This window comes from Erwinia sp. JUb26, from assembly GCF_003751505.1.
In the GTDB taxonomy this organism is placed as follows: domain Bacteria; phylum Pseudomonadota; class Gammaproteobacteria; order Enterobacterales; family Enterobacteriaceae; genus Erwinia.
Genome location: NZ_RJVB01000002.1, coordinates 230027 through 287697, shown reverse-complemented (window position 1 = coordinate 287697; position 57671 = coordinate 230027). Strand labels below are relative to the sequence as shown.

51 protein-coding genes (2 of these 51 running past the window's edge) are annotated in these 57671 nt (G+C 57.4%); 25 read left to right on the top strand and 26 right to left on the bottom strand.

What is annotated here, in order from left to right; translation table 11 throughout:
• From fecA to fecI, 3 genes are all read right to left on the bottom strand, one after another.
• Positions 1-1582, bottom strand: the 5' portion of a protein-coding gene (gene fecA / locus EC836_RS06430) for a TonB-dependent Fe(3+) dicitrate receptor FecA (protein WP_123331272.1). Its footprint begins 782 nt before the window's first position; the window shows 1582 of its 2364 coding nt (coding positions 1-1582); the start codon lies at positions 1580-1582; its stop codon lies off the left edge, out of view.
• Between the two features lie 100 nt (positions 1583-1682).
• Complete coding sequence (gene fecR, locus EC836_RS06425) at positions 1683-2636, bottom strand: ferric citrate uptake sigma factor regulator FecR (protein ID WP_123331269.1); 954 nt, start codon at positions 2634-2636, stop codon at positions 1683-1685.
• Entirely contained in the window at positions 2636-3154 is a 519-nt protein-coding gene (gene fecI, locus EC836_RS06420) for a ferric citrate uptake sigma factor FecI (RefSeq protein ID WP_123331268.1), read from the bottom strand. The genes fecR and fecI overlap by 1 nt, the downstream gene beginning before the upstream one ends.
• Positions 3155-3563: 409 nt before the next feature.
• On the opposite strand from fecI, the gene EC836_RS06415 reads away from it, so the two are divergent.
• From EC836_RS06415 to EC836_RS06400, 4 genes are all read left to right on the top strand, one after another.
• Complete coding sequence (locus EC836_RS06415) at positions 3564-4631, top strand: alcohol dehydrogenase catalytic domain-containing protein (protein ID WP_105592447.1); 1068 nt, start codon at positions 3564-3566, stop codon at positions 4629-4631.
• 70 nt (positions 4632-4701) lie between these two features.
• Positions 4702-5619: an ABC transporter substrate-binding protein gene (locus EC836_RS06410; RefSeq protein WP_123331266.1), complete on the top strand. Its 918-nt coding sequence runs from the start codon at positions 4702-4704 to the stop codon at positions 5617-5619.
• Between the two features lie 54 nt (positions 5620-5673).
• The gene (locus EC836_RS06405) at positions 5674-7164 is read left to right on the top strand and encodes a sugar ABC transporter ATP-binding protein (RefSeq protein WP_123332138.1); all 1491 of its coding nucleotides are present in this window, start codon (positions 5674-5676) and stop codon (positions 7162-7164) included.
• Positions 7165-7178: 14 nt separating this feature from the next.
• The gene (locus EC836_RS06400; protein WP_123332136.1) at positions 7179-8156 is read left to right on the top strand and encodes an ABC transporter permease; all 978 of its coding nucleotides are present in this window, start codon (positions 7179-7181) and stop codon (positions 8154-8156) included.
• A gap of 742 nt (positions 8157-8898) precedes the next feature.
• Here EC836_RS06400 and EC836_RS06395 read toward each other — a convergent pair.
• The gene (locus EC836_RS06395; protein WP_123332134.1) at positions 8899-9903 is read right to left on the bottom strand and encodes a LacI family DNA-binding transcriptional regulator; all 1005 of its coding nucleotides are present in this window, start codon (positions 9901-9903) and stop codon (positions 8899-8901) included.
• Positions 9904-11089: 1186 nt separating this feature from the next.
• Entirely contained in the window at positions 11090-11206 is a 117-nt protein-coding gene (locus EC836_RS25115) for a small membrane protein (RefSeq protein WP_146114129.1), read from the bottom strand.
• Positions 11207-11619: 413 nt separating this feature from the next.
• On the opposite strand from EC836_RS25115, the gene EC836_RS06390 reads away from it, so the two are divergent.
• Entirely contained in the window at positions 11620-12660 is a 1041-nt protein-coding gene (locus tag EC836_RS06390) for an AraC family transcriptional regulator (RefSeq protein ID WP_123331264.1), read from the top strand.
• Between the two features lie 99 nt (positions 12661-12759).
• Here the strand turns inward: EC836_RS06390 and EC836_RS06385 are convergent, their stop codons facing one another.
• Complete coding sequence (locus tag EC836_RS06385) at positions 12760-13230, bottom strand: Lrp/AsnC family transcriptional regulator (RefSeq protein WP_123331262.1); 471 nt, start codon at positions 13228-13230, stop codon at positions 12760-12762.
• A gap of 155 nt (positions 13231-13385) precedes the next feature.
• Here EC836_RS06385 and EC836_RS06380 point away from each other — a divergent pair, with 155 nt between their 5' ends.
• The gene (locus EC836_RS06380) at positions 13386-13808 is read left to right on the top strand and encodes a DUF2000 domain-containing protein (protein WP_123331260.1); all 423 of its coding nucleotides are present in this window, start codon (positions 13386-13388) and stop codon (positions 13806-13808) included.
• Positions 13809-13908: 100 nt separating this feature from the next.
• Here the strand turns inward: EC836_RS06380 and lldD are convergent, their stop codons facing one another.
• From lldD to EC836_RS06360, 4 genes are all read right to left on the bottom strand, one after another.
• The gene (gene lldD, locus EC836_RS06375; protein WP_123331258.1) at positions 13909-15054 is read right to left on the bottom strand and encodes an FMN-dependent L-lactate dehydrogenase LldD; all 1146 of its coding nucleotides are present in this window, start codon (positions 15052-15054) and stop codon (positions 13909-13911) included.
• Between the two features lie 20 nt (positions 15055-15074).
• A complete protein-coding gene (gene lldR, locus EC836_RS06370; protein ID WP_123331256.1) occupies positions 15075-15839 on the bottom strand; it encodes a transcriptional regulator LldR in 765 nt (254 codons plus the stop codon).
• Positions 15836-17488 carry an L-lactate permease gene (gene lldP / locus EC836_RS06365; protein ID WP_123331254.1) on the bottom strand — a complete coding sequence of 551 codons (1653 nt, stop codon included), beginning with the start codon at positions 17486-17488 and terminating at the stop codon, positions 15836-15838. The genes lldR and lldP overlap by 4 nt, the downstream gene beginning before the upstream one ends.
• 347 nt (positions 17489-17835) lie before the next feature.
• The gene (locus EC836_RS06360; protein ID WP_123331252.1) at positions 17836-20028 is read right to left on the bottom strand and encodes a TonB-dependent siderophore receptor; all 2193 of its coding nucleotides are present in this window, start codon (positions 20026-20028) and stop codon (positions 17836-17838) included.
• Between the two features lie 348 nt (positions 20029-20376).
• Here EC836_RS06360 and EC836_RS06355 point away from each other — a divergent pair, with 348 nt between their 5' ends.
• The 4 genes from EC836_RS06355 (at position 20377) to EC836_RS06340 (ending at position 24003) form a co-directional block, all read left to right on the top strand.
• Positions 20377-21321, top strand: a complete 945-nt coding sequence (locus tag EC836_RS06355; RefSeq protein WP_123331250.1) for a siderophore ABC transporter substrate-binding protein — start codon at positions 20377-20379, stop codon at positions 21319-21321.
• Positions 21322-22281 (top strand): ABC transporter permease, encoded by a 960-nt coding sequence (locus tag EC836_RS06350; protein ID WP_123331248.1) that lies wholly within the window; start codon positions 21322-21324, stop codon positions 22279-22281. It begins immediately after the preceding gene.
• A 70-nt stretch (positions 22282-22351) separates the two neighbouring features.
• Positions 22352-23248: an iron chelate uptake ABC transporter family permease subunit gene (locus EC836_RS06345; RefSeq protein WP_123332132.1), complete on the top strand. Its 897-nt coding sequence runs from the start codon at positions 22352-22354 to the stop codon at positions 23246-23248.
• Positions 23245-24003 carry an ABC transporter ATP-binding protein gene (locus EC836_RS06340; protein ID WP_123331246.1) on the top strand — a complete coding sequence of 253 codons (759 nt, stop codon included), beginning with the start codon at positions 23245-23247 and terminating at the stop codon, positions 24001-24003. The genes EC836_RS06345 and EC836_RS06340 overlap by 4 nt, the downstream gene beginning before the upstream one ends.
• A gap of 153 nt (positions 24004-24156) precedes the next feature.
• On the opposite strand, the gene mdtI is transcribed toward EC836_RS06340, so the two are convergent.
• The 7 genes from mdtI to EC836_RS06305 form a co-directional block, all read right to left on the bottom strand.
• Positions 24157-24486: a multidrug/spermidine efflux SMR transporter subunit MdtI gene (mdtI, locus tag EC836_RS06335; RefSeq protein ID WP_123331244.1), complete on the bottom strand. Its 330-nt coding sequence runs from the start codon at positions 24484-24486 to the stop codon at positions 24157-24159.
• Positions 24473-24835, bottom strand: coding sequence for a multidrug/spermidine efflux SMR transporter subunit MdtJ (mdtJ, locus tag EC836_RS06330; protein WP_123331242.1), 363 nt, complete (start codon positions 24833-24835; stop codon positions 24473-24475). Before mdtJ ends, mdtI begins: the two co-directional genes overlap by 14 nt.
• A 412-nt stretch (positions 24836-25247) precedes the next feature.
• Positions 25248-25883, bottom strand: a complete 636-nt coding sequence (locus EC836_RS06325; RefSeq protein ID WP_233599149.1) for a LysE family translocator — start codon at positions 25881-25883, stop codon at positions 25248-25250.
• Positions 25884-25968: 85 nt separating this feature from the next.
• A complete protein-coding gene (locus EC836_RS06320; protein ID WP_123331240.1) occupies positions 25969-26772 on the bottom strand; it encodes an AraC family transcriptional regulator in 804 nt (267 codons plus the stop codon).
• Complete coding sequence (locus EC836_RS06315; RefSeq protein WP_123331238.1) at positions 26759-27073, bottom strand: chorismate mutase; 315 nt, start codon at positions 27071-27073, stop codon at positions 26759-26761. The genes EC836_RS06320 and EC836_RS06315 overlap by 14 nt, the downstream gene beginning before the upstream one ends.
• A gap of 67 nt (positions 27074-27140) precedes the next feature.
• Positions 27141-27890, bottom strand: coding sequence for a hypothetical protein (locus EC836_RS06310; RefSeq protein WP_123331236.1), 750 nt, complete (start codon positions 27888-27890; stop codon positions 27141-27143).
• Between the two features lie 73 nt (positions 27891-27963).
• On the bottom strand, positions 27964-29292 hold the full coding sequence (locus EC836_RS06305; RefSeq protein ID WP_123331234.1) for a CapA family protein: 1329 nt from the start codon (positions 29290-29292) through the stop codon (positions 27964-27966).
• Between the two features lie 228 nt (positions 29293-29520).
• Between EC836_RS06305 and EC836_RS06300 the strand changes: the two genes are divergently transcribed.
• From EC836_RS06300 to btsR, 5 genes are all read left to right on the top strand, one after another.
• Positions 29521-30318, top strand: a complete 798-nt coding sequence (locus tag EC836_RS06300) for a transporter substrate-binding domain-containing protein (protein ID WP_123331232.1) — start codon at positions 29521-29523, stop codon at positions 30316-30318.
• 4 nt (positions 30319-30322) lie between these two features.
• On the top strand, positions 30323-30991 hold the full coding sequence (locus EC836_RS06295; RefSeq protein ID WP_123331230.1) for an amino acid ABC transporter permease: 669 nt from the start codon (positions 30323-30325) through the stop codon (positions 30989-30991).
• Positions 30992-31003: 12 nt separating this feature from the next.
• The gene (locus EC836_RS06290) at positions 31004-31759 is read left to right on the top strand and encodes an amino acid ABC transporter ATP-binding protein (RefSeq protein WP_123331228.1); all 756 of its coding nucleotides are present in this window, start codon (positions 31004-31006) and stop codon (positions 31757-31759) included.
• A gap of 156 nt (positions 31760-31915) precedes the next feature.
• Positions 31916-33604, top strand: coding sequence for a sensor histidine kinase (locus EC836_RS06285; protein WP_123331226.1), 1689 nt, complete (start codon positions 31916-31918; stop codon positions 33602-33604).
• Positions 33598-34317, top strand: coding sequence for a two-component system response regulator BtsR (gene btsR / locus EC836_RS06280; protein ID WP_123331224.1), 720 nt, complete (start codon positions 33598-33600; stop codon positions 34315-34317). Before EC836_RS06285 ends, btsR begins: the two co-directional genes overlap by 7 nt.
• Positions 34318-34347: 30 nt before the next feature.
• Here btsR and EC836_RS06275 read toward each other — a convergent pair whose 3' ends face one another.
• Positions 34348-35175 carry a protein bax gene (locus tag EC836_RS06275; RefSeq protein ID WP_123331222.1) on the bottom strand — a complete coding sequence of 276 codons (828 nt, stop codon included), beginning with the start codon at positions 35173-35175 and terminating at the stop codon, positions 34348-34350.
• A 314-nt stretch (positions 35176-35489) separates the two neighbouring features.
• Between EC836_RS06275 and EC836_RS06270 the strand changes: the two genes are divergently transcribed.
• Positions 35490-37520: an alpha-amylase gene (locus tag EC836_RS06270; RefSeq protein ID WP_123331219.1), complete on the top strand. Its 2031-nt coding sequence runs from the start codon at positions 35490-35492 to the stop codon at positions 37518-37520.
• 168 nt (positions 37521-37688) lie between these two features.
• Here the strand turns inward: EC836_RS06270 and yjiA are convergent, their stop codons facing one another.
• From yjiA to EC836_RS06255, 3 genes are all read right to left on the bottom strand, one after another.
• Entirely contained in the window at positions 37689-38666 is a 978-nt protein-coding gene (gene yjiA, locus EC836_RS06265; RefSeq protein WP_123331217.1) for a GTPase, read from the bottom strand.
• Between the two features lie 11 nt (positions 38667-38677).
• Complete coding sequence (locus tag EC836_RS06260; protein WP_105592421.1) at positions 38678-38881, bottom strand: YbdD/YjiX family protein; 204 nt, start codon at positions 38879-38881, stop codon at positions 38678-38680.
• A gap of 75 nt (positions 38882-38956) precedes the next feature.
• On the bottom strand, positions 38957-41110 hold the full coding sequence (locus EC836_RS06255; RefSeq protein WP_123331215.1) for a carbon starvation CstA family protein: 2154 nt from the start codon (positions 41108-41110) through the stop codon (positions 38957-38959).
• 365 nt (positions 41111-41475) lie between these two features.
• Here EC836_RS06255 and EC836_RS06250 point away from each other — a divergent pair, with 365 nt between their 5' ends.
• The 3 genes from EC836_RS06250 to EC836_RS06240 are packed head-to-tail and all read left to right on the top strand — an operon-like array spanning position 41476 to position 44961.
• Complete coding sequence (locus EC836_RS06250) at positions 41476-41901, top strand: GNAT family N-acetyltransferase (RefSeq protein ID WP_123331213.1); 426 nt, start codon at positions 41476-41478, stop codon at positions 41899-41901.
• A 55-nt stretch (positions 41902-41956) separates the two neighbouring features.
• On the top strand, positions 41957-44125 hold the full coding sequence (locus tag EC836_RS06245) for a hypothetical protein (RefSeq protein ID WP_370346858.1): 2169 nt from the start codon (positions 41957-41959) through the stop codon (positions 44123-44125).
• Positions 44095-44961, top strand: a complete 867-nt coding sequence (locus EC836_RS06240) for a DUF3142 domain-containing protein (protein ID WP_233599147.1) — start codon at positions 44095-44097, stop codon at positions 44959-44961. The genes EC836_RS06245 and EC836_RS06240 overlap by 31 nt, the downstream gene beginning before the upstream one ends.
• On the opposite strand, the gene EC836_RS06235 is transcribed toward EC836_RS06240, so the two are convergent.
• Genes EC836_RS06235 through EC836_RS06215 form a run of 5 tightly spaced genes read right to left on the bottom strand, consistent with a single transcriptional unit; the run spans position 44939 to position 51627 of the window.
• A complete protein-coding gene (locus tag EC836_RS06235) occupies positions 44939-46591 on the bottom strand; it encodes an ABC transporter ATP-binding protein (protein ID WP_123331209.1) in 1653 nt (550 codons plus the stop codon). The genes EC836_RS06240 and EC836_RS06235 overlap by 23 nt on opposite strands.
• Positions 46578-48104 (bottom strand): Sapep family Mn(2+)-dependent dipeptidase, encoded by a 1527-nt coding sequence (locus EC836_RS06230; RefSeq protein WP_123331207.1) that lies wholly within the window; start codon positions 48102-48104, stop codon positions 46578-46580. Before EC836_RS06230 ends, EC836_RS06235 begins: the two co-directional genes overlap by 14 nt.
• Positions 48105-48130: 26 nt before the next feature.
• Positions 48131-49018: an ABC transporter permease gene (locus tag EC836_RS06225; protein WP_123331206.1), complete on the bottom strand. Its 888-nt coding sequence runs from the start codon at positions 49016-49018 to the stop codon at positions 48131-48133.
• The gene (locus EC836_RS06220) at positions 49015-49980 is read right to left on the bottom strand and encodes an ABC transporter permease (protein WP_123331204.1); all 966 of its coding nucleotides are present in this window, start codon (positions 49978-49980) and stop codon (positions 49015-49017) included. The genes EC836_RS06225 and EC836_RS06220 overlap by 4 nt, the downstream gene beginning before the upstream one ends.
• Positions 49981-50040: 60 nt before the next feature.
• Positions 50041-51627, bottom strand: a complete 1587-nt coding sequence (locus EC836_RS06215) for an ABC transporter substrate-binding protein (protein WP_123331202.1) — start codon at positions 51625-51627, stop codon at positions 50041-50043.
• Between the two features lie 502 nt (positions 51628-52129).
• Here EC836_RS06215 and EC836_RS06210 point away from each other — a divergent pair.
• The 6 genes from EC836_RS06210 to EC836_RS06185 form a co-directional block, all read left to right on the top strand.
• Positions 52130-52756, top strand: a complete 627-nt coding sequence (locus EC836_RS06210) for a helix-turn-helix domain-containing protein (protein ID WP_123331200.1) — start codon at positions 52130-52132, stop codon at positions 52754-52756.
• Positions 52757-53126: 370 nt separating this feature from the next.
• Positions 53127-53591: a PTS sugar transporter subunit IIA gene (locus tag EC836_RS06205; protein ID WP_123331198.1), complete on the top strand. Its 465-nt coding sequence runs from the start codon at positions 53127-53129 to the stop codon at positions 53589-53591.
• Positions 53592-53643: 52 nt separating this feature from the next.
• Positions 53644-53925 carry a PTS sugar transporter subunit IIB gene (locus EC836_RS06200; protein ID WP_105592404.1) on the top strand — a complete coding sequence of 94 codons (282 nt, stop codon included), beginning with the start codon at positions 53644-53646 and terminating at the stop codon, positions 53923-53925.
• A gap of 14 nt (positions 53926-53939) precedes the next feature.
• A complete protein-coding gene (locus EC836_RS06195) occupies positions 53940-55331 on the top strand; it encodes a PTS galactitol transporter subunit IIC (RefSeq protein WP_123331196.1) in 1392 nt (463 codons plus the stop codon).
• 86 nt (positions 55332-55417) lie between these two features.
• A complete protein-coding gene (locus EC836_RS06190; RefSeq protein ID WP_123331194.1) occupies positions 55418-56914 on the top strand; it encodes an L-fuculokinase in 1497 nt (498 codons plus the stop codon).
• Positions 56915-56917: 3 nt separating this feature from the next.
• Positions 56918-57671 carry the 5' portion of a zinc-dependent dehydrogenase gene (locus EC836_RS06185; protein ID WP_123331192.1) on the top strand. Its footprint extends 281 nt past the window's final position, so only the first 754 of its 1035 coding nucleotides appear in the window; its start codon is at positions 56918-56920; the stop codon falls past the right edge of the window.

Here is a 57671-nt window from a genome sequence, read left to right as displayed (position 1 = left end):
CACCCTTGATGAAGTTGTTCTGATAAGACTGGATATGCTCGTAGCGCATGCCCGGGGTGATGGTCCAGTCGCCGATATCGATGCGGTCATCAATATACCAGGCGTGTGCCTCGGTGCCCGACTGGGTATCGCGATCGTACGGGCTGCTGCCGGTTGGCAATCTTCCGCTGCTGGCCGGGCTGGTATAGCGCAGCTCGTGAGTGGATTCGCTGACGTAGCGATAGCCGACGCCAACTTCATGCGCGGTGTTGGCGATCGTGAAGCTCTGACTGTAGCGCGGCTCTACGCCGCGCACCCAGTATTCGCGTGGCGACAGAGTGATGTTCTTCCCCTGGTCCAGATAGCCGCTGCGCAGGGTGTTGGTGTAGAAGGTCAGAATATTGAATTTGTGCTGGGTGTCCGGCTGGTACTGATAGCCCAGACTGGCCAGCTGGCGACGCCCCCAAAACTCATCGTAGGGGCGGGTCGACTGGAAGCGATCGGCGTTGTAGTCCGCGCGGGAAAGCCCGCCCGGCATCTGCGCCCGGCCTTCGTAATACTGCAGCAGGCTGGTGAAGGTATGAACCTCATTCGGCGCGTAGCGAGTTTTTAGCATCACGTCGTCGATTTTGGTCGAGCTGTGCTCGCGCCAGTCGCTGCCGCGCGTCCCGGAATAAAGCAGCGCCGCGCCCAGGCCGTTATCGGCGGTGCCGCCAATCATAAAGTTGCCGCTACCTTTGGGGTCGTTCTGGGTTGAGGTTGGCGTCAGCAGGCCTTCCATTCCCGCTTCGATACCGAAGTCCTGCGGAATGGCGCGGGTGACAAAGTTGACCACGCCGCCAACGCTCTGCGGCCCGTAGCGCACGGCACCGCCGCCGCGTACCACGTCCACCGCGTCCATATTGCCCAGCGAAACCGGGGCCAGCGACAGCTGCGGCTGGCCGTATGGCGCGAACGGTACCGGAATGCCGTCCATCAGTACGGTGGTGCGGCTGGCAAGGCGCGGATTCAGCCCGCGAATGCCGAAGTTCATCGCCATATCGTGGCTGCCGGTGCCGTTATTTTCCGGAGCGTTGACGCCGGGAATGCGGTTCAGCGCTTCACGCATGGTGGTGGCACCGGTGCGGGCAAAATCTTCGCGGCGCAGCACGTCACGCGCACCGGCGTGTTCAAACACATCGTCCTCGCGCGCGGTGCCCAGCCAGTCACCGACCACGGTCAGCGTGGCGGTCCCTTCCACCACCGGCACCGGCTCCAGCGTAAAGGCGTTGTTGCCCAGCGATTTTGCCTTCAGGCCGCTGCCGTCCAGCAGCGTTTGCAGCGCCTGTTCCAGCGAGTAGCTACCGTTGAGGCCCGGGCTCTTTTTCCCCTGGGTCAGCGATGAGTTGACCGACAGCGTAATGCCGGAGCGGGCGGCGAACTGGTTCAGCGCCTGATCCAGATCGGCGGCGGCAATCCGATAGTCAGCGGTTGCCGGGGTGGTCGCCGCACTCACCAGCGCGGGAGCGGCCAGCGCCAGCGGGGCCAGCGCGCAGTGAATAGCGAAAGCCAGTGGTGTTGTTTTGCTAAAAGCGCGCTTGATGCGGGCGCAGGAATCAGACATGACCGTCTCCAGAGTGAGCATTTTTAATGTTGTGTACTAAGGAGTCGGATGAGATGAGCAAAAGGGATAACGCATTTTGAATTATTTTTTGTTTTTTTCGCTACGCCGCGCTGACCTTCACCCAGTAGCGGCTGGCGGTCTGAATTTTTATCGGCAGCGTCTGCGCCAGCACGGCCAGCAGGCGATCGGTATCCTGCAGCGGGAAGGTGCCGCTGACGCGCAGATCGGCGGCGCTGTCGTCGCAGATCAGCATGCCGTGGCGGTAGCGCGCCACTTCGGCGATCACCTCACCCAGCGGGCGATTGCTGACGCTGAGCAGGCCCCGGGTCCAGCTGCTGCTGTCGGCGGCCAGCGGTAAGAGTTCGCCAAAGGCGCTGCGGCCAAAGCGCAGCGTTTGTCCCTGCTGTACTACCTGCTTTTGCTGCGATTCGTCAGCCAGCGTGACTTCGACCGCATGCTGCTGCACCGACAGTTCGGTGGCATGCGGCCACAGCCGCACGCTGAATTCGGTACCGAGCGCGCGCAGCACGCCGTCGGCGGTGGCCACCCGGAAAGGCCTTTGCTGCGCATCGGCAGCGGTGGTAATGGCAATTTCCCCGCGCTGCAGATGAACTGTCCGCTGGCTGCCGGTAAATTCCACCTGCACCGCGCTGGCGGTGTTGAGCGTCATCTGCGAGCCGTCGCTCAGCCGCACGCTGCGCATTTCGCCGGTGCCGGTGCTGTAGTCGGCACGCAGGCTGAGGCCCAGCGGCGACTGCCAGAGCTGCCAGCCGCTGCCGACGCCCAGCAGCACCAGCAGGCTTTTCAGCACGCGGCGGCGGGTCAGATGTGCCTGATTCAGCGTTTGATAACCGAGGTGGCCAGGCAGAGTTTGCAGCTGGTTTTGCAGGGATTCCACACGCTGCCACGCCCAGCGGTGGTCTTCATGCTGTTGCAGCCACTGTTGCCAGCGGGCGTGCTGCTGTGCGGTGGTGTCCCCCGCGCAGAAGGTGGCATACCAGCCGGCGGCCATTTTCAGTGCCTGGCGCTGCTGCTCGCTGACCCGCTCGGTCATTACGCTAAATCCTGCATCAGACGAAACAGCAGGCAGTGTTCGGTGGCTTTAGCCATATATTTCTTCACCGAGCTGACCGAGACCGCCAGCCGTTCGGCAATCTGCGGGTAGGTCAGCCCTTCCAGCTGCGACAGCAGAAACGCCTGGCGTACCTTCGGACCCAGGCCGTCGAGCATGGCATCGATCTGCTGCAGCGTTTCCAGCAGCGCGTGCTGCTGTTCCGGCGAGGGCACATGTTCTTCCGGCAGCTGTTCCAGCATCTCCAGCCAGGCGCGCTCCAGCGCGTTGCGGCGGAAGAAATCGACCATCACCCGTTTGGCAATCGTACAGAGGAAGGATTTAGGTTCGCGGATCTCCGCCACGCCGTTACCGAGCAGCACCCGCACGAAGGTATCCTGGGCCAGATCTTCGGCGTCGCTGGCCGATCCCAGCTTTTGCTGCAGCCAGCTCCGCAGCCACCGGTGGTGTGTCTGGTAAAGGCTGGCGAAGGGTTCGGCAGACGCGGCTTGCGTTGACATAACGAGTTACACATCCCGGCAAAAAAATGACGCCGGGATGATAATTGATAATGGTTATCATTTCAATGACCATAAATCGTTCGATTATCCGCCCGGTGAACATCAGCGATCGTAAACGGGGAAAGACGGGCATAAACGGTCATTCCGGAACGTTGCGAATGAGACTGAGATCGAAGTTGTTAACCCTGAAACTGGCTTGTTAATGATATGTGATATCGCTCAAGGATTTTGTTTTGGGGTTTTGATTATATGATAACCAATGTTTACGTTGTCATTTTGTTTTTTTATCAGAAATCATGAATAAATCATCAAGTTAGATATGAATAGAAAATTCGTATTTTTTATTTACTGCTTAATGACAACGTCAACATTTCGAATGTGACGATCAATTTTGCTACTGGAGAGAGAAATGAGTCAGCTGCCCGAGAAGATGAGCGCCGTTGTCTGCCACGGCCCACAGGATTATCGCTTTGAGCAGGTTCCGGTGCCGCTGCCAAAGGCCAACGAACTGGTGATAAAAGTCGAAGGCTGCGGCATCTGTGCCGGTGACTGCAAGTGTAAAAACGGCGCACAGATGTTCTGGGGAGAGAACCCGTGGGTGAAGCCGCCGGTGATCCCGGGGCACGAATTCTACGGCCGCGTTGCCGCGCTGGGCGAGGGCAGCGAGAAGAAGTTCCGCGTCGGTGAGCGGGTGATTGCTGAACAAATCGTTCCCTGCTGGGACTGCCGCTACTGCAAATCCGGCAGCTACTGGATGTGTGAAACCCACAATATTTACGGCTTCCAGAAAGACGTGGCCGAGGGGGGGATGGCGGAATATATGCGCTTCTCGGCCAACGCTATCGTCCACAAGATCCCGGAAAGCCTGAGCCACGAAGATGCAGTACTGATTGAGCCGATGGCCTGTGCGATCCACACCGTGGCGCGCGGCGATATCCAGCTGGATGATGTGGTGGTGCTGGCCGGAGCCGGGCCGCTGGGCCTGTGTATGGTACAGGTGGCGCGGCTGAAAACGCCGAAAAAACTGATCGTTATCGACGCAATGGACGATCGCCTTGCGCTGGCAAAAGAATACGGTGCCGACGTGGTGATCAACCCGCTGAAGGAAGATGCCGACAAAATCGTTAAGTCGCTGACCGGTGGCTACGGCTGTGATGTTTACATCGAGGCAACCGGATCCCCGGTGGGCGTAACCCAGGGCCTGCAGATGATCCGCAAGCTGGGCCGCTTCGTGGAGTTCAGCGTGTTCGGCAAAGAAACCACCGTTGACTGGTCGATAATCGGCGACCGCAAAGAGCTGGATATTCGCGGCGCGCACCTGGCCCCTTACAGCTATGAAATTGCCATCGACCTGTTTGAACGCGGGCTGGTGACATCGAAAGGCGTGGTCACCCACAGTTATTCACTTGAAAAATGGGATGAGGCATTTGCTCTCGCCGACTCCACCGATTCTATTAAAGTTGTTCTGGTTCCGTAGTTTTTACCGATGTTATTTGTACCGTGGTTAATAAATCAATAAAAAAACTTCCCCCTACAGGAGAATATCCATGTTTTCATTCGTCAAAAAAACGCTGCCGATTATTATCGCGGGCGGAATGTTGTTGGCTGCAAATGCTGCTTTAGCAAAGCAATTAACCATTGGCGTCTCATTCCAGGAGTTAAATAACGATTATTTCGTCACCATGAAACAGTCGCTGGAACAGGCCGCCGCTGAAATAGGTGCGAAGGTGTATGTTGCCGACGCGCACCACGATGTTTCCAAGCAGATTAATGACGTTGAAGACATGCTGCAAAAGAAAATCGATATTCTGCTGATCAACCCGACGGATACGGTGGGCGTGCAGTCCGCCGTGATGTCAGCCCATAAGGCGGGTGCGGTGGTGGTGGCTATTGATGCCCAGGCCGAAGGTCCGGTGGACTCGTTTGTGGGCTCCGAGAACTATGACGCCGGGCTACAGGCCGGGGAGTATCTGGCGAAATCCATCGGTGGGAAAGGCAAGGTCGCCATCCTCGACGGTATTCCGGTGGTGCCCATCCTTGAGCGCGTACGCGGCTTTGAGGACGCAATGAAAAAGTACCCGGATATCAAGATCGTCACCAAGCAGAACGGCAAGCAGGAGCGTGATAGCGCGCTGACCGTGACGGAAAATATGCTGCAGTCGGCCCCGGATCTGAACGGTATTTTCAGCGTTAACGATACCGGCGCGCTGGGTGCGCTGGCGGCGATTCAGAGCAGCGGCGCCAAGGTGAAACTGGTCAGCGTTGACGGCCAGCCGGAAGCGATTAAAGAGATCGAAAAGGCGGACTCACCGTTTATCGCCACCTCCGCACAGTTCCCGCGTGACCAGCTGCGCATCGCGCTGGGGATTGCCCTGGCCCGCCACTGGGGTGCCAATATTCCGAAAACCGTACCGGTAAAAGTTAAGCTGATCGACCACAGCAATGCAAAAGGCTTTAGCTGGTAATAGCGTGAAATATTCGCTCTGCGCAGGCAGAGCGATAACCCGGAAGCGATGCTGATGACACCTTTACTGGAATTAAAACAGATTAAAAAATCCTTTCCCGGAGTGAAAGCGCTGGACGGTATTAACCTGACGGTGCAGCCCGGTGAAATTCATGCGCTGCTCGGAGAAAACGGCGCGGGTAAATCAACGTTGGTGAAAATTATGTGCGGTATTCACCAGCCGGACGAAGGGGAAATTATCTTGCAGGGGAAGCATTGCCGTTTTCCCAATTATCGCCACGCGATTGAAGCGGGCATCGGAATTATATTTCAGGAGTTCTCACTGATCCCGTATATGAGCGCGATCGATAATATTTTCCTCAACCGGGAAATAAAAAACCGCTGGGGGCTGTTGGATCGCCGGGAGATGCGCCGTAAGGCCCGCAGCGTCTTCAAACGCCTGGCGGTGGATATCGATATGGACTGCCCGGTGGAGCAGTTGAGTGTGGCGCAGCAGCAGTTTGTTGAAATTGCCAAAGCGCTGTCGCTGGATGCGCGCGTGCTGGTGCTGGATGAACCGACCGCCACGCTGACGCCGGGCGAGGCCGAGCACCTGTTCAGCGTGATGAACGATCTGCGCCTGCTGGGCGTGGGGATGGTGTTTATCTCGCACCACCTGGATGAAATCTTTGCGGTTTGCGACCGCATCACCGTATTGCGCGACGGCTGCTACATCGAAACGCTGCCAACCAGTGACACCGACGTCGATGAACTGGTGAAGCTGATGGTGGGCCGCAAAATTGAAAATACCTTCCCGGTGAAGTCGCACGTGCCGGATCGCACCAGGCTGCTGCTGGAAGCCAGCGTTCAGCGCACGAAGCAGAGCCAGACGGATACTTTCCATCTGCACGCGGGGGAAATTCTCGGCTTCGCCGGGCTGGTGGGTTCCGGGCGTACCGAAACCATCTCGGCGCTGATCGGTGCCAGCCCCTGCTATCGCAAAAGCGTCAAGCTTAATGGCCAGGACGGCAAGCTGAGCAGCCCGGCACATGCGTTACAGCAGGGAATTGGCCTGCTGCCGGAAAACCGCAAAACAGAAGGGCTGGTGTTGCCGTTTTCCGTGGCGCAGAACATCACCCTTAACCGCCACGAAAAGCGCGGCAAAATTTTTGTTCATGCCGGTAAAGAGCGCGACATTGTACAAAAGTTGATCCGCGCGGTAGGGGTGAAAACGCCCGACGCCGATACCGCGGTATCGACCCTGAGCGGCGGCAACCAGCAGAAGGTGGTGATCGCCCGCTGGCTGAACAACGACTGCAATATTTTGATCTTTGATGAGCCGACGCGCGGTATCGACGTGGGCGCGAAATCGGAAATTTATCAACTGATGCAGCAACTGACTGCCAAAGGCATTTCTATCATCATGATTTCTTCCGAGCTGCCGGAAATTATCGGCGTTTGCGACCGGGTGCTGGTATTCCGGGGCGGGCACATCGTCGCCGAACTGGCGGGAAATGAAATCGAATCTGGCAACATCATGCTACATGCCACCGGGAGCGCACAATGAGCGGAATCGAACAGATGTCATCTACCTCAACTCCCCGCGCTGCGGGACCAGGGCTGGCTAAGCGCTGGGAAAAACTGCTTCATCATCCTGCCGTGCTGCCGTTTATCGGCTTTGTGGTGCTGTTTGTGCTGATGAGTCTGCTGAACGACAGTTTTCTGACGGTGAACAACCTGACCAACGTTGCTCGTCAGGTATCTATTAACGCCATTATCGCCGTCGGCATGACCTGCGCGATCCTGACCGGCGGTATCGATCTGTCCGTCGGTCCGGTGATGGCGCTGGCCGGTTCCGTTGCTGCCGGACTGATGATGGCTGCCGTTCCTGTACCGCTGGCGGTGCTGGCCGCGCTGCTGGTCGGCGTACTGTTTGGTCTGGCGAACGGGACCTGTATCGCCTGGCTGCGGATGCCGCCGATTATCGTCACCCTGGCATCAATGGGCATCGCCCGTGGCCTGGCGCTGCTGTACACCGGTGGATATCCGATCTCCGGCCTGCCGGATGTGTTCTCCTTCCTGGGGCGCGGCACGGTCTTGGGCATTCAGGTGCCGATTCTGGTGATGGCGGCGGTGTACGTGGTGGCGTGGATCATGCTGCACCACCTGTCGTTTGGTCGTTACGTTTATGCCATCGGTGGGAATGAAGAGGCTGCACGGCTGAGCGGTATTCGCGTGCAGCGCTACAAGATGCTGGTGTATGTGATCAGCGGCGTGACGGCGGCGCTGGCCGGTCTGGTGCTGACCTCCCGCCTGATGAGCGGCCAGCCAAATGCTGGTGAAGGCTTTGAGCTGGATGCGATTGCGGCAGTGGTGCTGGGCGGCGCGGCGATTTCCGGCGGTCGCGGGGCAATTATCGGTACGCTGGTGGGGGCGATGATGCTCGGCGTGCTGAACAACGGGCTGAATCTGATGAGCGTGTCGCCGTATATTCAGAACGTGGTGAAGGGTGGGATTATTCTGGCGGCGATTTATTTGAGTTCGGTAAGGCGTAAGTAGGGTCGATTGGCATATCGGTATCGGGATTGTGTCGCGAGGAGATCGTCGTCTGGCGTATCGGTGTCGGGATTGTGTCGCGAGGAGATCGTTATCAGGCGTATCGGTGTCGGGATTGTATCGCAGGAAGATCTTCGTCTGGCGTATCGGTGTCGGTCGGGTTCGCGGACTCGGCGTGAACACGTCCGTGTGGCCTCGAATCGCGCATCCCTGCGCTCAACGGTCCGCGAACCCGCCCGTCACCGATTGCCCAATTGTTCTGGTTTCGCTGTGAGTCAAACCGAGTGGGGCTTTGTGCATCTGACTGGGGTGCTGAAGGCTTCGGTTTCGCTGTGGATTAAGGGCTTAGTTGTCTGGAACGGTAGCGTTGCCTGAACTTGTGGATCTATTGAGTTTTGCGGCAGTACTTCGGCTATAACGCGAGCTTTGGGGCATTTAAAGCAACGCATTGATGTGAAAGGCGAACGTTTTGGGGCATTTCAAAGCAAATCATTGATAGATAAGGCGAACGCTACGGGGAATATAAGCCGGGTGTCTGCGGCAGGGAGGCCGCAGCCAAGCCCACAGGGACGTGTTTACGGCGACTCGGCGTTAGTCCACGTAACGGTCGCCCGGACTCCGCGCTTGCAGCAAAAAAGATGCCTCAAAATTCACGCCCCTAAACGCTTGCCTGAGTGCAGGGCTGGCAGCGAAAAGTCCGTTCCAAAACGCTCACCAGAGCACAGTACCTGGCAGCATCCTCCACTCAGGGAACCAGCAGACTCCCGGTGAAAAATTCACGCCGTATAACCCGATCGCTATCCGCCGTTTTAATCGCGTTAAACAATAATTCCGCCGCAACCTCTCCCAGCATTTCCGTATCATGATAAACCCCGGCAATACGCATTCCATAACTGGTTGCTCCTGGCGGCTTATCCACAGAGAAAAACTTCACGCTCGGATAAATATTTAACTCATGGCATATGGACATCGCGCCCAGCGTAATAATCCCGTTCAGACCAATAATATAGTCTGGCTGATTCTCTTCCTGCATCAGCCAGTTCCTGACTTCCTGCTCCTGCGATATAAAATCATAGTCACCGTTGATAATGGTAATGTGGTTTTTCTTACCGTATAACGCGTCCAGAATTCCGGCCGTTCGGCTTAACGTGATTTCCGAGTTCGCCGGGCCGCCGAGAATAAGCATTTTAGACTCTGGTTGAGCGGCAAGATATTCTCCGGCCAGAAGTCCAATCTCCTTGTTATTCAGAAAAACGCCGCTAAGCTGCCGATTGAAGATATCTCTATCTATAAGAATCAATGGGATATGATAGGATTCTGCCTGTTCGAGATAGGCGGGTTGATACTGCTTATCATCACGCACCGCCGAGAGCAAAATACCGCGTGCCTTATAGCTGAACAGCGCCTGTACGGCCTGATTTTCCGCCTCTTCACTGCCGTCCGTATCAAATAACATGATCTGATAACCCTGTTTCCGCGCAATGCGAGAAACCCTCTGAATCAGAGAAGAATAAAACGGGTTGTACAGGCTGCTGGTGACGATGCCAATAATCTGGCTGCTGCTGCTTTTTAATCCCTGTGCAAAAGCGTTCGGGACATAATTCAGTTCTTTGGCTATCGCATGGATTTTTTCACGGGTGGCGGGTTTAACCAGCTCAGGTTTATTAAACGCGCGTGATACCGTGATATTAGTGACGCCAGCTCGTCGGGCAATATCCACGATGGTGGAATTTGGAATTGCTTTCGGCACCGTCATTCCTTGCATTTGCTGTGAACAGAACGCTTATTGTAAGGAAGCGCTTTCAAATAAGCCAGATGTAACGCAGGGTGATGAACGGGTTGCTGAAGAAACGCATTTTTGCAGTTTCACTGCCGCTATCCTCTGTCCGGTATCGCCATCCTGCGGCAGAAACCCGCATCGTATAAAAGAAGAAAAGAGCCAATGCGGAGAACCCGCACGGGGATTGAGCATGACGACTCTCGTCGGGTGATGCACGCTATACCCGGCAGCGTTTCACCGCGCATTCACACAGCGGCGCGTCTATTCGTATTTTACACCTCCTGTTAGCATTTACCGCCGGGCGCGTCGTACGGGTTTTTCATCGTCTGGCTACCTGTGCCGCAAAGTGCATTTATCGATGCTTTGGCGTCACTGTGATTGAAGCGTTTCGCAGTTAAGCAAGGAGCACGGGGCTGGGATCGGGGTACTTTCTTGAGTACCCGTGCATGAGGCAAACCATTTGTCGTCTTGCTGTGCGGTGAACAGGAGGGATTCAAGCCGCATCCAGCGCCCAATTCTTAAGACGCTTAAGAACAAATGCATTTTTTCCCCGTCAGCCCAGCCATGTCCTCATGGAAAAAACAGTTAAGAATATCGTTTATATCGCCAGGCTAAGTTCGGTTTTGGCAGAATCTTACTGAAGATTCGGTTAAGAATAGAAGTTACTCCTGTTCGCCATCTGGGGACGAAAAAACGCCAAAAATAAAGTGTGGTGACTGGGCCATTTGTAAACCGGCCAGATGTGTCATTTAGTGCGAAATGGCGGATATATACGCGGCAGGGTTTCTATAACGTTGCCTGCATCTGCAAAGGTCGAATAGTTACATCGTTGGCGAAATATTGTACTTTTTAGTTGGCGTATTTGGGTGCCGATCGCTGCAGGCATGCGCTATAAGCCACGGGGGCTGAATGGGGTTGATACCTGTTGAGAAAGTGGAATGTACTGGAAACTGAATGTGCATATGAATCGGCACAACAAAGGTGACAGATTAACCCGTAAGGCGATCGAGTTCGCGGTGTGAATCAGAGGGATAGCAGATGTGGCATTTGACCATGAGCGCCGTGGTTCGCGCTGATTTTAGACAAGCACAAACCAATAAGCCCGAATTAATCGGGCTGGAAAGGATAACAAAAAGTCAAAAATCACTTAAACGAACTAGCGTTTTTTCTTAGGGAAAGACGAGGTCTTTCTGTCTTTAATATAAGAAAAAAGACTATATGCAGAAACGACAATTAATAGTATCGCTACTGTCATTAATATCAGGTCGCTCATTCTATGTTCCTCAACATATCTTTTATTAAATTTTTTCGGAGCAAAAAGAAAATATAAAACGTATTTATACTTTCAGCTCATAGGATGTCGAATAAAATCATCTTATATAAATCAATCTAATGCTTTGCTGTGTGTGCGGTTAACCATTAGCTCAACTTCTCATGCCCGGAGAATGACATAAGACCGTAAAGAAAGTGTAAAATTGGGCCTTCCTGAACTGTTAAGGTATGCTACTGGTTACGACAATACTAAGTAAAATAACTATTCTATCAAATATCTTTGCCCGTCATTTTTTGTTTTTCTCCCTCACAGGTCAAAAAAGAAAGATCTGAGTCTTTTTTTAATTGCATTTTTTGTTTAGATTTCCTGCGTGGGAAAGGATTCTGCTTATTTAATACAGCAGGTGAAACCAAATGAATCAGCAACTGATCAAGCGACCCATTTCGATAGTGTTACCAAGACCGGAGGGACTGTATCAGTTCCACACGGTAGATACTGCTGAAATAGAGACTGAGCTACGTTACGAATTTTTAACAACTAATTGTAAACCTTATACCACGGATATTGCTCATAACCGCCGTGCCGGGGATCGCAGGGCCGGTCAGCGGGCGTCGGACGCCGCGCAGGGGAGCTTTAGCTCGGTGCTGGGGGGAACCAGCAACGCCATTTTTAACCCCTATAAACCGGACTCTGACAGCCTGTTTATTTCGCTGCTGCTGCAGGGTACCGTGGAGCTGACCGGGCGCACGCTGCTAGAGAGTAAAGTGATGACGGCAGGATCGCTTGCGCTGTATGAGCGAGACAAGCCGCTGCACTACAACAGCGGTCACGTAAAACAGCTGTTTCTGATCCTGCCCTATGCCGACGCCCGCGCGGCGCTGGGAGGTGGGTTGGATGAACTGGCCCTGTCGCTTGACGATCAGCCTCTGGCGCCGTTTATTCGCTCGCAGATGATGCTGCTGGATGCGCATGCGGCGCAGTTGAGCACTAAAGCCATCTCCAGCATTCTGGACGGGCTGTATAACGTTTCGCTGCTGATGCTGGCGGATATCGGCAGAGAGCGCGGCAACCGCATTGAAGGCAGTAAAAATTTTATTTTTTCCGCCGCCAAGCGCTACATTGAGCAAAACTTTGCTCAGGTGAATCTGTCGCCGGACGTGATTGCCGTTGCCCTGCGCTGTTCGCGTTCAGGCCTGGATCGTGCATTTCTTGAGCAGCATACGTCCGTGATGCGCGTGCTGCAGGAAGTCCGGCTTAAGTCAGCCCGCTACCGGTTAGAAAATTTTGCAGAGGAGCGTATTGATACCATCGCTTACCTGTGTGGATTCAGCAGCCCCAGTATTTTTAGTAAGCTTTTCAAACTGCGCTTTGGCATGTCCCCTAAGGCATGGCGCCAGGCTTTTATTAACAGCTATTCGTTTTACCCTGCGGAAGAGAGCAACGTCTGCGGCTGATTTAACGCCCGACCGCTCGCTGTGCTATCCCGGGCCTGCACAGGCCGCTGAGGACAGGCGCATGGCCTCTGGATGAGGCCGCCCTCAACACCTGATAATCTACCCCTGTTTAACGATTGGATAGCTGACCAGCGGCTTGATTTCCTTCAGCACGAACATACTTTGCATCTCTTTGATCCCCGGCAGGCGACGAATCACCGTCATGGCGAAATCCGCGTAGGCGTCCAGATCGCGGGCCACCACCTGCAGCAGAAAATCCGCGTCGCCGCCGATGCTGTAGCAGGCGACCACGTGTTCCAGTTCCGCGACGTCCTGTTCGAACCGGCGCGCTTCGCTCTCGCTGTGGCTGTCGATAGTGACGCGAACGAACACCATCACACCGAGGCCAATCTTTTTACGGTTGAGCACGGCGCGGTAGCCCTGAATCACCTCATCCTCTTCCAGCCTGCGTACCTTGCGCCAGCAGGGCGAAGCCGAGAGGCCAATTTCATCGGCCAGGGTCTGATTGGTCATGCGCGCATCCTGCTGCAGCAGCGACAGGATTTTAATCTCGGTGGGGCCTAAGCTCATAGGGGCAGACTCTGTCATTTAAAGGATTTAAAAGGGTTAATCATGCCCTTATCTGGCCATTTTTCAACTGATTGAGACAACTTTTTCCTGCGGCATCGGCGCATAATAAGGGCCTGAATGTTGATCTGCTAAACGCCTGAGCGTATGGAAATAAGATGAAATTTGATGCCAGCCAGCACCGCTGTACCCTTGTGATTAACGACCAGCTCAGCCCCGGGCTGGCGATGAATGCTGCCAGCGTGATCGGCATCAGCTTTGGCCGTACGGTTGAAAATCTGGTGGGGCCGGACCTGCAAAGCGCCGACGGCGTGAACTATCCGGGGGTAATTTATGCTCCCTTACCGGTATTGCTGGCCGGGGATGATTACGTGCAGCGGCTGCTGAAAATTGCCAGCGAGGACGATGAAATCTACGCCATGCCGTTTAGCGCGCTGGCGCAGTCGTGCCGAACCTACGAGGAGTACGGCGAGCGTATTTCCCCGGTGGCCAGCCAGCAGATTGAACTGGTGGCGATTGGCCTGATCGGGCCGAAAAAGAAAATCAGCCGCCTGACCGGTAATCTGCCGCTCTATAAGTAATGGGGCAGGGATGAGGCCGTATTCTTTCTGGCAGGTCGCCATTAGCGGGGAAGTTAACTTGTACCGCGCGTCGGTACAGGTCACGCTTCCCCGTCCTGAATTATGCCAGGCCGTTATTCACCAGCGAGCTGCGGGTGATGTCAGCGATCGTTTTCGCCCCGGTCAGCGTCATCGCCACGCGCATCTCTTTCTCGATTAGCGTCAGCAGATTTTCCACGCCTGCCTGCCCGGCGGTGGCCAGCGCATAGATAAAGGCGCGGCCCAGCAGCACGCTGTCGGCACCGAGCGCAATCATCCTCACCACGTCAAGACCGTTGCGGATGCCGCTGTCGGCCAGAATGGTGATGTCGCCCTTCACCGCATCGGCGATCTGCGGCAGCGCCCGCGCGGTAGACAGCACGCCGTCCAGCTGGCGGCCACCGTGGTTGGATACCACGATACCGTCGGCACCGAAACGCACCGCGTCGCGGGCATCATCGGCATCGAGAATGCCTTTAATCACCATCGGGCCGTCCCAGAACTCGCGGATCCACTCCAGATCTTTCCAGCTGATGGACGGATCGAAGTTATTGGCCAGCCAGCCGATGTAATCCTCCAGCCCGGTCGGTTTGCCGAGGTAGGTGGAGATATTGCCGAGGTCGTGCGGGCGGCCGTTGATGCCCACGTCCCACGCCCACTGCGGGTGCAGAGCCGACTGGATATAGCGGCGCATGGCGGCGTTCGGGCCGCTCATGCCGGAGTGGGCATCGCGGTAGCGCGCGCCGGGCGTTGGCATATCGACGGTAAACACCAGCGTGGTGCAGCCTGCCGCTTTGGCTCGCTCCAGTGCATTGCGCATAAAGCCGCGATCCTTCAGCACGTAGAGCTGGAACCACATCGGGCGGTTGATCGCCGGGGCCACTTCTTCAATCGGGCAGACGGAAACGGTGGAGAGCGTAAAGGGAATACCTTTCGCCGCCGCCGCGCGCGCCGCCTGAACTTCACCCCGGCGGGCATACATTCCGGTCAGGCCGACCGGGGCCAGCGCCACCGGCATTGAAAGCGTTTCGTTAAACAGCGTGGTTTGCAGGCTTAGCTCGGACATATCGTTGAGCACGCGCTGCTTCAGTGCGATCTGCGCCAGGTCTTCAACGTTGCGCCGCAGCGTATGCTCGGCGTAGGCCCCGCCGTCGATATAGTGAAAAAGGAAGGGCGGCAGCATGCGTTTGGCCGCCGCGCGATAGTCAGTTCCTGCCGAAATAATCATCAGATCTATCCTTTGTTACATCATTCTCTGTCATCCGGCAGCCGGGTAATGCGCTGCTGCCGGGCTTCATCTTCATGCAGGGTTTTCATCGTGGTGAGGACAAACCCCAGATGGTGCTGAGCCGCTTTACGCGCCCGTTCCGGGTCGTTGGCGAGGATCGCCAGCAGCAGCTCTTCGTGTTGTTCGGTCAGACGGGCAAAGATGGTCGGGACGGTGTACATCCGTTCGCGGCTGTGCGCCACCGAGCTTTGCAGCAGGTCAAAGAAACCGCGCATGGTCTGCAGCAACACCACGTTGTGCGAGGCTTCCGCAATCGCCAGGTGGAAGCGCACGTCGGCCTGGTTGGCCATATCGGCCGAGATGCTTTCCTGCTGCTGGATGGCGTCAAAGCAGCTTTGCAGCCGCTCTTTGTCGGCGGGTGTCGCCCGCAGCGCGGCATACCAGGCGGTACTGGCCTCGATGGCGTGACGCGCCTCCAGAATGTCGTTGCGGTAGTTCGGGTCATCGGCAACCAGCACCTTCAGCGGCTGCACGATGCGTTCCTCCGACCAGCGGGTGTTTTCATCACAGAGCCAGGTGCCACCGCCGCGTTTGCTGTACAGCACGCCTTCACCAATCAGCGAGCGGATAGCCTCGCGCAGCGAAGATCGTGAGACGCCCAGTTCCTGCGCCAGCTGGCGCTCGGCGGGCAGGCGTGCCCCCGGCTCCAGCTGGCGCTGATGGATCAGGGTTTTAATACGTCCGGCGAGAAGCAGGGTGCCGGAAGGCGGTGGCGCAAGGGTCATGGGATCATCCAGGTGAGCACGTAGGCTTGTAAGGTGGTAATGATCCCTACCATACAGGTGAAAATCAGACTGTGCTTCACCGTAAAGCGGAACAGGTCGGATTCTCTGCCCACCAGGCCCACGGCGGCGCAGGCAATAGCGATCGACTGCGGCGAGATCATCTTGCCGGTCACGCCGCCGGTGGTGTTGGCGGCAACCAGCAGCAGATCCGACACGCCAATCTGCTGGGCGGTGGTGGCCTGCAGTGCGGCAAACAGGGCGTTAGAGGAGGTGTCTGAACCGGTCAGGAACACGCCCAGCCAGCCGAGGAACGGCGAGAAGAAGGTAAACGCGTGGCCGGTATGGGCCAGTGCCAATGCCAGCGTGGCGGACAGGCCGGAATAGTTGGCGATAAAGGCGAAGGCCAGCACCATGCCGATGGAGTAAATCGGCAGCGTCAGCTCTTTCAGCGTGCTGACAAACGTACTCACGGCATCGGCCGGTTTCATTTTCAGGTAGACGATGGAGATCAGCGCGGCAACGATAATCGCCGTCCCGGTCGCGGACAGCCAGTCGAACTTATACACCGCGGCATACGGCGTGATAGCCGCCACCACCGGCGGCATCTTCGCCACCAGCTTGTCGAGGAACGGCACCGGGATATTGACCACCAGGTTATACAGTTCGCCGCCCGGTGCAAATAGCGCCTTGAACGGCGGGATGCTCCACAGGGTAACGGTGGCGGTCAGGAACAGGAACGGCATCCAGGCGCGGATAATCTGCCCCGGGCGATACTTCTCCACCACCAGCGGCTGCAGGGTGGCGTTATCCGTTGGGGCAAAGCGGAAGATGCGCACCGGCTTCCACACGCGCAGGAACAGCGTCAGGCACACCAGCGATACCAGTGAAGAGATAATGTCCGGCAGTTCCGGGCCGAGGAAGTTAGAGCTGAGGTACTGCGCCAGGGCAAACGAACCGCCCGCCACCACTACCGCTGGCCAGGTTTCTTTAATTCCGCGCCAGCCGTCCATGATCGCCATGATCCAGAACAGCACGATGATGGTCAGGAAGGGGAGCTGGCGGCCGACCATCTGGCCGATTTCAAAGCTGTCCAGTCCGGTGACCTGCCCGGCAACGATAATCGGGATGCCCATTGCGCCAAACGCCACCGGCGCTGTGTTGACGATCAGGCACAGGCCCGCAGCGTAGAGGGGGTTAAAGCCCAGGCCGACCAGCAGCGCGGCGGTGATCGCCACGGGCGCGCCAAATCCGGCGGCGCCTTCCAGGAAGGCACCGAAGGAGAAACCGACGATCAGCATCTGCAGGCGCTGGTCCGGGGTGATCGACAGGATCGAGGCGCGGATAATATTAAACTGCCCGGTTTTCACCGAAATTTTGTAGACGAACACCGCGGCGACGATGATCCAGGCGATCGGCCAGAGTCCGTAGAAGAAACCGTAAACCACCGAGGCCAGCGCGCGATCGACCGGCATCCGGTAGAGGAACAGCGCCACCATCAGCGCCAGCACCACGGTGATCGTGGCGGCAACGTACCCTTTCAGCTTGAGCTTAATCAGGGCGAAGAAGAAGAAGATGATCGGAATAGCGGCGATCAGGCTGGACAGCCAGATATTGCCGAGTGGATCGTAAACTTGTTGCCAGGGTTGCATGGCGGCGTCTCCAGAACATTCTTTTTTATAACCAGATTGGTCGGACCAAAATGGCGATTTCGTGTGTGCTGACGCTGATAGTTAATATTTTGTTAGTATAAAACAACAGATGTGATGGTTATTTTGTCTTTCTGTGCGTGATATTCACATTTTATTTAAATTGGTCCGGCCAAATTGTGGGGTTCTGACAGGGAAAATGCGGGTATTCAGAAGTGAAGAATTGATTTAAATCCGTACGATATGACGACGAAAAAGATCGAGCCGGGAAATGGGGAGCGGGGCGGAGTTATCCGTAATAGTAACGGGCAGCTTGGCTGCCCGTTGTATGCGAAGACTTAAAACAGTACTTAGAACGACATGGTGACGCCGGCGTAGTACGCGCGGCCCGGTTCGTTATAGGTCGATGCGCCGTCGTTCGCGCGGTACAGCTGTTTGTCCAGCAGGTTGCTGACGCCGCCGTTGAGGCGCAGATCCTTGGTCAGCTCGTAGTTGAGGCTGATGCCAACCACCGAATACGCGCCGATTTCAGTACTGGACATCCCTTCCACATCCAGTCGCGTTTCACTGTACTCACGCGGCTTCTGACGGCCGTACATCGTCCAGTTCACGGCGGTGGAAAGCTTATCGGTCACCTGATAATCCAGCATGGTGTTGATGGTGTACTTAGGAATGATCGACAGCGGGTTGCCGGTTTCCTTGCTCTTCGACTCCATCATATAGGTGGCGTTGGTGCGCCAGTCGAGCACGTCACGCAGCAGCGGCACGGTCAGGTTGGCTTCCAGCCCTTCCACCAGCGCCTTGCCGCCGTTTTCCCACTGCAGCACGTTATAGTTGGTGGTGGTGGTGGCAATAATGTCGGTGCCGGCGACGATTTTGTTTTTGTAATCGTTGCGGAACCAGGTGATACCTGCGGAGTAACCCTCGGCGGCGAACTCCAGCCCCAGCTCTTTGTTCACGCTGACTTCGGCATCCAGATCGGTGTTACCCAACAGGTAGCAGCTGCCGCTGGAGATGGTTTTCGGGCAGCCGTTGCCGCGCGTGCCGAGCAGATAGCCTTCGCTGGACTGATACAGATTTGGCGCTTTAAACACCCGGGCAATACCCGCTTTCACCTTGAAGAACTCGCCGAGATCCTGGGACAGGTTCAGGCTCGGGCTCCAGTTGTTGCCAAACTGATCGTGGTGATCGAAGCGCAGGCCGGGGATCAGGAAGGTGCCGACCCACGGTTCGATGTTGTCTTCGAAGTAGACGGCCGCGGTGGTGGCGCTGTTTTTCGCGTTACGATCCGCCGGATTGCCCGACTGGCCGCCGACGGCCACGCCGCCGGCGTCGGTGGCGCTGATCGATGCCGGGTCGTTCAGTTCTTCACGGTTCCACTCCGCGCCGAGGGTGACGGTTTGCGATAGCCATTGCTCAATCGGGATATTCACTTCGCCGCTGGTACGGTAGTTTTCCAGGCGGCTGGTGCTGAACTCGTCGCTGTTGATCATCCCCTCCACGCGCCCGGTGGAGCCTTCGTTCAGACGCGTGTTGTTGGTTTTCTCATACGACGCGGAGAACTTCGAGGTTCCCCACTCCCAGAAACCGTTGTGGGTCAGGCCGTACGACTGACGATACAGGCGGTTGGTTTCGGAACCGTACAGTGAGTCAACCAGGCCATTCGGGCTGAGGTTACCGTTGCTGTACTGGGTGTCTCCGGCGTAGATATTGCCCTGACGGCTGTAGCTGTAATCGAAATCGACGATCTGCGACGGCGTCAGTTTCCAGGAGAGCAGGGCGTTAATGTCTTTGTTACGCACCCCTTCGCGACCGGCGGCGTAGGAACCATTCTGCGCGTTGTTGATATCGGCCGCGTCGGCGTCGGTTTTGTTGATGTTGCCGTACAGGCGCATGGTCAGCGCATCACCGGCCAGCGGGCCGCTGAGGTTAAAGTTGGCGCGTTTGGTATCGCCCTCTTTGCTGTCTTCCGGCTGGTTGGTGAACAGGGAAAGTGAGCCGTGCCAGTCTTTGGTTGGGCGCTTGGTATAGATATTGATCACCCCGCCCGCCGCGCCGGAGCCGTAGCGCGCCGCCGCCGGGCCGCGCAGCACTTCGATGCGGTCGACCAGCTCGACAGGCACCCAGTTGGTGTCGCCGCGCGTATCGCGTTCGCCTTTCCAGCTGTAGCGCACCGAACTGCGGGAATTCACCGGTATGCCGTCGATCAGGATCAGCGTGTTTTCCGGGCCCATGCCGCGAATATCGATCTGTCGGTTGTTGCCGCGGCTGCCGTTGGCGCTGTTGCCGGTCAGATTGACGCCGGGCATTTTGCGGATGATGTCGGAGAGGTCGTTGACCGGTGGGCTTTTAGCAATATCGTCGGCGGTGATAATCGAAACGCCGGGCTGCTGTTTCAGTTCCTGTTCAGCGGTTTTCTGGACCGTCATAACGGCGTCTGTATCGTTATTTTCTGCGTCTTCCGCTGCACTGGCGGTGGTCGCCATCAAACCGGTAAGAAGCAGAGCCAGGGGATGGATGCGAAAACGTCCAATTCGGTTCATCAATTAATCTCAAATTGTGGAGGAATGTAAGATGATGTGTATGATAACGAGAATTGTTATCACTAAAAGACCCGTAAGGACGAATTCACAATATCTCCACAATTGACCACTTTTGTCAGTTTTTATCAGCGAAATTCCAGTAAATGCGGGTTTTTCAGTTCGTTAAGTGTCATTTTTGCCTTTACATTCCGTAAAATTGTGTAGATTTTGTGTAGAACCATGGCGTTAGCACGATGTGTTGATCTCAAACACTACACATTTCTGGATTTTGCCGTTATTATCCCGCAACAAAATTTAATACGAATAGTTCTCATTTATGTCAGTTTTCTGATTCTCAGGAGAGAGAAAATGCGTTTCCCTCAGGCCTTAACTTCATCTCTGTTTGCGCTGTCACTTGCCTGTTCACCTGCGGCGTTTGCCGCCACTGAAGGCGCAACGGTCAGCATCGTCCATGCCCAGGGCACCACGGCCGTACCGAAAAATCCGCAGCGTGTTGTGGTCCTCAGCCCGGCCGCACTGGATATTACCGATGCGCTTGGCGTGAAGGTGATTGGCGTACCGCAAACCAGCGCTCACTACCCGGCGCACCTGGCAAAATACGCCGGTAAGGACTATTTCGATGCCGGTACGCTGTTCGAGCCAAACTTTGAAGCCCTGAGCAACGCCAAACCCGACCTGATTATTGCCGGTGCCCGCGCGCGCGATGCCTACGGCAAACTGAGTGAAATCGCACCGACCATCTCTCCCGATCTCGACCCGCACAAATTCCTCGCCAGCATGACCGAACGTACCGAACAGCTGGGTGAAATCTTCGGCAAGCAAGAGAAAGCCAAAGAAGTTCTGGCCGCGTTTAACGCCCAGATCGCCGACGTTCGTAACGAATCGGCCAAAGCGGGCAGCGCGATGATGCTGATGGTTAACGGCGGCAAGCTCAGCGCCTACTCACCGGGTTCACGCTTCGGCTTTATCTATGATGTACTGGGATTCAAACCGGCCACCACCTTTGCGGAAACCGGCAACCACGGCAACTCGGTATCACCCGAATTCGTGATGGAAGCTAACCCGGACTGGCTGTTCGTGCTGGATCGCGACAGCGCGATTGGCCGTAAAGAGGGCAGCTCGGCACAGCAGGTGCTGGATAACCCGCTGGTGCGTAAAACCAACGCCTGGAAAAAACAGCAGGTGGTTTACCTGGATTCCGGCTCGCTGTACATCGCCGGTGGTCTGCAAAGCTACAGCCTGCTGGTGGCCCAGGTGAGGCAGGTACTGGATAAGTCGAAAACCCAGCCGTAAATGAAATCTTTCGCCTTTAGCGCAGGCCTGGCATTATTGCTGGGCCTTACTGTTTTTAGCCTGTTTGTGGGCGTCAGCCGCGTCACTCTGGTCAGTCTGTGGACCGATCCCGAGATGCGCGAGATCCTGCTTATCAGTCGTTTCCCCCGTACTGCCGCGCTGCTGCTGGCAGGTAGCGCCATGAGCGTTGCCGGTCTGATCATGCAGATGCTGACGCAGAACCGTTTCGTTGAACCCTCCGTCGTCGGCACCACCCAGTCGGCCAGCCTCGGCCTGCTGCTGGTGATGATCGTCAGCCCCGCCGCGCCGATTATGCTGAAGATGGGCGTGGCCTCGCTGTTTGCGCTGTTCGGCACCGCGCTGTTTATGCTGCTGATTAACCGCATCAGGATGAAATCGTCGCTGATGGTGCCGCTGGCGGGCATTATGCTCGGCGCGGTGTTCAGCGCGGTGACCACCTTCCTGGCGATGAAGTTCGATTTGCTGCAGGCGCTGGGTGCCTGGGAATCCGGCGATTTTTCCAGCGTGATGCAGGGCCGCTATGAGCTGCTGTGGGGCGTGGGAATTATCACCCTGTTGGCCGCGCTGATCGCCGACCGCTTTACCGTCGCCGGTATGGGGCGCGACTTCTCGGTGAATATTGGCCTGCGCTACCAGCAGACCATGCTGATCGGCATGGCGATGATCGCGCTGATTAGCGGCGTGGTGATCGTGGTGGTCGGCGTGCTGCCGTTCCTCGGCCTGATCGTGCCGAATATCGTCAGCCTGGCGCTGGGTGATAACCTGCGGCGCACCGTGCCGTGGGTGGCGCTACTGGGGGCAATGCTGGTGCTGGCCTGCGATATTATCGGCCGCCTGATTATCCATCCGTTTGAAATTCCCGTTAGCGCGCTGCTCGGCGTGCTGGGCGCAGTGATTTTCCTCGTGCTGATTGTGAGGTCAAAACGCCGTGTACACTGAGAACTCAACCGCCAGTCGGTTCACGCCGGGCCGCCGCCTGCTGCTGCTGAGCGCGCTGGTTTTGGTGCTGATGGCGATCTTTATGACCGTTCAGCTCCACGGCAATATCGCTTACATCCTTAAGCATCGCGGGCAGATTCTGGCCACCATGGTGCTGGTGGCGTTTGCTTCCGGCATCGGTACGCTGCTGTTCCAGACGGTGACTCAGAACCGCATTCTGACGCCGTCGGTGATGGGGCTGGAGTCGCTGTTTGTCCTGCTGCAAACCGTTCTGATCTTCGCGCTGGATGTCGGTGGTCTGAGCATGCTCGGCAGCGTGGGCCGCTTCCTGGCGGAAGGTGCGCTGCTGGTGACGTTCGCTACGCTGCTGTATCGCTGGCTGCTGAGCGGCTCCGGAATGGATCTGCACCGCGTGCTGCTGATTGGTCTGGTGTGCGGCACGCTGTTCCGGAGCGCCTCCGGGCTGATGCAGCGGCTGATGTCGCCCGGCGAGTTTGCCGTGCTGCAAAGCCGGATATTCGCCACCTTTACCCGCGCCGACGGCGGCGTGCTGATGGTCTGCGCGCTGATTGTCGCGCTGGTGTCGCTGCTGGCCTGGCGGATGCGCCACCGGCTGGACGTGATCGCGCTGGGGGCGAATTCCGCCACCGCGCTGGGCGTGCCGTATCGCCGTAACGTGACCGGTATTCTGCTGCTGGTCGCGCTGCTGGTGGCGACGTCGACCGCGCTGGTTGGGCCAATGATGTTCCTCGGCCTGCTGATCGTCAACCTGACCTATCCGCTGATCGGTTCCTGGCGGCATCACTATCTGCTGCCCGGCAGCGTACTGATCGGCATGGTCACGCTGATCGGCGGCCAGCTGGTGCTGGAGCGCCTGCTGGATATGGCCGGAACCCTGTCGGTGGTGATTGAATTTACCGGCGGCGCGCTGTTTATCTACCTGTTGCTGAAGAAGGCCAAAAAGTGATTGAAGTAAAAAATGTCAGTAAACACTATGACCAGCAGCCGGTCCTGCAGGATATCTGTGCCACCCTACCGTCATCGGGCGTCACCTCGATTATCGGACCCAACGGCGCGGGAAAATCCACGCTGCTGTCAGTGATCAGCCGCCTGTTGGTTGCCGACAGCGGCAGCGTCAGCGTGGATGCGCTGGACGTCAGCGACGCCAACAGTGAAAAGCTGGCGCAGGTGCTGTCGGTGCTGCGCCAGGAGAACCATTTCACCAGCCGCCTGACGGTGTACGATCTGGTCAGCTTCGGCCGTTATCCCTACAGCAAAGGGCGGCTGAACGCCGACGATCGCCGCCACGTTGACCAGGCGCTGGGCTTTCTGGACCTGATCCCGCTGCAAAACCGCTATCTGGACGAGCTTTCCGGCGGTCAGCGCCAGCGCGCCTTTGTGGCGATGGTGTTATGCCAGGACACCAAGTACGTGCTGCTGGATGAGCCGTTGAACAATCTGGACATGAAGCACAGCGTGGCGATGATGCGCCAGCTGCGCCGCGCGGCGGATGAGCTGGAAAAGTCGATTGTGCTGGTGATCCACGACATCAACTTTGCTTCAGCCTGGTCGGACTACATCCTGGCGATGAAGAGCGGCAGGCTGGTGTTTCGCGGCACGCCGCAGGAGGTGATGGTGCCGCAGGTGATTGAGGATATTTTCGATCTGCCGGTCACCATCGAGGAGCTGAACGGCCAGCGCATCGCGGTGTACTACCGCTGATTGCGCTGGCGCGCAGTCTGGCATGGCCCTGGCTCTTCGCTGCCCTGCCTCATAGCTCTGCGGCGCAGCGTCTCGCCGCAGGATACAATGGCATTTAAATGCCTCCTGCGGCGGGTGCCGTGCCGTTTTGCAGGGCGCGGCCCCCCTCCGTCATCACGCCAGCTTAATCAGCACCATGCCCACCAGCAGCAGCAGCAGTCCGGCCCAGCCCTTGCGGTTCAGGCGCTGGCCGAACAGCACCCAGCCTGCGGCGACGGTAGCCACGATACCGAAGCCGCCCCACAGCGCGTAGGCCACCGACAGATCGATCCCCTTCACCGCCTGAGACAGCGCGCTGAAGGCCGCCAGCACCGCACCCAGCGACAGCACGCCATAAATCTTACGCCGGAAGCCGTCGGACAGTTTCAGGAAAATATTGGCGACGATTTCCAGCACGATGGCACCCGCCAGCCACGCCGCATGTACCCACTCAAACGCCTGCATGCTGCACCTCCCCGCTTTTCTTCGCCGTTCGGGTTCCGGACTTAATCAGCGCAATACCCACCACCAGCGTGGTCAGGCCGAGCAGTTTGGTCAGCGACAGCGACTCTTCAAACAGCAGCACGCTGAACAGGGTAATAAACAGAATGCCGATCCCTTCCCACATCGCATAGGCCACGCCGAGGGCGATTTTCTTAATCGAAAACGACAGGGTGATGTAGGAGAGGCCGATCATCAGCAGCATTAAAAAATAGCCGAGCGGATTACCGCTGACGCCGGACCACTTCATCAGCAGGGTGCCGGTAATTTCAAAGGCGATGGCCAGCGCCAGTAACAGCCAGTAAATCATGATGCATCTTCCGTAAGATGTGAAAAGCGAGCCTGAAAGCGCGGATTAACCGACGCAGGCTGAAATTGAGCAGGGCATAAGAACGCACGGGGTGCTTGATGCCAAAACGGAAGATCGGGACTAAAGCGCGTTGCGCCAGTGTTGTTCACCGGAAAGGGAGCAGGGGAAAGCGAGTACGACAGGGGGTGTAGAGCGTTCGTTTCTGAACTGATTGTCCATAATTTTTACAACTTATCCGCGCTGTTGCTTCTCGTCGATGCGGAAAGAAAATTGTCCTCGGGAGTTAAACACCGGATATTTCTACCACGCGGCCTGTTATTTAGCTCGTCATTTGCAATTCTTTACGCTGCCTTATTGATTTAAGCCAGTTAATCAGGCTTTTTATCCGTATTTAACTGGCGTTATTCACTGGGTTTTACTGGCTGGCGGTTGCCAGGCGCAGGGCGATGGCGATAAAGGCCAGGGCCACCGACCAGCGTATTAGCAACATAATGCGCTGGCTGGCAAGAATGCGCTGGCTGAGTGCGGCGGCGAACAGGCCATAGAGCGCAAAGACGGCAAAAGTCATTGCGGCAAAAATGGCAGAAAGCATTAGCATGCTCTGCAGCGGCGACGTTGCATCAGGCCTGACAAACTGTGGCAGAAAGGCCAGAAAGAATAGCGACAGTTTAGGATTGAGTATGTTTGCGGCTATCGACTGCAAGACCAAACGCCTGGCGCTCGGTTGGGGACTTTCTGCTGTAACTGACAGTGGGCCAGATTCACGCATTGTCTGCCAGGCCATCACCAGTAAGTAACAGACTCCAGCATACCTGACCACCGCGAAAGCCGTCGGGCTGGCGTGCAGGAGTGCCGCCAGCCCGGTGATCGCCGCCAGCATATGCGGCACGACGCCAAGCGTGCATCCCCCAGCGGCAAGCAGCGCGCTGAGTGACCCTTGTTTCAGGCCGGCGGACAGCGTAATCAGCGCCCCGGTTCCGGGAGACATAACGATCAACAATGATGTCATCAGATAATCAGCACTAACGGTAGAACCCATGGAAATCAGCATGCTATGCCCCTTTACGCAAATTAAACGAGGAGGCAGTGTGCAGGGGGCATACGCGGAGATCTTGAACGAAATTGCAGGGAGTCGATCAGTTTAGACTGCGTGCAAACAGCCCTGGCGTGTAGCCGAAGCTGCGCACAAATAATCGGGTCATATGGCTTTGATCGGCAAAACCGGCATCGGCAGCGGCTTCCGCCAGTGAGCAGCCCTGTACGATCCGCTGGCGGGCCAGCCCCAGGCGGCGCTGCATCAGATAGCCATGCGGCGTGATGCCCATACGGCGCGAAAATCCTCGCAGCAGTTGAAATGGGCTTAACCCCGCAGCCGTGGCCATTTCGGCCAGCGTGATCGGGCTTGCGGGATCGTCATCCATCCGTTCCCGCGTGAGGTGGATAACATCATTAGCCAAGCCGGGTTCTCGCCGGGTGGGCTGCGTCACTGCCCCGCTTAGGGCCAGCAAGGCTTCATCGACTGCCAGCCTGAAATGACGATCTACGCAGGCGGTGAGGGTATAAAATAGGCGGTTGAAGTGGCCTGCCAGGTGGGGATCGTGAAAAACCGGACGGATAAATTCGGTGAGCGAGTTGGCCGTATCGGAAAGATGGCCGAAGTATTCTGCCATCAGCGGGGGCTGGAAATAGAGCATGCGCCACGCCCGCGATTCTCCTAGCGGCGCACCGTCATGGACCTCGCCAGGATTCACTGTAATGATATTTCCGGCAGCGGACTCAACCTGACCGCGGCCGCTATGGGATTTTTGCGCACCGCGATCCATCAGCCCGATACCGAAGCAGTCATGGCTGTGGCGGCCAAAGGAAAAGCTGCTGTCCGCAGCCACTGCCTCAATGCCCGGCAGGCGGCAGGCGATCGGCTGGATTTTATGCTGGTGCATCTGTGCGAGATTTTTGCTGCGTTAGCTGCTGATGCTGGCGCAGCTCGTAGTCAATAAATGCACCGATCATCGCGCGGTACACGCTTTCGATAATCTCTTCCGGCAGCCCATGCTCTGACGCACGGCGGCGGGCCAGAGCAACCACCTGCTGAACCCGATCGGGAGCGCGAACCTCAGCGTCGTCGGTTTTAAACGCCGCAGCCGCTTTTACGCACTTTCCACGTTCGGCAATCAGCGCGACCAGCTGATTATCCAGCTCATCAATGCGTGTTCTCACCTGAGCGAGAGAAGTAAAATCCATTAATTGATCTCTATTGCTAGTACAAGAGTACATAAGCTAGTGGATTTTCCGCAGCCTGGCGAGGAAATTATTGGCAGTAGTCGGCAAATATTACGCCTTTACCGCTCATGGTGCTCTGCCACCGGGCGGCACTGGTGGCAAAGCGAACGTTGTTTACGCCGAATTTTGCCAGGTTAGCGTGCGACCAGGAGAACCATTTTTCCGGGAATTTCTGATGATAATCGGCCTGCTGCTGCGGGCACCAGGCGAGATCGCCATTGACGCCGATCAGCTGATAAAATTCGGCTTCCTGCTGCTTTAATGCCGTGAACACCGGTGAAGTCACCAGCTTCTCGTGCGTTTGACCCTGGTCGTTTGACTCCAGCGCGATTTCATCGGTCGGGCTGTGCAGGCTGCCGTGCCACAGTAGGTAGGCGTTTTGAGTCACGAACTTATTTTTTCCTGCGGGGAAGATATAGTTGGCGCAGGCGGAGGCACAAACGTTTCTGACTTCCACATCCATTTTACGCTTGTGAATTTCACGGCCCATCTCCATCGCTTCTTTGGCATCGCCGCCGATGCTGTTGAACGATACTTTTTCCACCCGTCGCATCTCCAGCTGGCGGTGCAGTTTCTCGGCGGAGCCTTCAATGATTTTGCCGTCGAAGTAGAGCGTGCCGTTGCGCACCGCGATCGAGGGCGGGGAACGCAGTACGCTGTCGTCATCAATATCAATCGGCTGCCACGCGTCGGCGGCGGCAGAGAACAGTGAGGTGGCGGCGAAGAGTAAGCCTGCAAGCTGCGTTTTACGCTGTAAGAGGGAATGTATTACATCCATTTCGGCCCGGTTCCTTTATGAATCAATAGTCAAAGTATACATCCGGTCGGCGACCGGATGTATTTAATGACGCTTAACGGGCGCTAAAGGCGATCATGCCGTCCTGTTCCTGGTAGCTAAACTCGGTGCCGTAGCGTTCGCTCATGCGCGTCAGCAGTGCGGCGATCTCGTGGCCCTGCTGGTGGCTGACGATCTGCGGCAGGCCGCGATCCAGCACGCGCGGGCTGTCCATGCCCAGGTCCAGCGGCAGCAGCTGCACGCGAATGTTGCTGCCCTCTACGTCAAACACCGCCAGTGCGTTCTGCGAGAAGCGCGCTTCGGCATTAAAACCGGTGAACTCGCCGGCGCTATTTTTGGCGCGGGCGCGATGCAGATCCGAGGGGCGAGCATCCACTTTATGGCCGTAGGCCTGGTACATTTCTGGGCCGATAATTGATTCACCGGCTTCAAACTCCATCAGCAGGCTGCCGAGGTTATAGAAGATCGGCTTACCGTTGAAGATTTCCACGCCGCGCATAAAGTGTGCCCCGTGGCAGACCACCGCATCGGCACCGGCTTCCACCGCGCGATGGGCGAAGGATTCAACGAACTCCGGCGCGTCCGGGCTGTACCAGCTGTCTTTGTCGCCTTCGTGAGTGTGCAGGCTCACCAGGGTGAAATCGCTGCGGTTGGCGGCATCGCGCACGCTGTGTTCGTTTTCCTGGCAGTCCTGCTCGTTGTACCAGGTGCGTACCCCGGCTTTCTCGCCGCGCTCAATCTGCAGCGAGCTTTCGAACAGCGAGCCAAATTTAAACTCGTCAGGTCCTTTGTCGGCCATCACCTCAACGCGCATACCTTCGCGTACGCTTTCATCGGTGCCCAGCAGGCGGGTGATGTTTTTCAGCTGCTCGAACTGCTCGTCGGGCAGCACGTAGGCGCGGCCCCAGCGCAGCGGGTTCAGGCCCGGACGCGCCACGGTGCCCGCGCCGCCGTTGGCGGCCAGGAACACTTCAGAACGGGTTGAACCGAGTGCCACCACGCCCACGCGGCCTGCGGCGGTGTCGAGGAAGCGCGGCAGGCGGGAATCATCGAGGTTGCGGCCCACGCCGCAGGGAACCAGGCCGCGTGCTTCCGCCGCATCGATGGTGCTCAGCACGCCTTCCCAGCCAAAGTCGCCGGTGTGATTGTTGGCGAAAGAAACCAGCTTGATGTTCAGATCGACAAACTCATCCAGCGTGGCCGGTTTGACCGCCGTGATGTAGCCACGTCCTGCCGCCGGGGGAATATTCGGCTGCGGACAGCTGAATTCAGCATTAGCAAACACTGCATCTGCCCCCTGAAGTAAGTTAATAATTCTTTTATCAAGGCGGTTGACCAGGTTACGGCTGGAAAATAGCAGGTCACCACAGGCTACAATACGCATAATTCTCTCTCTGGTTAGAAAATCCGTTATTTTGCGGATTAAGATGGTTCTTATTATTTTATTAACTATACCGGTGGTGCAACTGCTATCCTGTTTCATCTGGGGATTTTATATAACCTTATGTTATATCTTATTCCTTTTTGTTGGCTGCCGGCATCCCGGCGCCACGACAGATATTTTCGCCTCTATTATATTGTTATTTATACAAAATTTTAATCAGGGTAAATAATGCAATCTACAAATAAAGGTATTCTCGCACTGGTTTTGGGGTTATCGGTTCTGGTTGCCGGCTGTGATAATAATAAAGAGAAAGCCGCCGATGCAGAAAAAGTCCTTCAGGTCGGTACTTTCGGTGTGAGTATTGGTTTCTCCTACCGTCAAAACGGTAAGGATTTAGAAGGCTATGATATTGCCGTCGTGAATGCCGTGGCGAAAAAGCTGGGTTATTCCCGCGTGGAATTAACCACTGCCGATATGACCGGCCTGTTCGGCATGCTGGATTCCGGCAAAATCGTCACTATCGCCAACCAGGTTGAAGCCAACGAAAAGCGCCGCGAGAAATACCAGTTCTCCCAGACCTACATCTACTCCGGCGCGCAGCTGGTGACCCGCAAAGACGACGACTCTATCCAGAAAATCGACGACCTGAAAGGCAAGCGCCTGGGCGTGGACGTGGGCAGCAGCAAAGAGAACTTCCTGCGTAAAAACTATCCGGATGCCGGCATCAACATTCACACCTACGAAGAGCCAAGCGCGATCGTACAGGACGTGGCGCTGGGCCGTATTGACGCCTACATCATGGACCGCGCCGGTGCGCAGCTGCTGATTGATAACTCCCGCCTGCCGCTGAAGCTGTCCGGCAACCCGGTCTATCGCTATCAGGAAGCCTTCCCGTTTGTGAAAAATGCCCAGGGCGACGAACTGCGTGCGAAATTTGACGACGCGCTGAAAGCGCTGGCCGCCGACGGCACGCTGACCAAACTGTCCGAGCAGTATCTGAAACAGGACGTCAGCAAGGAACAGTAAGCCAATGAATTTCGATCTGCGTTTTATGCTGGAGGCGTTTCCTTCGCTGCTCAGCTTCTTACCGATGACGCTGTTCCTGGCGGTCACCTCGATGGTGATCGCTTCGGTGATGGGCGTTGGCCTGGCGCTGCTGATCCGCAACCGCATCATGATCCTGACGCCGCTGGCCGAGCTGTATATCTCGTTTTTCCGCTCGGTGCCGACGCTGGTCACGCTGTTTATTTTTTACTTCGGTATCCCGCAGCTGTTCCCCGGCATCAGCATGATGAACGCCATCTCCGCGACCATTATCGCGCTGAGCTTTAAGAACGCCGCCAATCTCGCCGAAGAGTTCCGCGGCGCGATGAACGCCATTGAGCCGGGCCAGATGGAAGCCTGCCTGTCGGTCGGGTTGACCCGCTGGCAGGGTTTTCGCCGGGTGATCCTGCCGCAGACCATTCGCGTGGCCGTGCCGGGCATGGCCAACTACCTGATTATGCTGATTAAAGAGTCGTCACTGGCCTTTACCGTGGGCGTAACGGAAATTTTCTCGCAGACCAAGATCCTGGCGAGTAACTCCTTCCGCTTCCTGGAAAGCTATATCGCGGTGGCGCTGATCTACTGGGCCGTGACCATTCTGCTGACGATGCTGCAAAAACGTCTGGAAAAACGCCTTAACCGGCCTTATCGCTAAGGAACCCAGCCGATGTTGACGATTAGCAAACTGAATAAGTTTTACGACAAAACCCACGTGCTGAAGGACGTTGATCTTTCGGTGGCGCAGGGGGAAGTGGTGGCGATTATCGGGCCTTCCGGCTCGGGGAAATCGACCCTGCTGCGCTGTATTAACCTGCTGGAGAAGCCGGAAAGCGGTACGCTGACCATCGGCGATCTGACGGCGGATGTGGCCAAAATCAATACCAAACAGGAAAACGCTCTCCGCCAGCAAACCGGCATGGTGTTCCAGCACTACAACCTGTTTAAAAACAAAACCGCGCTGCAAAATATCACCGAAGGGCTGATCGTTGGCAAAAAGATGCCGAAGGCGGAAGCGGATGCTCTCGGGCTGAATCTGCTGGAGAAGGTCGGTCTGCGCGAGAAGGCCGACAGCTATCCGGCGATGCTCTCCGGCGGCCAGCAGCAGCGCGTGGCGATTGCCCGTTCGCTGGCGGTGAAGCCGAAGGTGATCCTGCTGGATGAACCGACGTCGGCGCTGGACCCGGAACTGGTGCAGGAGGTGCTGCAGGTGATCCGCTCGATTATCGATCATCAGACCACCATCCTGCTGGTGACCCACGAGATGTCGTTTGCCCGCGATATTGCCGACCGCATTATCTTTATGGCCGACGGTGCGATTGTGGAAGACGGCGAGCCGGAGCAGATCTTTACCCGGCCGCAGCATCAGCGCACCCAGCGCTTCCTGCTCAGCTATCAGAATGACGTCAGCGGGCATCGCCCGTAAGCGACTCGCCTTCACGGGCAGCGCCGCCGGTGCTGCCCGATTTCCCTTCTCAACGTAAAAATCGACCTGCGCGATCGCGTTTTTCTGGCCTGTGGCAAAGAAACGTTTCGCCATTAGCGGTATGTTATCCGCCTTAACGGTTGTGGACGGCAGGGCATGTACGAGTTCAATTTAGTTTTACTGCTGTTGCAGCAGATGTGTGTGTTTCTGGTTATTGCCTGGCTGATGAGCAAAACCCGCCTCTTTATCCCGCTGATGCAGGTCACGGTGCGCCTGCCGCACAAGCTGCTGTGCTACATCACCTTCTCCGTGTTCTGCATTATGGGCACCTACTTTGGTCTGCATATCGAAGACTCCATCGCCAACACCCGCGCCATCGGTGCGGTAATGGGCGGCCTGCTCGGCGGCCCGGTGGTCGGTGGTCTGGTCGGGCTGACCGGCGGGCTGCACCGCTATTCGCTGGGTGGGATGACCGCGCTGAGCTGTATGGTTTCCACCATTACCGAAGGGCTGATCGGTGGCCTGCTGCACAGTATTTTGATTCGCCGGGGGCGCATCGATAAGCTGTTCAACCCGCTGACCGCAGGAGCGATCACGTTCGTTGCCGAAGTGGTGCAGATGCTGATTATTCTGCTGATCGCCCGGCCGTTTCAGGATGCCCTGCACCTGGTGGGCAGCATCGCCGCGCCGATGGTGGTGACCAATACCCTGGGGGCGGCGATGTTTATGCGCATCCTGCTGGATAAGCGGGCGATGTTTGAAAAGTATACCTCGGCGTTTTCCGCCACCGCGCTGAAGGTGGCGGCCTCGACCGAAGGGATCCTGCGGCAGGGCTTTAACGAAGAAAACAGCATGAGGGTAGCGCAGGTGCTGTACAAAGAGCTGGATATCAGCGCCGTGGCGATCACCGATCGCGAGAAGCTGCTGGCGTTTACCGGCATCGGCGACGATCACCATCTGCCCGGCAAGCCGATCTCCTCCAGCTACACCTGGCGCGCCATCGAAGGCGGGGAAGTGGTGTACGCCGACGGCAATGAAGTGCCGTACCGCTGTTCGCTGCATCCCAACTGCAAGCTGGCCTCGACGCTGGTGATCCCGCTGCGCGGTGAGAATCAGCGGGTGATTGGCACCATCAAGCTGTATGAGGCGCGTAACCGCCTGTTCAGTTCGATCAACCGAACGCTGGGCGAGGGGATCGCGCAGCTGCTGTCGGCGCAGATCCTGGCGGGGAAATACGAGCGGCAGGAGGCGCTGCTGGCGCAGTCGGAGATCAAACTGCTGCATGCGCAGGTCAATCCCCACTTTCTGTTTAACGCGCTGAATACCCTGAAGGCGGTGATCCGCCACGACGGCGATCGCGCCGGGCAGTTGGTGCAGTATCTGTCGACCTTCTTCCGCAAGAACCTCAAGCGGCCGTCCGAGATTGTGACCCTCGATAATGAAATCGAGCATATTAACGCCTATCTGCAGATTGAGCTGGCGCGCTTCCAGTCGCAGCTGCGGGTGGAGATGCAGGTGCCGGAGGCGCTGGCGCACCAGCATTTACCGGCCTTCACGCTACAGCCGATTGTGGAAAATGCCATTAAGCACGGCACCTCGCAGCTGCTGGGCAACGGCGCGATTACCATCCGCGCCCGCAGTGAAGGGCAGCACGTGATCGTCGAAGTGGAAGATAATGCCGGGCTGTATCAGCCGAAAAGCAGCGGCAATGGATTAGGCATGAGCCTGGTGGATAAGCGCCTGCGCGCGCGATTTGGTGACGGCTACGGGCTGACGGTGAGCTGCGAGCCGGACTGCTTTACCCGCGTGACGCTGCGCCTGCCAATGGAGGAAACGGCATGTTAAGAGTGCTGATTGTGGATGATGAACCGCTGGCGCGGGAGAACCTGCGCTTTCTGCTGCAGGACGAGAGCGATATTGAGATCGTCGGCGAATGCGGCAATGCGATTGAGGCGATCGGCGCGGTCAATAATCTGCGGCCGGACGTGCTGTTTCTGGATATTCAGATGCCGCGCATCAGCGGGCTGGAGATGGCCGGGATGCTCGACCGGCAGCATCGCCCGTATATCGTGTTTCTCACCGCCTTTGATGAGTACGCGATTCAGGCCTTTGAGGAGCACGCCTTCGACTATCTGCTGAAGCCGATTGAGCAGCCGCGGCTGGCGAAGACGCTGGCGAGGCTGCGTCAGGAGCGACAGGTGCAGGATATTTCGCTGCTGCCGGAGAATCAGCAGCCGCTGAAATTTATCCCCTGTAGCGGCCACAGCCGTATCTGGCTGCTGCAAATGGAGGAGGTGGCGTTCGTCAGCAGCCGGATGAGCGGGGTTTACGTCACCAGCCAGGATGGGAAGGAGGGCTTCACCGAGCTGACGCTGCGCACGCTGGAGAGCCGCACGCCGATGCTGCGCTGCCATCGGCAGTATCTGGTGAATATGGCTCAGTTAAAAGAGATCCGCCTGGAGGATAACGGCCAGGCGGAACTGCTACTGCGCAACGGGCATACCGTGCCGGTAAGCCGCCGCTATCTGAAAAGCCTGAAGGAGGCGCTGGGGCTGTAGGCTGGTTGCCTTCAGCCCGTTAAACGCGGGTTACATATGCGCGGCAATCAGCTGCTGGTTGTCCTGATACATGGCAAACAGGTAGTTGTTGTAGCTCTGACCCCGGGTGGAATAGCCTTTCAGCTTGTGGATCATCGCCGTTGCCGTCACGGCCTGGTCAGCTTTACGCAGCTGGGCGCGCGACTTGCGGAACGACGCGTAGGCCGCGTGCGTATTCAGGTTGGCCACGTAAGCCGCGACCGAATCCTGTACGGAATCATAGCGGGAGTAGCCTTTCACTTTGCCCGGTCCGTTCTGACACGATCCTTTCGCGCACTTCATGCCGAAAAGATTATTGTTGCTGCGCGTCAGCTTCGAGGTTCCCCAACCGCTTTCTGCTGCCGCCATGGTGGCGACCATGCTGTTCGGAATAATGTCCACGCGGTCCAGCAGCGCGTTCCACGGAATACGGCGCGTATTGCCGTTCCAGCTCACCTTGTAGCGTTTAGCAATATCCTTCATGCGCGCGCGTTCCGCGGGCGACCACTGGCTGGTGTATTGCTTGCTCAGCAGCCAGTTACGCTCGGCGGTAATGGCCGCGTTCTGGCTGGTAATGTAAGGCATGACGGTCCGGAGAAACGCTTTTTTCCTTGGGGTTCCGGAAGGGTATTTTCGCAAATCAGGAAGTGAACTACTCTTAACACTATTGCGAGAATACTCTTGTTTACTGCTTGCCTGTTTCTTAACGCTGGTCTTAACGATCTGGGCTTTGTGACTCGCTGTTTCTGTGTGCGTCTTTGCCAGCACGCCCCCGGAAAATATCAGGGTTAAAAACATGAGTATCGCTGCCCCAGGTCGTCGCTTGGGTATCGATATCATTAGCTCTCCTGGTCGGAAATAATCATTCCAATCCTTTCTTATTTGTAAGATTTGTTGGTCGAATCGCGAATTGTACCAAAAATAACCGCATCTGGCACCCGTAGAAATAGTCCAATTCCGAAATCATGTCACGATAAATCGGTTGAAAATCGATCAAGTATTGATGTGGGTCGCGCTTATCGCCCTGCCAAACGTCGCAAAAACGGTCTGTTTTCTCCTCCCTCGCTCTCCTCCCTGCGGATCGTTAAACGGGAGGATCCGCGAACGTTGCCTTCGCGGCACACTGGAAAAAATCGTTATCGCGGAGCTCTTTAATGAAACACTCAGCGTTACTACTACTGTTACTGCCCGGTATGGCCAGCGCCGACTGGAATGCGTCGGGCTTTCCCCCGTTAACCGACGACGGCACCGGCGTCTGGCGCAGCCACGCCACGCTGAAAAAAGGCGCGCAGCCGATAACCCTGCAGCAGGGTGAGCAGTGCTGGCAGCCGGCGAGCGGCATCAGGCTGAATCAGATGCTGTCGCTGAAACCCTGTAGCGACAGCGCGCCGCAGTGGCGGATCTTCCGCGATGGCGATTATCAGGTGCAGCTGGATACCCGTTCCGGTACGCCCACGCTGCTGCTGAGCGTGAAAGGCGCGAGCGATGCGCCCGCCGCCGTGGCCCGCCAGTGCCCGGTCAGCAGTGGCAAACCGATGACTATCCCCGTTGGAAAAACGTTTGCCGAAGGCAGCGTGGTGCGGGAATTTTACAGCCAGCAAACCGCCACGGTGCGCGAAGGGAAAATTACCCTGCAGCCGGCGGCGGAAAGTAACGGACTTCTGCTGCTGGAAGCAGAGAAAACTCATCAAGAAGCAGCGTTTCAGTGGCACAACGCCACGGTCTATTTCGTCCTCACCGACCGTTTTGTTAACGGCGACCCGTCAAATGACCACAGCTACGGGCGGCATAAAGACGGCATGCAGGAGATCGGCACCTTTCACGGCGGCGATCTGAAGGGCCTGACTGGCAGGCTTGATTATTTGCAGCAGCTGGGGGTTAACGCGCTGTGGATCAGCTCGCCGCTGGAGCAAATTCACGGCTGGGTGGGCGGCGGCACCAAAGGCGATTTCCCGCACTATGCCTATCACGGCTATTACACCCAGGACTGGACGCGACTGGATGCCAACATGGGCGATGAAAACGATCTGCGCACGCTGATTGATGAAGCGCACCGGCGCGGCATCCGCGTGCTGTTTGATGTGGTGATGAATCACGCCGGCTACGCGACGCTGGCGGATATGCAAAGCTATGAGTTCGGCGCGCTCTATCTGAACGATGAGGAACGCAGGAAGATCCTCGGTGAACGCTGGACCGACTGGAAACCCGCCGCCGGGCAGAACTGGCACAGCTTTAATGACTACATCAACTTCGGTGACAAAACCGCCTGGCAAAACTGGTGGGGCAAAAAGTGGATCCGCACCGACATCGGCGACTACGACAACCCCGGTTTTGACGACCTGACGATGTCGCTGGCCTTTCTACCGGATTTGAAAACCGAATCCACCGACGCTTCCGGGCTGCCGCTTTTTTATCGCCATAAGCCTGATACCGCCGCGCGGGAAATTGCCGGATACACGCCGCGCGATTACCTGACTCACTGGCTGAGCCAGTGGGTGCGCGACTACGGTATTGACGGCTTCCGCGTGGATACGGCGAAGCACGTTGAGCTGGAGGCCTGGCAGCAGCTGAAAACGCAGGCCACGGAGGCGCTGGCGGCGTGGAAGCAGGCCAACCCGCAGAAAAAAATCGATGATGCGCCATTCTGGATGACCGGCGAGTCGTGGGGCCACGGGGTGATGCAGAGCGCCTTCTACCAGCACGGTTTCGACGCAATGATCAATTTCGACTATCAGGAACAGGCGGCCGGTGCGGCAGACTGCCTGGCAAATATGGACGGCGTCTGGCAGCAGATGGCGGAAAAGCTGCAGGGCTTTAACGTCCTCAGCTACCTTTCTTCGCACGATACCCGGCTGTTCCGCGAGGGCGGTACGCGGTCGGCGGAGCTGCTGCTGCTGGCACCCGGTGCCGTGCAGATCTTTTACGGCGATGAATCCGCGCGCCCGTTTGGCCCGACCGGATCGGATCCGCTGCAGGGCACGCGATCGGACATGAACTGGCAGGATCTGAACGGCAGCGCGGCCGCCAGCCTGCGTCACTGGCAGCGGCTCGGACAGTTTCGCGCCCGCCATCCGGCGCTGGGCGCGGGGAAACAGACCACGCTGGCTCTGCCGCAGGGCTACGGTTTTGTGCGCGAAAAGGGCGATGACAAAGTGATGGTGGTGTGGGCCGGCCAGGCAAAATAAGATGCCTGTCAGGCAGGCAGGCAGGCAGGCAGGCAGGCAGGCAGGCAGGCAGGCAGGCAGGCAGTGTCAGGTGGCCGGTGCGGAAAAGGCCGTGGAGGGGATGCGCTGCCGTTGCGCGACGGCTAAACCATACCGGTTCGCCGCCGCTATCTGAACAGGATGAAAAGCCTACTGAACAGCGGGCGTGTTCACCTTTAGTCCGTCAAAGGCGGCACGGATCTCCGCTTCCGGCAGGTTCACGCCGATAAACACCAGCGTGCTGTGCGGCTGTTCGTCCGCCTGCCAAGGGCGATCCCAGTCGGCGCTGTAGAGCCGCTGCACGCCCTGGAACAGCAGGCGGCACGGCTGGTCGGCAATCCACAGCATCCCCTTGTAGCGCAGCAGGCTTTCGGCAAAGCTGCCCAGTAGGTTCTCCATGACCGCCGACACGTCACCCAGCACCACCGGGTAGTCAAACTCCACCACGATCGAGGAGATGGCGTTTTGCGCCTCGTGAATGCGCTGGAAGCGCGGTTTGGCGACCACCACCTGCTCCTCCAGCATAAAGCCGCGGGTATCGAACAGCAGGGCGAGGTCGATCTGGCCGTGGACAACCGGATAGATCGGCGCACGGGCGTTGATGCGCTGTAGCCGTTCGGTCAGCGCCGTGGTGTCGCCGGAGACGTCGGTTTTGCTGAGCAGAATGCGGTCCGCGTAGCCGATCTGCGACTGCGCCAGGCTGAACTGGTCTAGCTGCTGGTCGGCATGCACCGCATCCACCAGGGTAATCACCCCGTCCAGCAGATAGCGTTCGCAGATAATCTCGTGGGAGAAAAAGGTTTGCAGGATCGGGCCGGGGTCCGCCATGCCGGTGCATTCAATCACCAGCCGGTCAAAGCTCAGATCGCCGTTGTCCAGGCCGTCGAGCAGATCCAGCAGCGCATCTTCCAGCTCGTTGGAGCGGGTACAGCAGATGCAGCCGTTGGTCAGAGTGGTGATCTGACTGGCGCGATCGCCAATCAGCTGGGTATCGACCGAAACTTCGCCGAACTCGTTTTCAATTACGGCGATTTTGTAGTCCTGCTGTTCGTGCAGGATGTGGCGCAGCAGGGTGGTTTTACCTGCGCCGAGGAAACCGGTTAAAACAGTGACTGCAATCGGGGTCATAATTGTTCCTGTTAACAGCAGCGCATTCCGCCTTTGCCGTCGCCGCCGTAGCGGGCCTGCTGGCGTTCGCGGAAAAATTCCTTATAGGTCATCACCGGTTTGTCCGGGTGATTGGTCTGCATATGCAGGACGTAGGTATCGTAATCGGGGATGCCTACCAGCATTCTTGCCGCCTGACCGAGGTATTTTTTTGCCGCGCCTAAGTTATCAAACATACGCCGCTCCTTAAGCGATCACCCGCCGTCGGGCAGGAGACAGCCCCGCATGGCGGGGCTGAGATTCAGTGATTATCAGTGGCCGGAAGAGACTTTCACCCCTTCTTTCGGCACCGGCACATAAGGCGTTTCGTTGTCGGTGCGCTGGTCCGTCTGGCGCGCCTTCATCCACGCTTTAATGCCGTAGAAGATAATACTGTACACCACAATCAGGAACAGGATACTCAGTCCGGCGTTAGTGTAGTTGTTGATCACAATATGATGCATATTGTCGATCTGCTGCTGGGTCAGCTCGGCACCGCCGGCCTGGATGCGCTCTTTGTACTGCCCGGCCATATAGAAGAAGCCTTCCATCTGCGGGTTGGTGCTGAACAGTTTCAGGCCCAGCGCCCAGGTGGTGCAGATCAGCAGCCAGACGGCGGGCAGCACGGTTACCCAGATATATTTGGTGCGCTTCATTTTCACCAGCACCACGGTCGCCAGCACCAGCGCCACGGCGGCCAGCATCTGGTTGGAGATACCGAACAGCGGCCACAGGCTCTTCACGCCGCCCAGCGGGTCAACTACACCCTGATACAGCAGGTAGCCCCACAGGCCCACGCAGCCCGCGGTACCGATAATCCCCGCCACCAGCGAGTCGGTTTTCTTCAGGAACGGCACGAAGTTGCCCAGCAGATCCTGCAGCATAAAGCGGCCCGAACGCGTACCGGCATCCAGCGCGGTCAGAATAAACAGCGCCTCAAACAGAATACCGAAGTGATACCAGAAGCCCATATCGGCCACCGGCACAATCTTGTGGAAGACGTGAGCGATACCCACCGCCAGCGTTGGTGCACCACCGGCACGGTTCAGCACCGACGGCTCACCGATATCTTTCGCCGTTTGCAGGATCTGATCCGGAGTAATAACAAAGCCCCAGGAGCTGACGGTCGCCGCCGCGTGGGCGGTAACGTCTCTCAACTGCGCCATAATCATCGGCGCGTTCTCACCACCCAGCTCGTGCAGGTTCGGCATGGTGATGCCCAGACCGGCCGGCGGGGTGTTCATCGCGAAGTAGAGGCCCGGTTCGATAATCGACGCCGCTACCAGCGCCATTACCGCCACGAAGGACTCCATCAGCATGGCGCCGTAACCGATAAAGCGCGCATCGGTTTCACAGGCCAGCAGCTTCGGCGTGGTACCGGAAGCAATCAGCGCGTGGAAGCCGGACACCGCGCCGCAGGCGATAGTGATGAACAGGAACGGGAACAGCGCCCCTTTCCACAGCGGTCCGGTACCATCGATATACTGGGTGATGGCCGGCATTTTCAGCTCAGGATTGAGGATGACGATGCCGATGGCCAGGCCAACGATCACCCCGATTTTCAGGAAGGTGGCCAGATAGTCACGCGGTGCCAAAATCAGCCACACCGGCAGCAGAGCGGAAACAAACGCGTAGCCGATCAACGTAAAGGTGATGGTGGTGTCTTTAAAGGTCAGCGCCGGGCCCCAGTACGGATCGTGCGCAATCACGCCGCCGTAATAAATGGAGGCCACCAGCAGCACGATCCCGATCACCGACACTTCGCCCACGCGGCCGGGCCGCAGATAGCGCATATAGATGCCCATAAACAGCGCGATCGGCACCGTCGAACAGACGGTAAATACGCCCCACGGGCTTTCCGCCAGCGCCTTCACGACGATCAGCGCCAGCACGGCGAGGATAATAATCATAATCAGGAAGCAGCCGAACAGCGCAATGGTGCCGGGGACCGGACCCATCTCTTCTTTGATCATCTCGCCGAGCGAAGCGCCGTTACGGCGGGAAGAGATAAACAGCACCATAAAGTCCTGCACCGCACCGGCCAGCACTACGCCCGCCAGCAGCCACAGCACGCCGGGCAGATAGCCCATCTGCGCCGCCAGTACCGGACCGACCAGCGGACCGGCCCCGGCAATCGCCGCAAAATGGTGGCCGAACAGCACGTTGCGGTTAGTCGGCACGTAGTTCAGGCCGTCGTTGTTGATCACCGCAGGTGTGGAGCGCGTTGGATCGAGCTTCATCACCTTCTGGGCGATATACAGACTGTAGTAGCGGTAGGCGACAAGATAGACCGACACGGAAGCCACGACGATCCACAGCGCGCTGATGTGCTCACCGCGCCGCAGGGCGACAACGGCCAGACAGCACGCCCCGATGATTCCAAGAATCATCCAGGGAATGTGCTTGAATAATGAGTTTTTATTCATAGTAAACCTGGTTTTTTTATCATTGAAGAAAGAATCCCAGCGTCCGGGCTGAGGGACCGAATGTGTTCTTGAAGGGCACAGATTTATGCTGGGTATATGGTGGCAATTTTTCCCCCTGAGCGGTGGAAAGAGTGGTTAAGCGGTCATATGCCGCATTGAACGGTAGCGGGAAGGGATGAGCGGTTTCGTCCTGAGGCTAACCCACTGAATTATGTGATACAGATCTCGCTGGCGGCGGGAGCGGCGCGGCTTCATGCGGATGTCACCCGCGGAGACTAATCTGACCGACGTTGCTAAGCGGAAATAACTGGCTTAAGGTGATGTTTCGCAAAGATATGTCTAATCTAACAGGGGACGACAGGGCTATGGAAAACGACGCAGATATTATTTATCGGGTGAATTATCCGATCGCTTCGCAGCAGTTTATCGATCTGCTGAGCGAAACCTCGTTAGGCGCAAGAAGGCCGCTGGCGGATGCCGAGCGCATTGCAAAGATGCTGAAGCATGCCAACCTGACGGTGACCGCGTGGCAGGGTGAGGCGCTGGTGGGCGTGGCCCGTTCGGTGACGGATTTCACCTTCTGCTGCTACCTGTCCGATCTTGCCGTTTCCGAAAAGGTGCAGAAGGGCGGCATCGGCAAGGCGCTGATTGCCGAAACCTGTCGCCAGCTTGATCCCGCCTGTCGCCTGATCCTGGTGGCTGCGCCGCTGGCCGAAGGCTACTATCCGAAAATCGGCATGGAGCATCATCATAGCGCCTGGACCATTAAGGCCGGCGAGTTTCCGGCTTAAGTTCGTACTACTCTTCAGGATGATCATGCGTGATTTCGCAGGAAAGGAGCCGACAGTGAAACAAAACAGAGTGATGGGTTGGATGCTGGCCGCAGGCGGCATCAGTTTGTTCAGTACGTTGGCGCAGGCGTCGTCGGATATGGGAAGCTGCCCGTGGAGCGCAAAGGGCTGCCTGATTAGCAGCCCGCCGGTGCTCGATATTGGTAACGACACGCGCGATAACCTGCTGCGGCTGCTGGGCGAAAAAAAAGCCTTCGTGCTGCCGGTGCAGCCGGATTCCGTCGATGTTGTTCACAGCCGCAGCTACTATTTTGCGCCGCATTTATCGGAATGGTATGAGCACATGCAGGATGAGGCGGCGCAGGATGCCTCGGTGGCTGAGCTGCCGCTGACCATGCAGGCGCGGCAGATCGGCGTGGATGAAGGGCTGCTGGACGGCTTCCGCCAGCAGAATGACGGCCTGGAAGATCGCCACGTATCCAACACGCTCGACTCCGTCGAACAGTTCTATCGCGCGCTGCTGGCGGAAACCGCGCTGACGACTGAACAGCGTCAGTCGCTGGCACTGGCGCGGCTGAAGGTCAACGGCAGCGCGGAGGCGCAGGCTGAGATCGCCGCGCTCGCCTTCCCGGAAAATTCCGCCGCCGCGCAGTTTCAGCACTACCTTCTGGCGGCAAACCAGTTCTACGCCGGGGACTATGCGACGGCGGCCACCGCGTTCACCACGCTGAGTGCAGGCCAGCAGCCGTGGCTGGCTGAAACGGCCACCTATATGCTGATGCGCACCGGTCTTAACCGCAGCAGCGCCAACGCCAGCGGCATGTACGGCGATTTTGATGTGAAAAACATTGATAAAGCCGCCGCCACGGAGGCGTTAAACCAGGCGCAGGCCTATCTGCAAAAATGGCCGGACGGGCTGTATGCCGGGTCGGCACGCGGCATGCTCAGGCGCATCAACTGGTATCTGGAGGGCTGGGACTTGCTGGCGAAGGAGTCCGAGCAGGCGCTGAAGCAGGCGGGCAGCGTGGAGTCGCTGATTTCGCTGGTGGCGGAAATCGACGACAAGCTGCTGAGCAAGGATCTGACCCGCAACGAGGCGTACTTCCTCAACGCGCCGGAAGCGCCGCTGCTGACCTTTACCCAGACGCTGCGCCTGATGCGCAGCACGGAATGCGACGGCAAAGCGCCCTGCGTGGACGCGGCCTATCTTGAGCAGATCAAACCGATTTTTGAAAAGGGCCAGCAGCTGCCGCTGTGGCAGTATCTGACCCTGCTGCTGGCGGAACAAAAGCAGGATTACGCCACCGTGCTTGGGGCGATTAAACCGGCGGAATCTCTACCCGAGCATGACATTCTGGCCTTCAGCAATCAGGTGCTGTACGGCGACGTGCTGATGGATCAGAAGAACTGGGCTGCTGCACGCCAGCACTGGCTGCATCTGCTGACCATTGCCAAAGATAAAGAGCAGCAGCAGATGCTGCAGGCCATGCTGGCGGCAACGTTGGTCAGCAGCGGCCAGGCAGGGCAGATTTTCGCCGCCGGCAGCCAGGTGACCAACCTGCGCTACCGCGCGCTGGTGCTGAAAAAGCTGGCGACGCCCGACCTGCTGCGCCAGCAGGTAAAAGAGGGCACAGGCAATGAAGAGAAGACCATCGCGCTGCACACCCTGCTGGTCAAAGACCTGATCGCCGGGCGCTACGGCGAGTGGCTGCAGGATAAAAATCTGGCCAGTCACATCACGCAGCCGCTTATCGATAACAGTTTCTCAGACGTCGATCTGACGGTATTTGACTGGACGGGCGAAAAGGCCGAGCCGGGCTATCGCTGCGCCTCGCTGGAGCAGACGGTGACCACGCTGAACGCCCGTGCGGACGACGCCCACGCCCTGAACTGCCTCGGCGAGTTTTTCCGCACCACGCAGGCGAAGGTGGATAGCTGGCCGGAAGAGGACGGGACGCTGGCGCTGGGTGGCGCCGTGGGTAACGGCAGCGGCGGCACGCCAAATCGTCAGGCGTACTACACGCAGGTGATTCAGGATCCGCGTGCGGAACCGGAAGATAAAAGCTTTGCGCTGTATCGCGCGGTGATGTGCTATGCGCCGTCGGGCTACAACGACTGCGGCGGCAAAGAGGCTGAACCGGCGGCACGCAAGGCCTGGTTTAACCGACTGAAAGCGGATTATCGGGGCGGGCCATGGGCGCAGCGGCTCAAATACTACTGGTAATGATGCTGTGCGGCCTGGCGGCGGTTCGCAGTGTCAGCGCGAACGATCGTGTCGATGCCAGGTGGGCAAATCCGGGTGCCGTTGCGAATAATAACGCGGGTGTGATTCGCGCTGATGGTCGGCCAGATAAACCTCTTGCTGCCAGCCCCCGTTCGGCTGGCGTCATCGTTTCATCGGCCGACAGCCATCGCGTACGCGCCGCCGGTCACCGAGCGTTCTGGCTGTGGTCCGGGGTCGGCAGCTCGGCGGAGATGCGCGGGGCGGAAGTGGTGTATCTGCATCAGGGCGAAGTGAATCTGTATCGCGGCAGGCCGGTATTCGAAAGGGTGGGCCTGCCGGTCAGCAGGCTGACCTTTCCCCGCATCTGGCTAACCGTGCGTTTAACCACGCTGGAGATGCCGGATGACATCGCGGCAAGAATTATTGGCCTGATGGCGCGCTGGAGCCAGAGCGGTAATCACGTCGTCGGCCTGCAAATCGATTTTGATGCGGCAACGCGCCGCCTGGGGGATTACGCGCAGTTCCTGACCAGTCTGAGGGAAAAGCTGCCGCGAGAGTATGCGCTGGGCGTCACCGGGCTGCTCGACTGGGCCAGCACCGGGGATATCGCCACGCTGAATCGCCTGCCGGTGGATGAGCTGGTGGTGCAGACCTATCAGGGGCGGCACAGCGTACAGGGCTATGCCCGCTATCTGCCTGCGTTGCAAAAGCTGGCGATCCCGTTCCGCATCGGGCTGGTTCAGCACGGTGAATGGGATCCTCGCTACGCGCGCACGCTTTCCGCCTCCCGCTGGTATCGCGGAACGGTGGTATTTATGCTGCGCCCCGGGCGCTAGCGCGCAGCTGCCGTTTATCCTGCTGATAGCGCGGGTCGGCCAGCGGAATACTGTCGATCAGCGTGCGCGTATAGTCGCTCTCCGGCCGCGTGAAGATGCGTTCCACGCTGCCCTGTTCGGCCACCTGGCCATTTTTCAATACGACGATTGACTGGCACAGGCTACGCACCACCGCCAGATCGTGGCTGATAAACAGGCAGGCAAACTGATATTCCTGCTGCAAATTGCGCAGTAGGGTGAGGATCGCCTGCTGGATGGAGACATCCAGCGCCGAAGTCGGCTCGTCGGCGATCAGCAGCTGTGGGCGTAGCGCAATCGCCCGCGCAATAGCTATGCGCTGGCACTGGCCGCCGGAAAGCTCATAGGGATATCTTTCCCGCCACGCGGCGGGTAAACCGACCAGGTCGATCAGCGTGGCCACCCGCGAGTTAACTGCGGAGCGATCCAGCGAGGTATGGGTTATCAGCGGCTCGGCAATCGACTGGCCGATGTTCATTCGTGGATTCAGCGAGCTTATAGGGTTCTGGAAGATTGCCCCTATTTTTGCCCGGCTGGCCTTCGTGGTGCGGTGTTTCGCAGCGTAAAGCGGCTCGCCCGCCAGACGAATCATCCCCCCGTCCGGTTTGATCATGCCCAGCAGGCTGCGGCCAATGGTGGTTTTCCCCGAGCCGGATTCACCCAGTAGACCGAGAAACTCCCCCTTGCCGATAGCAAAAGAGATATCGTTAACCACCGGAAGCCGCCTGCCCAGCGTGGACGCGTAGCTGATGCTCAAATGCTCAACCTCCAGCAGCGGCTCTGGCGGCGGGATGTCGGTGAGGCTTCCTCCCGCCGGAGAAGGAACGGCGGCCAGCAGCTGTTGGGTATAGGCGTGAGCGGGCGTAGAAAACAGCGCATCCACGGCGTTCTGCTCGACGATCCTGCCGTGGCGCATCACCAGCACGCGGTGGGCGATATCCGCCACCACGCCCATATCGTGGGTGATCAGCAGTACCGCCATCTGATACCGCTGATTCAGGCGAAACAGCAGATCGAGGATCTCCTGCTGGGTGGTGACATCCAGCGCGGTGGTCGGCTCATCGGCAATCAGAATTTTCGGCCTGCCTGCCAGCGCAATGGCAATCATAATCCGCTGTATCTGCCCACCGGAGAACTGGTGAGGATAGCCACGCAGGCGCTTTTCCGCCTGCGGGATTCCGGTCAGGGTCAGCAGTTCAACCGCCCGAGCGCGGCGCTGTGCGGCGGTAAGCTGCGGTTCATACAGCGCTATCGCCTCGTCCATCTGCCTGCCGATGGAAAAAACCGGATCCAGCGACGCGGTGGGATCCTGGAAGATCATGGCAATCTCCCGTCCGCGTAGTGTCGCCAGCGATCGGCGATCCCGCTTCAGCAGGTCGCGATCCTGATAAATGATCTGCCCTGCCAGGCGCGCATTCCCCGGTAGCAGGCCGGGAATGGCCTGCGCAATCGCGGATTTACCCGCGCCGGATTCCCCGATCACCGCCAGCATTTCACCGGCGGCCAGGGTAAACGACACGCCGTCCACCGCTTTCACCTCGCCCTGATGGCCCGGATAGATGACCGACAGATGATTAACGGCTAACAGCGGCGCGGCGTTAGCGGACGTCATCAATCAGTCCCTGTTCCACCCAGCGGTCCAGGCGCGGCACGGCAACGGCATAGACCTTAAACGCGCGTCTGAGGTTTTCAATCACCACAAATTCGTCCGGGCCGTGCGGAGAACCGTGGCCGGCAGGAATAAAGTCCGGCCGGGTGCGCACCGACTCGCCCTGGAACAGCTCGCCATCAATACGGCGGAATCCCGGCCCGAAAGTGATCGAATTCGGCAGGTAACGCGCGTGGGTGCCGCCGCCCATTGAGTAAGGCTCGGTAATCACCTCGGCGATGCTGTCGTAGGTTTGCTGCAGGCGTTTCACCAGCTCGCTCTCTTTATCAACGTGGATCGGCGAGGCGTCGCTGGTAATGAGCAGGGAGCCGTTCAGCGGCGCAATCGCCTCGCGCAGGGTAGCCAGCAGCGCCTCTTTGTTGGTCGCCAGCGGATAGCGAATATCCAGATGCAGATTCAGACCGTTGTGATGCGGGATCAGCAGGCCGCCGTTAAGGGTCAGCTTGCCGGTTGGCGCATCTTCGGCGGCGAAACCGGCGCTGATGCCCCAGGGATCGGCCAGCAGCTGGCTGATAATCTGCGCGGCGGTCAAATCGTCGCCTTCCAGCAGCCTGGCGCTAATCAGCGCATCCAGCAGCAGCGGAATGGCATTGCGGGTATTTTCCGGGAATGCCGCATGGCCGGACTGGCCGCGGGCCGTCAGCTGTACGCCCTGCTTAACGGCGGTAATTGCCAGCACCTGGCGCTGTTCTTCCGGCAGGGCGGCAATCGCCTGCTCCAGCCGCGCGGCCTCGCTGGCGGGCAACGTCAGCGTTGCCGTCGCGGGGACGGCATTCTCCGCAACGCCCGCATTCACGCCGGTCAGCGTTGAACCCACCGGGATATGCAGCACCAGATTCAGCCCGCCTTTCTGCGCGTGGTTCACCGGGAACGCGCCGTCGGTAATGATCGAAAAACGCGGAACCGGGCCGTGTTCGGCGAAGTATTTAATGTCCGCCATGCCGATCTCTTCCGCTCCGCCGTAGACGATGCGCAGTTTGTGATTCAGCGGCACGCCGAGATCGCGGAAGGCGCGCAGCAGATAGAGGTCCAGCAGCGCGGGGCCTTTGTTGTCCGAGGAGCCACGGCCAATCACAAAGCCGTCTTTCTCAAACGGCTTAAACGGCTCGAAGGTCCAGTTATCCCCCGGCGGCACCACGTCGAGATGGGAAATCAACCCCAGCTCCGGCACGCCTTCGCGCGTGTCGGACAGCACCGAAATGGCGTAGCCGTCGTGCTGTTCGGTGGTGAAGCCGTAGCTCTGCGCCTTGCGGATCACGTGCTGGAACACATCCTCCACCGGCTGACCAAAGGGTTTACCCGGCTCGGCAAGCTTCTCATCTCCAATACTGGGGAAGGCGACCAGCTCCAGCAGGTCCTGTACGAACTCCGCGCGATGCTGCTCAAACCAGCGTTCCAGTTTCTCGGTCAGCGCCAGTTCGTCCTGGCTCAAACGGTCGTAGTTTTCAGTCGCCATTACACACTCCTGTTAGGGGAAACGGTCTAATTCAAGATGTCTTTGACCGGCACCGCCGGTCGTGGATTCAGCACGCGGGAAAGCCCCTCGCCGATAAAGTTGATTGCCAGCACCATCAGCACGATGGTCAGGCCGGGCGGCACCCACAGCCACCACTCGTAGTCGATAACCCGGATGCTCTGCGCGGCCGCCAGCATATTCCCCCACGAGGGCTGCGGTTGCTTGACGCCGAGGCCGATAAAGCTCAGCGCGGCTTCCGCCAGAATCGCATTCGCCACGGCGAGGGTGAGGTTGATAATCAGCGGAGCGTAGGCGTTACGCAGCAGATGGCGGAAAACAATCGTGACGCCGCTGACGCCGATCGCTTTCGCGGCAAAGACGTAGCCACTTTCGCGCAGTGAGAGGAATTCCGCCCGCACCAGGCGGGCAATGCCGGTCCACTGCAGGATGCCGATAATAAAAATCACGTTCCACGAGCTGGCACCCATAATCGCCGCCAGGGTGATGGCGATGGCATAAAACGGGAAGCACATAATGATGTCGGTCAGACGCATGATCAGCGTATCCACCGCGCCGCCGCGATAACCGGCCAGGCTGCCCAGCGTAATACCGATGACGCCCTGAAAAATCACCGCGGCAAGCGCCACAAACAGCGACACTCTGCCGCCGTACAGCAGGCGGGACAGCACGTCGCGGCCAATTTCATCGGTGCCGAGCAGGTGCCCGTCCCCCGGCGGGGCTTCAATCGCCATCAGATCGATATCATCAGGATGGAAAGCGACCAGCCACGGGGCGCTGAGCGAAGCCAGAGTCAGCAGCAGCAGAATCACCAGCCCGGTGAGGAAATAGCGATCGCGCAGCAGAGGATGGCCTGCGTGGCGCGCGGTCAGATTGAGGGTATCCGGGGTGGTCATTGGCTGAGCCTTACGCGGGGATCGACCAGCGCATAGAGAATATCGACCAGGAAGTTGGTCACCAGGGTGATCACCGCCAGAAACAGCACGATGCCCATCAGCAGCGAGTAGTCGCGGGCCTGGATCGCATCAAAGCTCAGGCGGCCAATACCGGGCCAGTTGAAGATAATTTCCGTCAGCAGGGTGGCCGACAGCAGCGAGGGGATTTCCATGCCGACCACGGTAATCAGCGGCCGGGCGGCGTTTTTAACCAGATGGGGGAAGATCACCCGCGAGCGGCTGATCCCGCGGGCAAACAGCGCCTTGACGAAGTTCTGATTGATCAGCTCGCTGATGCCCGAACGCAGATAGCGGCTGAAAATGCCGATATTGGCGACGGCCAGCGCCAGCGCGGGCAGGAACAGATGACTGAGCACGTCCAGCAGGTGCTGAACGCCGCTGTAGCTGCTGCCCAGCGTGGTTGCCCCCGATACCGGGAACCACTTTAAATTCATGGCAAAAACCTTGACCAGCAGGATGGCGATAAAAAACACCGGGATGGACACCACGACGAAATAGACCAGTGAAACGGCACTATCCACCTTTCCGCCACGATGCAGGCCGAGGTAGATGCCCAGCGGAAAGGCGACCAGCAGGGTGATAAACAGCGAGCTTGCTGCCAGCAGCACCGTATTCACCACCCGTTCCTGAATCAGCATCAGCACCGGCGCGCCGCTCTGCGTCGAGTAGCCAAAATCACCGACAAAGGCGTGCGACGCCCAGCGCAGGTACTGCATCCAGATCGGATCGAGGTAGCCCGCCTGACGCAGCAGTTCCTGCTTCTGTTCCGGGGTGGTTTCCGGGGCGATCATGCCGACAAACGGATCGCCCGGCTGGAGCTTAATGAGGAAGAACACCACGATCGAAATCCCGATCAGTACGGGAATAAGGATCAGTATTCGGTGTAGCACATAGCGCAGCATGGCAATTCCTGATTCACGATGAGGCCGTGGCGTTCAGCGCCACGGCTGCGGCTGGCGTTATTACTGATTAACCGTCCACTGCGTGACGTCGGCAAACGGCTCGTAGGGATAGGCGCTGTAGTGGTTGACCCGCTTGCTGAGCGCGTAGCCCTGATTCGGGATATACAGCCACACGTGCGGCACCTGATGATTGACCTCCTTCAGCCAGCCGCCGATGCTGGTTTTCAACTTTTCCGCATCCACCGTGGTATTAAACTGCTCGGCGAGGCCATCCAGCTTCGGCGTGGAGAAGCGCTCCCACCAGAAGTTGTTTTCATACAGCCCAGGCCGGAAGGTGCCGCCCATCAGCACGCCGTCGTAGACTTTGTTTTTATCCTGCAGAATGGCCAGCGTGGCATTAAAGTCCGCCACGTTCAGCACCACGTTGATGCCGATCTTTTTCAGGTTCTGCTGGATAATCGGCGCAGTTAATTCGCGGGTACGGTTGCCGGTTGGATAATTCAGGGTGAAGGTCAGGTTCTGGCCGTTTTTGTCCACGATGCCGTCGCCGTTGGTATCGCTCCAGCCCGCTTCTTTTAATAACGCCTGCGCCTTTTGCGGGTCGTAAACGTAGTTGTTGAGATCGTTTGGATAATACTGGCTCTGCGGATGATCTTTGGTATTGAATACCCGGCCGTGGCCAAACAGTAATTTATCCACAATCAGCTGACGGTCGATGCCGTAAGCCAGAGCCTGACGCACGCGCGGATCGCTCAGATTAGGATTACGCGTATCCAGAGTTAAATACTGGGCGGTCACACCTGGCTGCTCAACAATGCGGATGCCTGCTTTCTGATAAGTCTCCACGTCGCGTTTATTCCACGACGACAGTTCGGCAATATCTACATCGCCGTTGATTAATTCATTCTGTACCGTCTGGGCGTTGGAGACTTTAAATATAAAGGTTTTAATCTTTGGTGCACCGCCGAAATAGTCGTCGTTACGCTCCAGTTTGACGTACTGATCGGAGACAAATTCGACGAACTTATACGGCCCGGTGCCGACCGGATTACGCAGCAGCGCGGTGGCGGTATTCCACGCCTTAACCGGGATCGTATTCCAGATATGCTTTGCCAGCACCGGACGATCGGCGAAGTGGGCGAAGGCGGCGGCGTAAGGCGCGGTAAAGGAGAAGCTCACCGTGTGCGCATCGATGACCTTGATGCCGGCAAGATCGGCACTTTTACCGCTGTGATAATCCTCATAGCCGACCAGATGCTTAACGAAATCCGGCTGGTCGCGCGGGAAATCAGGCGCGGCCTCCGAACCGTAGGTAAAGGCGACATCCTCGGCGGTAAACGGTTTGCCGTCGTGCCACTTCACGCCCTGACGCAGATGCAGCGTCAGCGTTTTACCGTCGTCAGAATAATCATAGCGTTCGGCCAGCGACGGCTGCGGATTCTGCTTTTGGTCGAGAGTAAACAAGCGGCCGTAAACGTTAAAAATCACCGCGCGATCGTAATCGGTGAAATAGAGCGTTGGGTTAAAGGTGCCGTTCGGATTGCTCCAGATGGCGTAGCGGATCACGCTGTTATCACTGGCGGCGGAGGCGCTGAATGCGCTTATTCCCATAGCGGCAAGAAGAATGGCTTTTGATAATGCTTTCATGACGACCCCGGATAAGATTATTTATTATTTTCTTTTCAATAAGGTGAAAATTCCCATCACTGGGAATGAAATAAGAAGAGCGACTTTACATCGGCGGGTTGCCGTTAATTCCTTTGTCAAATGAGGAATGGTGAAACTCCTGAATAAGATGCATAAAAACAACGTGCTGTAATGAAAGCTAACAGACGGGAGGGAGGCAAGCAAATGCGGAAATAGGCTTAAAATATCTGATTACGGTATTAGGGATGTAAACGATCTGCCCTGATTCTTTCCCCTTAACAAAAAATTCTTTAAATCGCTGTTTGTAGTCAACCGGGAAATCTAATCCGCCAACTACATGATGAATGATGAATGATGAATGAATATTAAAACGGTTATTGGTCGGAGATACCCCACGGCGTCAGCGGTCAGGTAGCCTCAGCGTCAGATTGGCTTTCGCTAACAACCCACTGTTGCTAAAGTAAACAACCGATGCTGAAACGTAGCCAGAAGGGAATTCAGGGTGGCCGAAAGAATTGATTATCAGATTGAAAAATACAGCTTCACCGAGCTGAACGAGCCCGCGCAGATTACGCAGCAGTGGGCTGAGGTCACTGAACAATGCCGTGAGGCACACGCCGGGGTTGAGGCGCGCCTGCGCCTCGCCCTGCAGAACGTGGACTACGTTACCAGCTTCGAACTGCCGTTTCGGCTGCTGCTGATCCGTGCCCCGCAGCTGATTGCCAGCGCGCGCGATGAGATGCCCGTCCGGCAGAAAAACGTGATTTTCAACGGCAAGCGCTTTGGCTGTGTTTATAGTCTGAACACCGAGCTGAGCGCGATCCCCGATGAGTTTCAGTACCGACTATCTACTCGCATCCGGCGAGTGGATGCCGCAGGCAATTCGGCAGCCCCCTTCCAGCAAATAGCCAAAGAGACCAAAGCGCCGCGCGATCGTCTGCGGACCGCGCTGGAAAACGGACTACAGGTGACGGTGCTGGACGGCATGTTCTGGTTCGGCATTCAGCGTATGGCGGCGGATATTCAGCGGCTGAGAAAGAGCGGGATGAGGATTGCGACGGCGGAAACGGAGGTCTTCGACACCCTGACCGGCACGCTGCGGCGGGTGCCGGTGTATCGGGCGGGCTGAACAGCTCCATCTCACCCTGATTTCCCATCCCCCGGTCGGTGATTCCGGCTGGGATTCGCTCGGTCAAATCCTCCCTCCATCGCGTTCCGGTTGTACAATTCAAGGTGAGTGTCATCCCCGGCTTCCTCGGCCATTCTGCTTTTCTTACTTAATTTCATCGGCTTAAACGGAACTTTGCCTCAGCTGCAATCGGCGGCTGCTTTTATTTGTGTGAGCAAAAGCACAAATCTAACGCGAGCAGATTGCTCAGTGGCGGGTGACAGGAGTAGGGTTCAATCCAAGTTGAACATAGTTGTACATAGACAACCATGCCTGACACTGGTCACGATGCGTCAGGCAATTCGTTAAATTCGAAGGACAGGGTAACAACATGCCATTAAATACATCACTCGACAGCGAGCTGATCCACCTGCATCTGGCCCCGACGGATCGCAACGCGCTTTTTGGCCGCATCACCGACCAGCTGATCGCCAAAGGGATCGTGGAAGAGAGTTACCGTGAAGCGCTGGTGTTACGTGAGCTGAACCATCCAACGGCGATGCAGCTGGAAACCATGGGCGTGGCCATTCCACACGTTGACGTGGAGCACGTTCGTGAAGAGCGGCTGGTGGTGGTGACCTGCCCGGAAGGGATTGAGTTCAACCAGGCAGAAGATCCTGACCTGACGATGAAGGTGAACGTCATTTTCTTCCTGCTGCTGAAAGAGAAAGATGCGCACCTTGAATTCCTGATGAAGCTGATTTCGCTGTTCCAAAAAACCGGCGAGATGAACAGGCTACTCGGCACCGCCTCCCGCGAGGAAGTGATGCAGATACTGAAAACGAATCTCGACTGATTACTGTACCCCCAGTGCTTTGCAAGCTCGATTACCTATAACGGAGTCTGATATGAATAAGAAAATTATCTTCGCCTGTACCAGTGGGATTGCGACCTCTGCCGTTGCCACCGAAAAAGTGGTGACCTACTGCAAAGAGCAGGGCATTAACGTTGAGCCGATCCAGTCCAACATTGGCACTATCGGTTCGCAGGACGGCATGGCCGACCTGATCATCGTGACTTCGGCGGTGAAAACCGCGCTGCAAACGCCGGTGCTGAACGGCCTGCCGCTGCTGACCGGTTTCGGTGAAGAAGAGCTCCTCGAAAAAATCGTTTCAATTCTGAAAAAATAACCGAGGACAGGCTGATGCTCGAAACTCTCTACGGCGGGATTCAATATTTACTGGGGCTGGGCCCCACGATAATGCTGCCAATCATTATCTTTATCATGGGCCTGTGCCTCGGTGCAGGATTCAGCAAAGCGCTGCGTTCGGCGCTGACCATCGGCATGGGCTTTATCGGTATTTTCCTGGTCTTCGGACTGCTGTTGGACAACCTCGGTCCCGCAGCCAAAGACATGGTCAGACACACCGGGATCAACCTGCCGGTTGTCGATCTGGGCTGGACGCCGCTGGCGGCAATTGCATGGGCATCTCAGGTTGCACCGTTCGTGGTGCCGCTGACCATCGGTATTAACGTGCTGATGCTGACGCTGAAATGGACCCGTACGGTGAACATCGACGTCTGGAACTTCTGGCACTTCTCGATGGTTGGCGCGATGGTCTACAACGTCACCGGCAGCTTTATGTTTGGCCTGCTGATCGCCGGTGTGACCTCGATCATCACGCTGCTGCTGGCCGACTGGTGTGCACCGATGATCCAGAAGTACTTCAATCTGCCGGGAATTTCACTGCCGACGCTGTCCTCGGCCATCTTCTTCCCGTTCGGTCTGCTGGGTAACCTGATCCTGGATAAGATCCCGGGGATCAACAAACTGAATGCGGATGCGGATGCGATTCAGAAGCGCTTTGGCATCTTCGGTGAGCCGATGATGCTGGGGGTGATTCTGGGGGCGGGTATTGGCCTGCTGGCACGCTACGACTTTAAGGGCGTGTTGACCCTGGCGATGAGCCTTGGCGCGGTGATGCTGATTATGCCACGCATGGTAAAGCTGCTGATGGAAGGCCTGCTGCCTCTGTCGGACGCGGTTAAAAAGTTCCTGCGTAAGAAGTACCCGGATCGTGATGACCTTTATATCGGCCTGGATATCGCCGTCGCCGTCGGCCATCCGTCAGTGCTCTCCACCGCGCTGCTGCTGATTCCGGTTGGGGTGCTGCTGGCCGTGGTGCTGCCGGGTAACCGCCTGCTGCCGCTGGGTGACCTGGCAAATATCTGGGTACCGATTTCGATGGTGGTGCTGGCGTGCCGTGGCAATATCGCACGTGCCTTTATTCTGGGCATTCCGCTGCTGACGGTGAATCTGTACGTTGCCTCCGCTGCGGCGCCTATTTTGACCGCCGTCGCGAAAAGCATTCACTTCCCGATGAATACGGACAGTGAAATCTCCAGCCTGCTGGACGGCGGTAACCCGTTCCGCTTCTGGATGGTGAAGATATTCGAAGGCAATCTGATTGCTCTGGGCCTTATCCCGGTTATTTTCATCACCTGCATGCTGCTGTATCGCATGACCACCAAACAGATTCAGCGTGAAGAAATGGCAGAGAACGCGGCGAACGAACAGGCTGCAGTATCTAAATAAGCACATTCACGATTAAAAGGGAAAGGCTGAGTGGTATTTCCCTCTTTTATAAACATTGAAGTTATTCCCTTGCAGAGGGGAGAGATATGTACGCAATTGGCATAGACGTTGGAACAACAAACTGCAAGGTCTGTTTATATCGCATAGCAGGTCTTGATCTGATAAAAAAACACAGTTTCATTACGCCAAAAAAAATAACGGAATACGGCAGTGATTTCGATATTAATGAACTGTGGCAGGGTATTGTTGAGGGATTAGGCAATATCGCTAAAGCCGTAAAAGATCCTGAAAATATCGTCAGTATTTCAGTCGCCAGTGTAGGTGAGGCAGGCATATTACTGGATACCGCAGACAATGTTATTGGCCCGGTGATGACCTGGTACGATACCCGCGCCCAGCCGCAGCTGGCCCGGATCGTCAGCCGTATCAGCGAAAGCCGCCTGTACGAAATAACCGGTATTCCCGCGCACAGCAATTACAGCCTGAATAAAATTCTCTGGCTGATGGACCACGCCGGTGAGCAGCAGCCTGCAGCCTGGCTGTGCATGGCGGAATATATTGCGTTCCGCCTGAGCGGTGTGAAACGTGCGGAATACTCGCTTGCCTCTCGTACACTGGCCTTTGATATCAGCCGCAGTGGCTGGTCGGAGGAAATCTGTTCGGCGCTGGATATTCCGCTGTCGCTCTTCAGCCCGCTGGTGATGGCGGGAGAGCCGACCGGTGAGCTGCTCGCCGAACTGAGTGAACTGACCGGTATTGCCCGCAGCGCGAAGATTTCAATTGCCGGGCACGACCATATGGTGGGATCCGTCGCCGTCGGGATTTCTGACGAAGATCAGATCCTTAACTCTACCGGTACCACCGAAGGGCTGCTGGTGGTGCGCAAGCAGCCGTCGGCAACCGAAGCCTATTATCAGTCGCGCGTGTCCAACGGCCATCACGTACTGCGGGATGCTTACACGCTTTACGCCTCGCTGCCGTCGGCGGGCTTCGCAATTGAATGGTTCAACCGCCTGTTCAACCTCAAACCTGCGGATTTCAACTGCATGACCAGCTGGCTGATGAATAAAGGCGCGGCGGAATCGCCAACGGACAGCTTCCTGATCCCCCATCTGCGCGGCAGCGGGCCGCCGAAAAGAAGCATCCACGCTAAAGGGCTGGTGTACGGCGTGGAGGATCAGACGGATTCGGAAGCCTTCCTGAAAGCGGTGTTTCACGGTCTGTGCTATGAGCTTCGGCAACTGCTGGAAACCTACGAAACGCTGACCGGCAGCCACTGGAAATCGATCGTGGTGATCGGGGCAGCCTGCCAGAATCCCTATTGGCTGCAGCTGAAGTCTACGATACTGAATCGTGAGATCGTTGCCTGCAAACTCCCCGAGGCGGTGAGCCGGGGCGCGGCGCTGCTGGGGGCGAGAGGGGCCGGGTTCCAGACCGGAGACATTACGCTGTCGGAGGATCTTCTGGTGCGCTATCAGCCACATGAAACCTCCGGCAGGGGCTTCGACAGGGTATATCAGCAGATATACAAGCACCTGTACGCCAGCAAAATCCAGATTGAAAATCAGCTAAACAGGACGTAAATCATGAAGGCCAGCGTTTATTACGGTAAAAACGACATCCGCTTTGAAGACCTGCCGGTGCCAGACATTGAAGACGGCGACATTCTGCTAAAAATGAAAAGCTGCGGTTTGTGCGGCACCGATATTCATAAAGCCCAGCATCAGACGGTGACCGGCCCGGTCGTGCTGGGACATGAAGTTGCGGCTGAGGTGGTGAAAGTCGGCAAGCGGGTTACCCGTTTCCAGCCGGGGGACCGCGTGGTGACGGCCATTCACGTTCCCTGCTACAGCTGCCACTACTGCGATCGCGGCCACTTTACCCTGTGTGAACAGTTCAAACCGACCCACATCGAGCCGGGCGGCTTTGCCGAATTTATCCGCCTGCCGGAGCTGCACGTTAAACATCTGACGCACAAAATCCCCGACGGCGTGTCGTGGGAGAAAGCGGCGATGGTTGAACCGATCGGCTGCTGCCTGCACGGCCTGAAGCAGGCGGCGATCACGCCGGGCTGCAGCGTGCTGGTGATGGGCTCCGGCACCATCGGCCTGCTCAGCGCACAGCTCTCCGCGATGATGGGGGCTTCTACCGTGATCGTTTCCGATTTATCACCGTTTAAGCTGGATTTAGCCCTGCGGCTGGGCATCGATCACGCCATTAACCCGGCGCAGGAGAATCTGGAAGCGCGCATCAGTGAGATTACCGATGGTTTGGGCGTTGACGTGGTGGTGATTGCGGCGGGCGTTTCCGCGCTGCTGCCGCAGGCGATTAATTTACTGC

Bases quoted from the DNA above. Each gene is read 5' to 3' on its own strand.
- EC836_RS06195 (WP_123331196.1), top strand. From the start codon at position 53,940: ATGCTCGAAACTCTCTACGGCGGGATTCAATATTTACTGGGGCTGGGC.
- EC836_RS06325 (WP_233599149.1), bottom strand. From the start codon at position 25,883: ATGCTGATTTCCATGGGTTCTACCGTTAGTGCTGATTATCTGATGACA.
- EC836_RS06405 (WP_123332138.1), top strand. From the start codon at position 5,674: ATGACACCTTTACTGGAATTAAAACAGATTAAAAAATCCTTTCCCGGA.
- EC836_RS06315 (WP_123331238.1), bottom strand. From the start codon at position 27,073: ATGGATTTTACTTCTCTCGCTCAGGTGAGAACACGCATTGATGAGCTG.
- EC836_RS06320 (WP_123331240.1), bottom strand. From the start codon at position 26,772: ATGCACCAGCATAAAATCCAGCCGATCGCCTGCCGCCTGCCGGGCATT.
- EC836_RS06260 (WP_105592421.1), bottom strand. From the start codon at position 38,881: ATGTTTGATAACTTAGGCGCGGCAAAAAAATACCTCGGTCAGGCGGCA.
- EC836_RS06250 (WP_123331213.1), top strand. From the start codon at position 41,476: ATGGAAAACGACGCAGATATTATTTATCGGGTGAATTATCCGATCGCT.
- EC836_RS06255 (WP_123331215.1), bottom strand. From the start codon at position 41,110: ATGAATAAAAACTCATTATTCAAGCACATTCCCTGGATGATTCTTGGA.
- EC836_RS06215 (WP_123331202.1), bottom strand. From the start codon at position 51,627: ATGAAAGCATTATCAAAAGCCATTCTTCTTGCCGCTATGGGAATAAGC.
- lldD (WP_123331258.1), bottom strand. From the start codon at position 15,054: ATGATTATTTCGGCAGGAACTGACTATCGCGCGGCGGCCAAACGCATG.
- EC836_RS06300 (WP_123331232.1), top strand. From the start codon at position 29,521: ATGCAATCTACAAATAAAGGTATTCTCGCACTGGTTTTGGGGTTATCG.
- EC836_RS06295 (WP_123331230.1), top strand. From the start codon at position 30,323: ATGAATTTCGATCTGCGTTTTATGCTGGAGGCGTTTCCTTCGCTGCTC.
- EC836_RS06225 (WP_123331206.1), bottom strand. From the start codon at position 49,018: ATGACCACCCCGGATACCCTCAATCTGACCGCGCGCCACGCAGGCCAT.
- btsR (WP_123331224.1), top strand. From the start codon at position 33,598: ATGTTAAGAGTGCTGATTGTGGATGATGAACCGCTGGCGCGGGAGAAC.
- fecR (WP_123331269.1), bottom strand. From the start codon at position 2,636: ATGACCGAGCGGGTCAGCGAGCAGCAGCGCCAGGCACTGAAAATGGCC.
- EC836_RS06410 (WP_123331266.1), top strand. From the start codon at position 4,702: ATGTTTTCATTCGTCAAAAAAACGCTGCCGATTATTATCGCGGGCGGA.
- EC836_RS06345 (WP_123332132.1), top strand. From the start codon at position 22,352: ATGGCGATCTTTATGACCGTTCAGCTCCACGGCAATATCGCTTACATC.
- EC836_RS06205 (WP_123331198.1), top strand. From the start codon at position 53,127: ATGCCATTAAATACATCACTCGACAGCGAGCTGATCCACCTGCATCTG.
- EC836_RS06190 (WP_123331194.1), top strand. From the start codon at position 55,418: ATGTACGCAATTGGCATAGACGTTGGAACAACAAACTGCAAGGTCTGT.
- EC836_RS06200 (WP_105592404.1), top strand. From the start codon at position 53,644: ATGAATAAGAAAATTATCTTCGCCTGTACCAGTGGGATTGCGACCTCT.
- EC836_RS06290 (WP_123331228.1), top strand. From the start codon at position 31,004: ATGTTGACGATTAGCAAACTGAATAAGTTTTACGACAAAACCCACGTG.
- EC836_RS06270 (WP_123331219.1), top strand. From the start codon at position 35,490: ATGAAACACTCAGCGTTACTACTACTGTTACTGCCCGGTATGGCCAGC.
- EC836_RS06235 (WP_123331209.1), bottom strand. From the start codon at position 46,591: ATGACGTCCGCTAACGCCGCGCCGCTGTTAGCCGTTAATCATCTGTCG.
- EC836_RS06240 (WP_233599147.1), top strand. From the start codon at position 44,095: ATGGGCGCAGCGGCTCAAATACTACTGGTAATGATGCTGTGCGGCCTG.
- EC836_RS06275 (WP_123331222.1), bottom strand. From the start codon at position 35,175: ATGATATCGATACCCAAGCGACGACCTGGGGCAGCGATACTCATGTTT.
- EC836_RS06385 (WP_123331262.1), bottom strand. From the start codon at position 13,230: ATGAGCTTAGGCCCCACCGAGATTAAAATCCTGTCGCTGCTGCAGCAG.
- EC836_RS06350 (WP_123331248.1), top strand. From the start codon at position 21,322: ATGAAATCTTTCGCCTTTAGCGCAGGCCTGGCATTATTGCTGGGCCTT.
- EC836_RS06400 (WP_123332136.1), top strand. From the start codon at position 7,179: ATGTCATCTACCTCAACTCCCCGCGCTGCGGGACCAGGGCTGGCTAAG.
- lldP (WP_123331254.1), bottom strand. From the start codon at position 17,488: ATGCAACCCTGGCAACAAGTTTACGATCCACTCGGCAATATCTGGCTG.
- EC836_RS06360 (WP_123331252.1), bottom strand. From the start codon at position 20,028: ATGAACCGAATTGGACGTTTTCGCATCCATCCCCTGGCTCTGCTTCTT.
- lldR (WP_123331256.1), bottom strand. From the start codon at position 15,839: ATGACCCTTGCGCCACCGCCTTCCGGCACCCTGCTTCTCGCCGGACGT.
- mdtI (WP_123331244.1), bottom strand. From the start codon at position 24,486: ATGCAGGCGTTTGAGTGGGTACATGCGGCGTGGCTGGCGGGTGCCATC.
- EC836_RS25115 (WP_146114129.1), bottom strand. From the start codon at position 11,206: ATGAGCGACCTGATATTAATGACAGTAGCGATACTATTAATTGTCGTT.
- EC836_RS06415 (WP_105592447.1), top strand. From the start codon at position 3,564: ATGAGTCAGCTGCCCGAGAAGATGAGCGCCGTTGTCTGCCACGGCCCA.
- EC836_RS06390 (WP_123331264.1), top strand. From the start codon at position 11,620: ATGAATCAGCAACTGATCAAGCGACCCATTTCGATAGTGTTACCAAGA.
- EC836_RS06380 (WP_123331260.1), top strand. From the start codon at position 13,386: ATGAAATTTGATGCCAGCCAGCACCGCTGTACCCTTGTGATTAACGAC.
- fecI (WP_123331268.1), bottom strand. From the start codon at position 3,154: ATGTCAACGCAAGCCGCGTCTGCCGAACCCTTCGCCAGCCTTTACCAG.
- EC836_RS06310 (WP_123331236.1), bottom strand. From the start codon at position 27,890: ATGGATGTAATACATTCCCTCTTACAGCGTAAAACGCAGCTTGCAGGC.
- EC836_RS06220 (WP_123331204.1), bottom strand. From the start codon at position 49,980: ATGCTGCGCTATGTGCTACACCGAATACTGATCCTTATTCCCGTACTG.
- EC836_RS06355 (WP_123331250.1), top strand. From the start codon at position 20,377: ATGCGTTTCCCTCAGGCCTTAACTTCATCTCTGTTTGCGCTGTCACTT.
- EC836_RS06285 (WP_123331226.1), top strand. From the start codon at position 31,916: ATGTACGAGTTCAATTTAGTTTTACTGCTGTTGCAGCAGATGTGTGTG.
- EC836_RS06305 (WP_123331234.1), bottom strand. From the start codon at position 29,292: ATGCGTATTGTAGCCTGTGGTGACCTGCTATTTTCCAGCCGTAACCTG.
- EC836_RS06230 (WP_123331207.1), bottom strand. From the start codon at position 48,104: ATGGCGACTGAAAACTACGACCGTTTGAGCCAGGACGAACTGGCGCTG.
- yjiA (WP_123331217.1), bottom strand. From the start codon at position 38,666: ATGACCCCGATTGCAGTCACTGTTTTAACCGGTTTCCTCGGCGCAGGT.